This window comes from Streptomyces sp. NPDC046308 (assembly GCF_055588065.1).
Window position 1 is genome coordinate 284,124 of sequence record NZ_JBVJFB010000006.1, and the last position, 49,540, is coordinate 333,663.

The 49,540-nt window shown below is 72.6% G+C and carries 48 protein-coding genes (1 of these 48 running past the window's edge); 17 read left to right on the top strand and 31 right to left on the bottom strand.

All coding sequences use genetic code 11. From position 1 onward, the window contains the following. The 3 genes in view from ACZ6JT_RS24740 to ACZ6JT_RS24750 are tightly spaced (at most 7 nt apart) and all read left to right on the top strand, a layout consistent with a single transcriptional unit that may run on beyond the window. Positions 1–608, top strand: partial view of a lipid-transfer protein gene (locus ACZ6JT_RS24740; RefSeq protein ID WP_469212926.1) — the 3' portion only. The gene continues 544 nt to the left of window position 1, outside the view; the window shows 608 of its 1,152 coding nt (coding positions 545–1,152); its start codon lies off the left edge, out of view; the stop codon is at positions 606–608. 7 nt (positions 609–615) lie between these two features. After that, positions 616–1,083: a Zn-ribbon domain-containing OB-fold protein gene (locus ACZ6JT_RS24745; protein WP_469212928.1), complete on the top strand. Its 468-nt coding sequence runs from the start codon at positions 616–618 to the stop codon at positions 1,081–1,083. Then, positions 1,080–1,856 (top strand): enoyl-CoA hydratase/isomerase family protein, encoded by a 777-nt coding sequence (locus tag ACZ6JT_RS24750; RefSeq protein WP_469212929.1) that lies wholly within the window; start codon positions 1,080–1,082, stop codon positions 1,854–1,856. The genes ACZ6JT_RS24745 and ACZ6JT_RS24750 overlap by 4 nt, the downstream gene beginning before the upstream one ends. An 8-nt stretch (positions 1,857–1,864) precedes the next feature. Here ACZ6JT_RS24750 and ACZ6JT_RS24755 read toward each other — a convergent pair whose 3' ends face one another. The 7 genes from ACZ6JT_RS24755 to ACZ6JT_RS24785 form a co-directional block, all read right to left on the bottom strand. Next, positions 1,865–2,359 (bottom strand): hypothetical protein, encoded by a 495-nt coding sequence (locus tag ACZ6JT_RS24755; RefSeq protein WP_469212930.1) that lies wholly within the window; start codon positions 2,357–2,359, stop codon positions 1,865–1,867. Positions 2,360–2,650: 291 nt separating this feature from the next. Continuing rightward, on the bottom strand, positions 2,651–3,106 hold the full coding sequence (locus ACZ6JT_RS24760; protein WP_158754271.1) for a hypothetical protein: 456 nt from the start codon (positions 3,104–3,106) through the stop codon (positions 2,651–2,653). Between the two features lie 115 nt (positions 3,107–3,221). Next, on the bottom strand, positions 3,222–5,075 hold the full coding sequence (locus tag ACZ6JT_RS24765) for an alpha/beta hydrolase (RefSeq protein WP_469212932.1): 1,854 nt from the start codon (positions 5,073–5,075) through the stop codon (positions 3,222–3,224). A gap of 8 nt (positions 5,076–5,083) precedes the next feature. Then, complete coding sequence (locus ACZ6JT_RS24770; protein ID WP_030706793.1) at positions 5,084–5,527, bottom strand: hypothetical protein; 444 nt, start codon at positions 5,525–5,527, stop codon at positions 5,084–5,086. A gap of 170 nt (positions 5,528–5,697) precedes the next feature. Continuing rightward, on the bottom strand, positions 5,698–6,195 hold the full coding sequence (locus ACZ6JT_RS24775; RefSeq protein ID WP_469212934.1) for a peptidylprolyl isomerase: 498 nt from the start codon (positions 6,193–6,195) through the stop codon (positions 5,698–5,700). Between the two features lie 69 nt (positions 6,196–6,264). Then, positions 6,265–8,661: a protein serine/threonine kinase AfsK gene (gene afsK / locus ACZ6JT_RS24780; protein WP_469212935.1), complete on the bottom strand. Its 2,397-nt coding sequence runs from the start codon at positions 8,659–8,661 to the stop codon at positions 6,265–6,267. 194 nt (positions 8,662–8,855) lie between these two features. Then, positions 8,856–9,650, bottom strand: coding sequence for a VOC family protein (locus tag ACZ6JT_RS24785; protein WP_469212937.1), 795 nt, complete (start codon positions 9,648–9,650; stop codon positions 8,856–8,858). A 297-nt stretch (positions 9,651–9,947) separates the two neighbouring features. Here ACZ6JT_RS24785 and ACZ6JT_RS24790 point away from each other — a divergent pair, with 297 nt between their 5' ends. Further along, positions 9,948–10,595 carry a TetR family transcriptional regulator gene (locus ACZ6JT_RS24790; protein ID WP_362811166.1) on the top strand — a complete coding sequence of 216 codons (648 nt, stop codon included), beginning with the start codon at positions 9,948–9,950 and terminating at the stop codon, positions 10,593–10,595. Between the two features lie 193 nt (positions 10,596–10,788). On the opposite strand, the gene ACZ6JT_RS24795 is transcribed toward ACZ6JT_RS24790, so the two are convergent. Further along, entirely contained in the window at positions 10,789–11,271 is a 483-nt protein-coding gene (locus ACZ6JT_RS24795; protein ID WP_469212939.1) for a nitroreductase family deazaflavin-dependent oxidoreductase, read from the bottom strand. Further along, positions 11,271–12,566 (bottom strand): acyl-CoA dehydrogenase family protein, encoded by a 1,296-nt coding sequence (locus tag ACZ6JT_RS24800; RefSeq protein WP_469212941.1) that lies wholly within the window; start codon positions 12,564–12,566, stop codon positions 11,271–11,273. Before ACZ6JT_RS24800 ends, ACZ6JT_RS24795 begins: the two co-directional genes overlap by 1 nt. A gap of 205 nt (positions 12,567–12,771) precedes the next feature. Here ACZ6JT_RS24800 and ACZ6JT_RS24805 point away from each other — a divergent pair, with 205 nt between their 5' ends. Continuing rightward, positions 12,772–13,965 carry a thiolase C-terminal domain-containing protein gene (locus ACZ6JT_RS24805; RefSeq protein WP_469212943.1) on the top strand — a complete coding sequence of 398 codons (1,194 nt, stop codon included), beginning with the start codon at positions 12,772–12,774 and terminating at the stop codon, positions 13,963–13,965. An 18-nt stretch (positions 13,966–13,983) separates the two neighbouring features. Here ACZ6JT_RS24805 and ACZ6JT_RS24810 read toward each other — a convergent pair whose 3' ends face one another. From ACZ6JT_RS24810 to ACZ6JT_RS24820, 3 genes are all read right to left on the bottom strand, one after another. Further along, positions 13,984–14,190: a DUF4287 domain-containing protein gene (locus ACZ6JT_RS24810; protein ID WP_469212945.1), complete on the bottom strand. Its 207-nt coding sequence runs from the start codon at positions 14,188–14,190 to the stop codon at positions 13,984–13,986. Positions 14,191–14,280: 90 nt separating this feature from the next. Further along, on the bottom strand, positions 14,281–15,210 hold the full coding sequence (locus ACZ6JT_RS24815) for an RNA polymerase sigma-70 factor (RefSeq protein ID WP_469212946.1): 930 nt from the start codon (positions 15,208–15,210) through the stop codon (positions 14,281–14,283). 70 nt (positions 15,211–15,280) lie between these two features. Continuing rightward, positions 15,281–15,754, bottom strand: coding sequence for a carboxymuconolactone decarboxylase family protein (locus ACZ6JT_RS24820; protein ID WP_469212948.1), 474 nt, complete (start codon positions 15,752–15,754; stop codon positions 15,281–15,283). A 120-nt stretch (positions 15,755–15,874) separates the two neighbouring features. On the opposite strand from ACZ6JT_RS24820, the gene ACZ6JT_RS24825 reads away from it, so the two are divergent. Continuing rightward, complete coding sequence (locus tag ACZ6JT_RS24825) at positions 15,875–16,564, top strand: pyridoxine/pyridoxamine 5'-phosphate oxidase (protein WP_469212951.1); 690 nt, start codon at positions 15,875–15,877, stop codon at positions 16,562–16,564. Here ACZ6JT_RS24825 and ACZ6JT_RS24830 read toward each other — a convergent pair. The 3 genes from ACZ6JT_RS24830 to ACZ6JT_RS24840 all read right to left on the bottom strand — a co-directional run bounded on the left by ACZ6JT_RS24830 (position 16,507) and on the right by ACZ6JT_RS24840 (position 18,280). Beyond that, positions 16,507–16,977, bottom strand: coding sequence for a Zn-ribbon domain-containing OB-fold protein (locus ACZ6JT_RS24830; protein ID WP_469212953.1), 471 nt, complete (start codon positions 16,975–16,977; stop codon positions 16,507–16,509). The genes ACZ6JT_RS24825 and ACZ6JT_RS24830 overlap by 58 nt on opposite strands. Continuing rightward, complete coding sequence (locus ACZ6JT_RS24835) at positions 16,974–17,426, bottom strand: DoxX family protein (protein ID WP_469212955.1); 453 nt, start codon at positions 17,424–17,426, stop codon at positions 16,974–16,976. The genes ACZ6JT_RS24830 and ACZ6JT_RS24835 overlap by 4 nt, the downstream gene beginning before the upstream one ends. Before the next feature lie 83 nt (positions 17,427–17,509). Continuing rightward, complete coding sequence (locus ACZ6JT_RS24840; RefSeq protein ID WP_469212957.1) at positions 17,510–18,280, bottom strand: maleate cis-trans isomerase family protein; 771 nt, start codon at positions 18,278–18,280, stop codon at positions 17,510–17,512. A gap of 149 nt (positions 18,281–18,429) precedes the next feature. Here ACZ6JT_RS24840 and ACZ6JT_RS24845 point away from each other — a divergent pair, with 149 nt between their 5' ends. The 5 genes from ACZ6JT_RS24845 (at position 18,430) to ACZ6JT_RS24865 (ending at position 25,177) form a co-directional block, all read left to right on the top strand. Next, positions 18,430–19,653 (top strand): flavin-containing monooxygenase, encoded by a 1,224-nt coding sequence (locus ACZ6JT_RS24845; RefSeq protein ID WP_469212958.1) that lies wholly within the window; start codon positions 18,430–18,432, stop codon positions 19,651–19,653. A gap of 35 nt (positions 19,654–19,688) precedes the next feature. Then, complete coding sequence (locus ACZ6JT_RS24850) at positions 19,689–20,174, top strand: MarR family winged helix-turn-helix transcriptional regulator (protein ID WP_469212960.1); 486 nt, start codon at positions 19,689–19,691, stop codon at positions 20,172–20,174. 100 nt (positions 20,175–20,274) lie between these two features. Next, a complete protein-coding gene (locus ACZ6JT_RS24855; protein WP_469212961.1) occupies positions 20,275–21,810 on the top strand; it encodes an MFS transporter in 1,536 nt (511 codons plus the stop codon). A gap of 138 nt (positions 21,811–21,948) precedes the next feature. Next, the gene (locus ACZ6JT_RS24860) at positions 21,949–24,183 is read left to right on the top strand and encodes an acetate--CoA ligase family protein (protein ID WP_469212963.1); all 2,235 of its coding nucleotides are present in this window, start codon (positions 21,949–21,951) and stop codon (positions 24,181–24,183) included. A gap of 193 nt (positions 24,184–24,376) precedes the next feature. After that, positions 24,377–25,177 carry an enoyl-CoA hydratase/isomerase family protein gene (locus ACZ6JT_RS24865; RefSeq protein WP_469212965.1) on the top strand — a complete coding sequence of 267 codons (801 nt, stop codon included), beginning with the start codon at positions 24,377–24,379 and terminating at the stop codon, positions 25,175–25,177. Between the two features lie 38 nt (positions 25,178–25,215). On the opposite strand, the gene ACZ6JT_RS24870 is transcribed toward ACZ6JT_RS24865, so the two are convergent. The 3 genes from ACZ6JT_RS24870 to ACZ6JT_RS24880 all read right to left on the bottom strand — a co-directional run bounded on the left by ACZ6JT_RS24870 (position 25,216) and on the right by ACZ6JT_RS24880 (position 27,735). Further along, positions 25,216–26,007, bottom strand: coding sequence for a VOC family protein (locus ACZ6JT_RS24870; protein ID WP_469213283.1), 792 nt, complete (start codon positions 26,005–26,007; stop codon positions 25,216–25,218). Between the two features lie 151 nt (positions 26,008–26,158). Then, positions 26,159–26,896, bottom strand: a complete 738-nt coding sequence (locus tag ACZ6JT_RS24875) for a hypothetical protein (protein ID WP_469212966.1) — start codon at positions 26,894–26,896, stop codon at positions 26,159–26,161. Positions 26,897–26,916: 20 nt separating this feature from the next. Next, entirely contained in the window at positions 26,917–27,735 is an 819-nt protein-coding gene (locus tag ACZ6JT_RS24880; RefSeq protein WP_469212968.1) for a hypothetical protein, read from the bottom strand. 246 nt (positions 27,736–27,981) lie between these two features. Here ACZ6JT_RS24880 and ACZ6JT_RS24885 point away from each other — a divergent pair, with 246 nt between their 5' ends. Then, positions 27,982–28,599, top strand: coding sequence for a flavin reductase family protein (locus ACZ6JT_RS24885; RefSeq protein ID WP_469213284.1), 618 nt, complete (start codon positions 27,982–27,984; stop codon positions 28,597–28,599). A 103-nt stretch (positions 28,600–28,702) separates the two neighbouring features. On the opposite strand, the gene ACZ6JT_RS24890 is transcribed toward ACZ6JT_RS24885, so the two are convergent. Genes ACZ6JT_RS24890 through ACZ6JT_RS24900 form a run of 3 tightly spaced genes read right to left on the bottom strand, consistent with a single transcriptional unit; the run spans position 28,703 to position 31,937 of the window. Then, a complete protein-coding gene (locus tag ACZ6JT_RS24890) occupies positions 28,703–29,770 on the bottom strand; it encodes a Zn-dependent alcohol dehydrogenase (protein WP_469212970.1) in 1,068 nt (355 codons plus the stop codon). Further along, positions 29,767–31,011, bottom strand: a complete 1,245-nt coding sequence (locus ACZ6JT_RS24895; RefSeq protein WP_469212972.1) for an acyl-CoA dehydrogenase family protein — start codon at positions 31,009–31,011, stop codon at positions 29,767–29,769. Before ACZ6JT_RS24895 ends, ACZ6JT_RS24890 begins: the two co-directional genes overlap by 4 nt. A 14-nt stretch (positions 31,012–31,025) precedes the next feature. After that, positions 31,026–31,937 (bottom strand): SDR family oxidoreductase, encoded by a 912-nt coding sequence (locus tag ACZ6JT_RS24900; protein WP_469212974.1) that lies wholly within the window; start codon positions 31,935–31,937, stop codon positions 31,026–31,028. Between the two features lie 144 nt (positions 31,938–32,081). On the opposite strand from ACZ6JT_RS24900, the gene ACZ6JT_RS24905 reads away from it, so the two are divergent. Then, complete coding sequence (locus ACZ6JT_RS24905; protein ID WP_469212975.1) at positions 32,082–33,008, top strand: cyclase family protein; 927 nt, start codon at positions 32,082–32,084, stop codon at positions 33,006–33,008. 137 nt (positions 33,009–33,145) lie between these two features. Further along, positions 33,146–33,835 carry a hypothetical protein gene (locus ACZ6JT_RS24910; protein WP_469212976.1) on the top strand — a complete coding sequence of 230 codons (690 nt, stop codon included), beginning with the start codon at positions 33,146–33,148 and terminating at the stop codon, positions 33,833–33,835. 83 nt (positions 33,836–33,918) lie between these two features. On the opposite strand, the gene ACZ6JT_RS24915 is transcribed toward ACZ6JT_RS24910, so the two are convergent. The 5 genes from ACZ6JT_RS24915 to ACZ6JT_RS24935 form a co-directional block, all read right to left on the bottom strand. After that, on the bottom strand, positions 33,919–35,559 hold the full coding sequence (locus ACZ6JT_RS24915) for an alpha/beta hydrolase (RefSeq protein ID WP_469212978.1): 1,641 nt from the start codon (positions 35,557–35,559) through the stop codon (positions 33,919–33,921). 287 nt (positions 35,560–35,846) lie between these two features. Next, entirely contained in the window at positions 35,847–36,311 is a 465-nt protein-coding gene (locus ACZ6JT_RS24920; RefSeq protein ID WP_469212979.1) for an ATP-binding protein, read from the bottom strand. Positions 36,312–36,682: 371 nt separating this feature from the next. Further along, a complete protein-coding gene (locus ACZ6JT_RS24925) occupies positions 36,683–37,591 on the bottom strand; it encodes an acyl-CoA dehydrogenase family protein (RefSeq protein WP_469212981.1) in 909 nt (302 codons plus the stop codon). A gap of 5 nt (positions 37,592–37,596) precedes the next feature. Next, positions 37,597–38,751 (bottom strand): acyl-CoA dehydrogenase family protein, encoded by a 1,155-nt coding sequence (locus ACZ6JT_RS24930; RefSeq protein WP_469212983.1) that lies wholly within the window; start codon positions 38,749–38,751, stop codon positions 37,597–37,599. Further along, the gene (locus tag ACZ6JT_RS24935) at positions 38,751–39,944 is read right to left on the bottom strand and encodes an amidohydrolase family protein (protein WP_469212984.1); all 1,194 of its coding nucleotides are present in this window, start codon (positions 39,942–39,944) and stop codon (positions 38,751–38,753) included. Before ACZ6JT_RS24935 ends, ACZ6JT_RS24930 begins: the two co-directional genes overlap by 1 nt. A gap of 145 nt (positions 39,945–40,089) precedes the next feature. Between ACZ6JT_RS24935 and ACZ6JT_RS24940 the strand changes: the two genes are divergently transcribed. Beyond that, positions 40,090–41,643: an AMP-binding protein gene (locus ACZ6JT_RS24940; RefSeq protein WP_469212985.1), complete on the top strand. Its 1,554-nt coding sequence runs from the start codon at positions 40,090–40,092 to the stop codon at positions 41,641–41,643. 52 nt (positions 41,644–41,695) lie between these two features. On the opposite strand, the gene ACZ6JT_RS24945 is transcribed toward ACZ6JT_RS24940, so the two are convergent. Both ACZ6JT_RS24945 and ACZ6JT_RS24950 read right to left on the bottom strand, forming a co-directional pair. Further along, on the bottom strand, positions 41,696–42,982 hold the full coding sequence (locus tag ACZ6JT_RS24945; RefSeq protein ID WP_469212987.1) for a maleylpyruvate isomerase N-terminal domain-containing protein: 1,287 nt from the start codon (positions 42,980–42,982) through the stop codon (positions 41,696–41,698). Then, positions 42,979–43,542, bottom strand: coding sequence for a sigma-70 family RNA polymerase sigma factor (locus ACZ6JT_RS24950; RefSeq protein WP_365473062.1), 564 nt, complete (start codon positions 43,540–43,542; stop codon positions 42,979–42,981). Before ACZ6JT_RS24950 ends, ACZ6JT_RS24945 begins: the two co-directional genes overlap by 4 nt. Positions 43,543–43,844: 302 nt before the next feature. Here ACZ6JT_RS24950 and ACZ6JT_RS24955 point away from each other — a divergent pair, with 302 nt between their 5' ends. After that, positions 43,845–44,363, top strand: coding sequence for an EF-hand domain-containing protein (locus ACZ6JT_RS24955; protein ID WP_469212988.1), 519 nt, complete (start codon positions 43,845–43,847; stop codon positions 44,361–44,363). A gap of 394 nt (positions 44,364–44,757) precedes the next feature. Here the strand turns inward: ACZ6JT_RS24955 and purU are convergent, their stop codons facing one another. Then, positions 44,758–45,642 (bottom strand): formyltetrahydrofolate deformylase, encoded by an 885-nt coding sequence (gene purU / locus ACZ6JT_RS24960; RefSeq protein WP_469212991.1) that lies wholly within the window; start codon positions 45,640–45,642, stop codon positions 44,758–44,760. 14 nt (positions 45,643–45,656) lie between these two features. Continuing rightward, complete coding sequence (locus ACZ6JT_RS24965; RefSeq protein ID WP_385817084.1) at positions 45,657–46,103, bottom strand: SCO4402 family protein; 447 nt, start codon at positions 46,101–46,103, stop codon at positions 45,657–45,659. Positions 46,104–46,301: 198 nt separating this feature from the next. Here ACZ6JT_RS24965 and ACZ6JT_RS24970 point away from each other — a divergent pair, with 198 nt between their 5' ends. Continuing rightward, on the top strand, positions 46,302–47,591 hold the full coding sequence (locus ACZ6JT_RS24970) for an ABC transporter substrate-binding protein (RefSeq protein ID WP_469213286.1): 1,290 nt from the start codon (positions 46,302–46,304) through the stop codon (positions 47,589–47,591). A 3-nt stretch (positions 47,592–47,594) separates the two neighbouring features. Here the strand turns inward: ACZ6JT_RS24970 and ACZ6JT_RS24975 are convergent, their stop codons facing one another. Beyond that, a complete protein-coding gene (locus ACZ6JT_RS24975) occupies positions 47,595–48,899 on the bottom strand; it encodes a hypothetical protein (protein ID WP_469212992.1) in 1,305 nt (434 codons plus the stop codon). Between the last annotated feature and the right edge of the window lie 641 nt (positions 48,900–49,540).

Sequence of the window (49,540 nt, forward strand, 5' to 3'; positions counted from 1 at the left end):
CGATGATGTACGAACGTCCGCTGACCCGCGAGATGTACATGACCTCCCGCATGATCAGCGACCCGCTCTGCCTCTTCGACAACTGCCTGGAGACCGACGGGGCGCTGGCCTGCGTGATCGTCTCCGCCGAGCGCGCCCGGGACTGCCGCCAGAAGCCGGTCTACGTCCACTCCGTCGCCCAGGGCCTGCCCTCCCAGCACCACGGCATGGTCAATTACTGGAACGACGACCCGCTCTCCGGGCCCGCCTGGACCGCCGCCCGCCACCTGTGGAAGCAGGCCGACTTCGGGCCGCAGGACGTCGACGTCGCCCAGATCTACGACGCCTTCACCCCGCTGATCCCGCTCTCGCTGGAGGGCTACGGCTTCTGCGGGCGCGGTGAGGGCGCCGCCTTCACCGAGGGCGGGGCCCTGGAGACGGGCGGCCGGCTCCCCATCAACACCGGGGGCGGCGGCCTGTCCGAGGCGTACGTGCACGGCTTCAACCTGATCAACGAGGGCGTCAAGCAGCTGCGCGGCATCTCCACCGCCCAGGTGCCGGACGCCTCCACCTGCCTGGTGACGGCGGGCGAGGGTGTCCCAACGTCCGCGATCCTGCTGAGGAGCTGACCGCCCGATGACCACCGCATCCGAAGCCGCCGCCGAGGCCGCGGCCGAGCTGCTCCTGCCCGTCCCCGACGAGGACGGCGCCCCCTTCTGGGAGTACGCCGCCCGGGGCGAGCTCCGCGTCCAGGCCTGCGCCGCCTGCGGCCGGCTGCGCTTCCCGCCCCGCCCCTGCTGCCCGCACTGCCGGTCCTTCGAGAGCGAGTGGCGCCGGATGAGCGGCCGCGGCCGGATCTGGTCGTACGTCCGGCCGCATCCGCCGCTGCTGCCCGCCTACGCCGCGCAGGCCCCGTACAACGTGGTCCTCGTGGAACTCGCCGACGCCCCGCACATCCGGCTCGCCGGGAACCTGGTGACCTCGGCCGACGCCCCGCTGGACTCGATGGACCCGGCCCGGCTGCGCATCGGCGCACGCGTCCAGGTGGCCTTCACCGAGATCGGCGGGATGGCCGTGCCACGCTGGCTGCTGGAGAAGTCGTGACCGTACGGGTGGAGCGGGACAAGGCGACCGGGGTCGCGGTCGTCACCCTGGACCGGGAGCGCCGGCACAATGCGATCGACCTGGAGACGGCGAGCGAACTGAGCGCGGTGTGGCGGGAGTTCCGCTTCGCCGAGGAGGTGCGGGCGGTGGTGCTCACGGGCGCCGGGACGGCCGCCTTCTGCACCGGCATCGACCGCGGCGTGGAGGTGCCGCAGCCGGGGTCCCCGTACTCGGCCGACGATCCGCTGATCGCGATCGGGCCCAAGGCGGGCGACCTGTGGAAACCGGTCGTCGCCGCCGTCAACGGCATGGCCTGCGGCGGGGCGTTCTACCTGCTGGGCGAGGCGGAGTTCCTGATCGCCTCCGACACGGCGACCTTCTTCGACCCGCACACGACGTACGGGATGGTCAGCGCCTACGAGGCCGTCTACATGGCGCAGCGCATGCCCTTCGGCGAGGCCGCCCGGATGTCCCTCATGGGCACGGCCGAACGGCTCTCCGCCCGCCGGGCCCACGAGATCGGGCTCGTCTCGGAGCTGACCGCCCCGGACGCGCTGCTCCCGGCGGCCCTGCGGACGGCGGAGACCCTGGCCGGCTTCCCGACCGAGGCCGTGCAGGGCACCGTACGGGCCCTGTGGTCGGCGAAGCAGGCCGCGCTCCAGCAGGCCCTGGCCCAGGCCCCGGCGCTGATCGCGCTGGGGAACCTGGCACCGGAGCGGCAGGCGGAGCTGTTCGCCGGGCGGCGCGGCGGGCCGGAGCCGCGGGTGCGGTGAGGCCGGACCTACGCCCGCTCCACCGTCCCGACCAGACAGTTCTTCACGTCGGCGGCCTTGCCCGGGGTCGTCATGGGGACCACGACGTTCCGGCTCTCGCGCGCCTTGAGCGTGACTTTCACGGAGCCGGCGTCGAGGGTCGCGCCGTTCGCACCGCTGAAGGTCACCGGCACCCGCACCGTGCGCTCGGCGGAGTCGGTGGAGGTGACCTGGACGGTGGCCCCCTTGGCGTCCGCGCCGACACAACTGACGAGTACGGCCCGCACGGGCGCCGACGTCGCGCTCGCGGAGGGCGTCGGGCTGCTGCTGCTCCCGTTGCCGTGGCTCTTCTTCTTGCTCTTGGAGCTGGAGCAGCCGCCCCCGCTGCTGCTCTTGCTCTTGCTCTTGCCGCTGCTCCCGCTGCTCCCGCTGCTGCTGCTTCCGCCGTGCGACGAGAACCCGGTCAGCGCGAACACGACGGCCACCAGCACCGCGGTGAACCTGATGCGACGCCCAGCCACCATGGCCCGAACCCCTCCCCTGGACAACGGCGGGCCACGCTATCAGTGCCCCGCCACGCAGGTAAGCGACCAGGACCAGATCGATTCCGCGTGCGCGGCGAGGGCGCCGGGCGTAGCGTCGGCAGCAGGACCCCCAGTGCGAAGGTGCCGGGCATGATCCGCGACGTACCCGGCCCGCTGATGGGTCCGATCGGAGCGGCGGCCGCCGTCCGGAGCCCCTTCCGTGCCTGGTACGACGGCCGTCCCGGACGCGACCACCGCGTCCGGGAGCTGTTCACCGCCGCCGGGTCAGGGTCAGTACTGGCCGTCGAGGTCGGAGGCCGAGGCCGCGCGGAAGCAGGCGGAGACGACCTTGAACAGGAGCATCGACTGCCCGGTCTCCGTCTTCCTGCGGCCCGTCACGTGCACGTCGAACTGCTCGGCCTTGTTCTCGGCGTAGATCTCCGGGTCCTGGGCCTGGCTGTTGGCCTTGCCGTCCTTGGTGATCTTCCAACCGTTCTCGCCGAGGGCCTTGCGCAGGTTCTGCATGCCCTCCTCGACCTGCGCGTCGGAGATCTCGTACACCGACCAGGGGTGCTCCGTGGCGAACAGGTCGTCCCCGTACTCGCTGCAGCGCGACACACTCGGGCCGGGCTCGGTCACCTTGCCCTTGACGCCGGTCATCTCCAGCAGGCGGCTGGAGACCTGCTTCGTCTTCGTGCGCGCCGGACCGGGATCCATCCTGACGGGCTCGTAATTCAGTTCTTTCACGTTCGAACACCCCATAGACAGCATGGAAAGCGATCCGGCAAGGACGACAGCGAGAGCCTTGATCCGCAGAGATCCGGAAACCCGGCGGCCGGCGACCCGGTCCCGGGTCCTCGTGTCAGCCACGGGTGACCCTGTCGTAATGACCGGCGACGACATTCGCCTGATTCTCAAGACTCTTCGAGTCCTTCCTCCAGTAATCCCCGTGATCATTGGCGTCGTTTTCCATGATATGGGCCCCGAAATCCTCGTCGGACGGCACGTTCGACCCCCACGCGTAACCGAAGGGCAGGAGCTCCTCGTACCAGTGGGCACCGCCGCCGAGCCCGGCCGCCTTGCCGCCGGCCGGCACCTGGTCCTTGGTGAAGCCGGCCGCCTCCGACCACACGTGGTCCGCGCCGACGTCCAGGTCCTTGGCGTGGCCGACCAGCATGCCGGGGCTGCCCACGGCGATGATGTCGTCGGTGCGCAGGTCACCGGCGTTCGATGACGCACCCACGACCGTGCTGCCGTAGCTGTGGCCGATGAGTGTGGTGTGGCTCTTCTCGTCGCCGCCCTGGACCTGCTCCAGACCGGCCATGAAGTGGTTCAGGTCGGGCGCCGCCGTGTGGGCGTACTTCTCCTTCATGGCCTCGGGGACGATGCTCTGCGGGGCGTCGTAGCCGATCCAGGTGATGGTGGACACGTTCTCACCGGGGAGCTGGGCGTGGGTCTCCTTCCACAGCTTGGACATGTGGCCGATGTACGTCTCGGACTTCGTGATGTCGGTGTACGTACCGGGGACGAACACCGCGGTGTGGGCCGCCGTGTCCGGGTTGCCGTTGGCGACGATGGCCCGGCCGCCGCCCTTGGTGTCGAAGCCCAGCAGGTACGCCTCGGGCAGGCCGTCCGTGCCCGTGGCGTCGAACCGGGCCTGGATGGCGTTCATGCCCTTGAGGTTCTTGTCCAGGAAGGCCTTGTCGTCGGCGTACTTCTCGTCCCACTGCGACCAGGCGGGGTTGAGTACGACCGCGGGGTAGTCCCTGCCCGAGGGCACGTACTTCTGCGGCTGCGGGGGGATCCCGTCCAGCCTGATCTGGAACTGGGCCTTGGTCTCCGCCAGTACGGTGCGGTTGGCCTCGTCGCGGACCACCGAGGGCAGCCCGTCCATCGCGCCCACCTGCGCCCCGTTCAGGGACAGGTACGCGGACTGCTCGTCCGCGCTCAGGCCCTTCCACCAGTCGGCGTTCGCCTTCGGGTCACCGTCCTTGGGCGGGGGCTTGATGTGGTCCAGGTAGTCCTTCGCGCCGCTGCGGACCTCGGACGTGTCGCTCTCCACGTCCGCCCAGTCCTTGTCGGAGACGACCAGGTCGTCGTCCGCCTTGAGCTTGCGCAGTTTGGGTGCCCACAGGGCGTCGGCCTCGGTCGCCTCGGCGACGGCCTGCGCGATGCGGTTGGCGATCTCCACCGCCTTGCCGAAGTTCGGATTGGGGTGGATGTTCGCCGCCTGCCGCTCCAGGGCGGCCGACAGGTCGTTGGCGTCCTTCGTGGGGTCGATGACGTTCCCCGAGGGCTTGCCCTTGGCGCTGCCGGTGACGGTGCCGCCCTCGGGCAGCTTCCCGTCCTTCTCCGTACCGCCGGGCGGGTAGGTCACCGAGCCGTCGGCCCCCACCCTGAACTTCTGGTGCTCCGCGTCCTCGACGGCGTCCGCGAGCTTCTTCTTCGCCTCGGTCATCGCGGCCGCGAACGCCTTCAGCGAGGTCGCCGCCAGGCCGCATTCGACCTGCGTGTAGTGGAAGTTCTTCGCCAGTTCCCGGAGCGATCCCAGGGCCGCCTCCAGGGCGACGCCGTCGAGACCGTCCCGCAGTCGCGCCGATATCTGGCCCTCGGTGTCACCGTACGCCTGGTCCGCCATGTCGCTGACGGCCTTGAAGCCGTCGGCCGCCTCGGTGAACTCGGACGGTTTCAGGGCCACGAGTGCTGCGTAGTCCATGGTCGAGCTCACCGTCCCCCGCCGCTGCCGCCGGTGGCGGGTGTGTCCTTGTACTGCCCGTTGATCTGCGCGAAGCCGCCCTTGATGGCCTCGTCGTTGTCGTACTGGCCCTTGCCGGCCTTCTCCAGCGGCCCCTGGAGGGAGGTGCACTTGCCGGACAGGCTCTCCAGGTACGTCTTCCAGGACTGGTACAGCTCCTGGTGCGCGGTGGCGCTCTGGACGCCTTCGACCGCGGCGCCCTTCTGACCCGTCTCCAATGCGCCCAAGGCGCCCTTGATGCTCGTCGACAGGCCGCCGAGGTCCTGGCTCGCCCGGTTCCAGACGGCCCGGTCGGACGTCAGATCGCCGCTGCCGCCTCCGTCAGGTGCCGCCGCGGCGCTCGCGAGGCGCATGTCCACGCCGGCCGCCGCCTGTTGTTTGAGCCCGGCCCACTCCGTGTCGAAGGTCGTCATGCCGAATCGCCCCCGTAATCGCGATTGCTCTGATCAAGGGGTCATCCTACGAACACTTGCCAAGGGGGGTCCGGGCAGCGGTGCCGATGCCGCTGTGATGTCCCGGACACGGCGGCGGCCCCGGCCCCCGGGAGGGGGCGGGGCCGACCGGCCGTACTGGCGGAGTGCGATCAGACGGCCTCGACGACGCCCGAGGACGCGATCTCGACCTTGCCCTTGGGGGTGCCGGACTGGGTGCCCAGGGCCTCGATCTGGTCGACGAGCTCCTTGCCCTCGACGACCTCGCCGAAGACGACGTGCTTGCCGTCGAGCCACGAGGTGACGACCGTGGTGATGAAGAACTGCGAGCCGTTGGTGTTCTTGCCCGCGTTCGCCATCGACAGCAGGTACGGGCGGTCGTGCTTCAGCTGGAAGTTCTCGTCCTCGAACTTCTCGCCGTAGATGGACTTGCCGCCGGTGCCGTTGTGGTTGGTGAAGTCACCGCCCTGCAGCATGAACTGGGGGATGACGCGGTGGAAGCCGGAGCCCGCGTAGCCGTAGCCGTTCTGGCCGGTGGCCAGCTCACGGAAGTTGCGCGCCGTCTTCGGGACGACCTCGTCGAAGAGGTTGAAGACGATGCGGCCGGCGGGGGCGCCGTTGATGTTGATGTCGAAGTAAACGTTGCTCATGGGGTCCATCCTGTCACTCCCGGTGCCGTGCGCTACCCGGCGGGGCCGAAGCCCCGCCCTCCGCGCAGGTCAACCGCTCGTCCGGGTGCCCGTCCCCTTCGCCGCGTCCAGCGCGTACACGCAGCGGTCCTTGCTGCACGCGTACACCACGCCCGCCTCCGCCACCGGAGCTCCCGTGATCTCGCCGCCCGTGGCCAGCTTCCAGCGGAGCTGGCCGCCCGCCGCGTCCAGCGTGTACAGGCAGTGGTCGGCGGAGCCGAAGTGCACGCGGCCGTCCGCGACCGCCGGCAGGCCGGTGATCTCGCCGCCCGCCGCGAACCGCCACTTCGGGGTGCCGGTGACCGCGTCGAGCGTGTAGAGCGCGCTGCCCGCGCCCAGGTGCACGTTGCCGTTCGCGACGACCACCGGGTCCGAGGACTGCCGGGCCTCGGTCGCGATCCGCCAGCGGTCGTGGCCGGTGGCCGCGTCGAGGGCGTAGACCGTGCCCAGGTAGTCCACGAGGTAGACGCCGCCGCCGGTGACGGCCGCGCCCGGGGCGAAGGCCGGCGCGGCCAGGAAGACCGCAGGGGCCTCGAAGTGCCAGCGGACCCGGCCCGAGGCCCGGTCCACGGAGAGCACCCGGGTGCCGGCCGCGATGTAGACGTTGCCGTCGGGGCCGGGGGTGACCCGCACGGGCACGTTCCCGCAGGAGGCCGCGTCGCCGACCGGGTATGACCAGGACTCGCGTCCGCTGCGGGCGTCGAGCGCGCGCAGCCGGGCGTCCTGCCACACGTACACGGTGCCGTCGTGGAGGACGGGGGCCGCCTCCGGGGTCTCGAAGTCGCTCTGCGCGCCGGTCAGCTCCCACAGCTTCTGGCCGCTGGAGGCCTCCCGGGCCTGTACGCCGCCGCCGCGGGTGGCGGTGACGACCGTGCCGCGGTCGGCGCGCAGCGCGTACACCCAGGCGTCGGCGGACAGCCGCCACCGCTCGGAGCCGTCGGAGGCGTCGAGCGCGTAGAGGGAAGGGCCGTCGGAGGCGTGGATCCGGCCGTCGGAGACCGCCATGGACCAGGCCACGTCGCGGGTCTTGAACTGGCGGCGGCCGCTCGCCACGTCCAGCGCGTGGACCTCGAAGGAGGTGACGTAGAGCAGGTTGCCGGTGACGGTCGGGGTGCCCCAGACCTCGTTGGACATGCGGAAGCGCCACGGGCGCCAGCGGCCGCTGTCCGGAGCCGGGCCCGGGCTCGGTACCGCCACCGCGGAGGGGGTGACGACCGCCGCGCCGCCGGGCGGGCGGACCCAGCCTGTCGCCGAGTCCGCGGCGGGGGCGTGCGCGGCCTGGGCCACGGCGCTCACGCGCGGACCGGGCCCGATCGGCACCGGCGAGCCGCCCAGGCGCACCGGCTCGCCGGAGGGCGCCGGGGACATCGGCGGGCGGTGCGGGCGCGGCGGTACGGCCTGGCCGGTACGCGGGTCCACCCACGGTTCGGCGCCACCGCGCGGGCGGCGGTGCGTGGCGCCCGCGGAGGCGGGGCCGCCGGAGCCGGCGTCCCGGCCGGGGGCGGGCGCGGGCACGGCGGCGGCGGGCGTACGGTTGCCCGCGCGCCGGGCCTCGATCATCGCGACGGCCCGCGGGGGCAGCCACGCCGAGGCGGTGCCGCTGTCGTCGCCGCCGTCGAACAGGTGCGGGGCGAGCTGCGCCTGCAGGTCGGCCGGGGTCGGCCGCTGCGTGGCGTCCATCTGCATGCAGGAGTCGATCAGCGGCCGCAGCTCCTCGGGGAGCCCGTCCAGGTTGGGCCCCTCGCGCAGCAGCATGAAGACCGTCTCCACCGGGTTCGCCCCGTGGTAGGGCGGGTGCCCGGTGGCGGCGAAGACGAGGGTGGAGCCGAGCGAGAAGACGTCGCTGGCGCCCTTGACGCTGCGCGAGTCCTTCGCCTGCTCGGGCGACATGTAGGCGGGGGTGCCGACGGCGACGTTCGTCATGGTCAGGCGGGTGTTGGAAACCCCGCTCGCGATGCCGAAGTCGATCACGCGCGGGCCGTCCTCTACGACGAGCACGTTGGACGGCTTCAGGTCGCGGTGGACGAGGCCGGCGCCGTGGATGGACTGCAGGGCCTCGGCGATGCCGGCGGCGAGCCACCGTACGGCCTGGGCGGGCATGGGCCCGCACTCGTTGACGATCTCCTCCAGGGAGGGCGCCGGGACGTACGCGGTGGCCAGCCACGGCACGGCGGCGCGCGGGTCGGCGTCGACCACGGCCGCGGTGTAGAAGCCGGACACGGCGCGGGCCGCCTCCACCTCGCGGGTGAAGCGGACCCGGAACAGCTGGTCCTCGGCGAGCTCGGTGCGCACCGTCTTGATCGCGACCCGCCGTCCGGACGCGGACCGCGCGAGATAGACCAGCCCCATGCCGCCGGCGCCGAGCCGTCCCAGCACCTCGAAGGGGCCGATCCGTCTCGGGTCGTGCTGCGTCAGCTGCTCCACCACTCGCCTCCACACCTCCCCGTACGGACCCTCGCCCGGGCCCGCTTCCACCGGCACGGGGCCCTGGGCCCCGTGCAGCGTCTCACTCCGGGCGCCGCCCGGGTCGCGCAACCCCGATTCTGTCAGGCCCGGGCCGGGTCCGGCCCCGGCACGTCGAGCGGGGCGGTGTGATCTGCTCGGCGAAGGGGCCGCGGGACCTACGCGTCCGGCTTCGTGCGGGGCTCCGAGAGCAGCCCGAAGACCGCGCCCTGGTTGTCGGCGACGACCGCGATCCGCCCGTACGGGGTGTCGAAGGGGTCGGCGGTGATCCGGCCGCCGAGCCGCTGCACCGTCGCGACGGACTGGTCGCAGTCGGGGACGGCGAAGTAGACGAGGAAGTGCGCGGGCATGATCTCCGGGAAGGCGTCGGTGATCAGGCTGCGCCCCAGGACCGCGGTGTCGGTGCCGGGCGCCTTGCCGGGCGGGGACCAGATCCGGTACTCGACGCCGGCGTCGTCCTGGTCCTGCGGGACGTAGCCGAAGACCTTGGCGTAGAAGACGTCGACTGCGTCGCGGGCCCGCGTGTAGACCTCGCTCCAGCAGTACGTGTACGGCTCCTGCTGGGCCTCGAAGCCGTGGTGGGTGCCGGGCTGCCACAGGCCGAAGACGGCCCCGCCGGGGTCGGCGGCCATGGCGGCGGTGCCGTACGGGCCCACCGGCATCGGGTCCATGACCATCTGGCCGCCGGCGGCGCGGATGCGCTGCGCGCAGGCGTAGGCGTCGGTCGTGTAGAGGTAGACCCCCCAGACGGTGGGCATCCGGCCGTCCGGTTTGGGGGCGAGGGCGGCGACGTTGCGGCCGCGGCTGTAGGCCTGGGTGTAGTGGCCGTACTCGGCGCCCGCGCTGTCCGCGAAGGTCCACCCGAACAGCTCGCCGTAGAAGCGCTTGCCCGCCTCGACGTCCGGAAGCGAGGCGTCCACCCAGCAGGGTGCGCCTTCCGCGAATGCGGCCATGGGCCCGGTTCCTTCCGTTGTGCGGGGGTGTGTACCCTCCCAACCCTCTCAGCCATGATCCGTCCGAAAACTTGTCCACAGCCTGTTGATAAGACTATTCGGGGGAAACCTTGCGGAACCGGGCGACACGCCCGGGCCGCGACCAGGGGGCGCACCCGGGGCGAGCCCCGGGGCCGGGCCGTCCGGAAATCGGCCGTCGAAACGTCTCGGACCGCCTCCCGCCCAGGCCAGGGACCCCGTAACCCCATTTGCAGGCGGCCGAATAGCGCGCCGATCACCCCTCGGTAAGCTGACGGCATGACAGGACAAGTACGCACCGTCGACGGGCGTGTCGCCGGCCGGCGCGGCCAGGCGACGCGGCAGAAGCTGCTCGACTGCCTCAGCGAGATGCTCAGCTCCTCGCCGTACCGCGACGTCAAAGTGATCGACGTCGCCCGCAAGGCCGGTACCTCCCCCGCGACCTTCTACCAGTACTTCCCGGACGTCGAGGGCGCCGTCCTGGAGATCGCCGAACAAATGGCCACCGAGGGCGCGCAGTTGACGTCGCTCGTCGAGGGCCGGACGTGGGTCGGCAAGTCCGGTTGGTCCGCCGCCGAGGAACTCGTCGAGGGTTTCCTGGAGTTCTGGCGCCGCAACGACGCGATCCTGCGGGTCGTCGACCTCGGTGCGGCCGAGGGCGACAAGCGCTTCTACAAGATCCGCATGAAGATCCTGAACTCGGTCACCAACTCCCTGACGGAGTCGATGAAGGAGCTCCAGGCCAAGGGCAAGGTCGACAAGGACGTCAGCCCCGCGGCGATGGCCGGTTCGCTGGTCGCGATGCTGGCGGCGGTCGCCTCGCACCAGAAGGGCTTCCAGACCTGGGGTGTCAAGCAGGCCGAGCTCAAGCCGAACCTGGCGCTGCTCGTCCACCTCGGCATCACGGGCAAGAAGCCGACCAAGTAACGGCGGATCCCTTCCGGGATCCGCCGCCTTGGGCGGCCTCACGCCGGCTCGGGCGCTCTCGCGCCGGTTTGGCGGGTCTCGCGCCGGCTTGGCGGCGGCCTTAGGCCGACTTCGGGTCTCGCGCCGGCTTGGCGGGGCTCGCGCCCGCACCTCCCGCGCCCGCGGCCCGCGCCGCGTGCACGACCGCCCTGGATCAGCGACGCTCCAGGCGGAACAACCGGATCTCGCGCTCGATGCGCGCCTGGTAGGTCGCGTACGGCGGCCAGAACCCCAGCACCGCCCGCCATGCCGCAGCGCGTTCCTCCCCCGCCAGCAGCCGGGCCCGTACGGGAATGTCCCGGCCTTGCCAACTCACCTCCGCGTCGGGGTGCTTGAGCAGGTTCCCGGTCCATGCCGGGTGTCCGGGCCGGCCGAAGTTGGAGCCGATCAGGATCCAGCTCGTGCCGCCGTTCTCCGGCATGCAGGCGAGCGGGGTGGTGCGCGGTTCGCCGGTCTTGGCGCCCTTGGCGGTGAGGATCACGCCCGGCAGCATCTGGGCGCTGAGCATGACCTTGCCGCGGGTGAGCTTGTGCACCGCCTTGTCCAGGGCGGGGATGAAGTGCGGGGCGATCTTGGCGAAGAGCACGGTCGAGGAGACCTTCTGCATCAGCCTGACGCCGGGTGCCACGGGAGCCATCAGACGGCCACCTTCTCTTGGGCGGGCGGGACGTGGGGAGCGGTCGCGGCCGTCGTGGGTGCGGCTGCCGGGGGCGGGGCGGGGTCCGCGACAGCGGCGGGGTCCGAGGCCGGGGCCGGGGCCGCGAACAGGCCCGCGCGGTCCGCGGCGTGCGCCCGCAGCCGGTGGACCGGACCGAAGAGCAGTTCGTCGGCCGCCGCGCGCTTGAAGTAGAGGTGTGCGTCGTGTTCCCAGGTGAAGCCGATGCCGCCGTGCAGCTGGATCGCCTCGCCGGCGGTCACCCGCAGGGCTTCCAGCGCCTGGGCGAGGGCGAGGCAGCCCTGGTCCGGGTCCCAGGCGGCGTAGTAGGCCGCGGAGCGGGCCGCCTGCACCTGTACGTACAGGTCGGCGAGCCGGTGCTTGACCGCCTGGAAGGAGCCGATCGCCCGGCCGAACTGCTCGCGCTGGCGTACGTACTCCACGGTGCGGGCGAGGGCCTGCCCGGCGGCGCCGACCGCCTCGGCGGCGAGCACCGCGGAGGCGGTGCGCCCGGTGGCGGCGAGGGCGCCCACCACGTCACCCTCCTCGGCGCCCTCCTCGTCGCCGAGCAACTCCGCCGGTACGTCGCGCAGTTGGATCCGGGCCTGCGGGCGGGTCTCGTCCAGGACGGCCTGCCGGGACCGCACGAGCCCGGGCGCGTCCTCCCGTACGAGGAACAGCAGCGTGCGGCTGCGGGCGAAGCCCCCGGTGTGCGCGGCGACCAGCAGCAGCGGGGCGCTGTGCCCGTCGAGCACCTGCGCGGCCTCCCCGTACAGCCGCCAGCCGGCGCCCGCGGCGTCGGCGCGGGCCTGGATCCCGCCCGCGCGGCCGCCACCGGACCAGTGCCCGGCGCTGTCGTCGCCGGTCAGCGCGAGTGCGGTCGCCAGCGCCGGGCCCGGTACGGCGAGGGCGGCGGTCAGTCCGCCGGCCGCGAGCGGCGGGAGCAGCGCGGAGCGCTGGGCGTCGGTGCCGAGGGCGGTGATCAGGGGCGCGCAGAGCGCGGCGGTGGCCAGCAGCGGCGAGGGCAGCAGCGCCCGCCCGGTCTCCTCGCACGCCAGGGCCAGGTCGGCGGGGGTGCAGCCGACGCCGCCGTACTCCTCTGCGATGGCGAGGCCGGGCAGCCCGAGCCGCTCGGCGAGCTGCTGCCACAGCTCGCGGTCGTATCCGGCGGTGGTGCGGACCGCGACCTTGACCTCGTCGGGGCCGCAGCGTTTGCCCAGGATCTCGCGCAGGGTACGGCGTATCTCGGCCTGCTCCGCGGTGAAGGCGGCATCCATCGTCTGGCTCCTCCTGGGGGCACCTCCCGGCGGCGGCCGGGGGCGTATCTGACGGGCCGTCATGTTAGGGCCGGCGGCGGCAGATGCCCAGGGGGCGGCGAGGGCGGGTTGCGGGCGGGGCGGGCGGGGGGGCGGGGGGCGAGCGATGGCAGGGCGGGGCTGACCCTCTAGCATCTGACGATACGTCAGATGTACCGTCCTTCCCATGCCTGGACTCACACCTGGAACCGCCTCCCGCCCCCGCCGGAGGGTCGCGGTGGTCGGCGTCGCCCTCGCGGACTGCGGCCGGGTGGACGGCCCCACCCCCTACGCCCTGCACGCGCAGGCCGCCCGCCGCGCCCTGGCCGACTCCGGCCTGGACCGCTCCGTCATCGACGGCCTCGCCTCGGCCGGCCTCGGCACGCTCGCGCCCGTCGAGGTGGCCGAGTACCTCGGCCTGCGCCCCACCTGGGTCGACTCCACCTCGGTGGGCGGCTCGACCTGGGAGGTGATGGCCGCCCACGCGGCGGACGCCATCGCCGCCGGCCACGCCAACGCGGTCCTGCTCGTCTACGGCTCCACCGCGCGCGCCGACATCAAGGCCCGCCGGCGCACCTCGAACCTCTCCTTCGGGGCCCGCGGACCGCTCCAGTTCGAGGTCCCGTACGGGCACACGCTGATCTCCAAGTACGCCATGGCCGCCCGCCGGCACATGCACGAGTACGGGACCACGCTGGAGCAGCTCGCCGCGGTCGCCGTGCAGGCCCGGGCCAACGCGGCGACCAACCCGGACGCGATGTTCCGCGACCCGATCACCGTCGAGGACGTCCTGTCCGGCGAGATGATCGCCGACCCCTTCACCAAACTCCACTGCTGCATCCGCTCGGACGGCGGCTGCGCGGTGCTGCTGGCCGCGGAGGAGTACGTACCGGACACGGCGAAGGAGCCGGTCTGGGTTCTGGGCTCGGGGACCTCCGTGTCGCACACCACGATGTCGGAGTGGGAGGACTTCACGGTGTCCCCGGCGGCGGTTTCGGGCCGCATCGCCTTCGAGCGGGCCGGTCTCACCCCGGCGGACGTCGACCTCGCGGAGATCTACGACGCCTTCACCTACATGACCCTGGTGACCCTGGAGGACCTCGGCTTCTGCGCGAAGGGCGAGGGCGGGGCTTTCGTGGAGAAGGGCCGCCTGCTGCGCGACGGGGAACTCCCGGTCAACACCGACGGCGGCGGCCTCTCGGCCTGCCACCCCGGCATGCGCGGCCTGTTCCTGCTGGTCGAGGCCGTCCGCCAACTCCGCGGCGAGGCGGGCCCGGGCCAGGTCACCAAACCCGGCGGCCGCCTCCCGCAGATAGCCCTGGCCTCGGGCACGGGCGGCTGGTTCTGCTCGTCGGGCACGATGCTGCTGGGCCGGGGGTAAGCGGCCGGGGGGCCGCTCCTACGCGGCCTCCGCCAGCGTGTGCGCCACCAAGGCGTTCGCGTGGCCGTGGCCCAGGCCGTGTTCCGACGTGAGCCAGGAGACGAGTTCCATGTGCTTCGTGAGCGGCGAGGCCCTGATGAGGTCCTTCCACTCGGCGATCGGGCGGCCGTACTTCTTCTCGATCGACGGGAAGTAGCCGGCGGGGCCCTTCACGGGGTCGGCCATGGTGTGCCTCCTACGTGTTCGTCGCGGTGCAGTCGGGCTTATGACCGTCGGCGGACCGGAAACTGAGCGGCCGGAGCGGAGTGAGCTGCATCACACGGCACGGGCCTGGCGGCGGGCCTCCTTCACCGCGCGGGCCACGGCCCACGCGTCGGCGACCGGGCCGACGTGGGTGAGCTTCTCGGGGTTGTGCATACCGCGGATGGTGCCGATCCGGCCGTCGCGCACGTCGAGGACCATCACCTGGAGCACCTTGCCGTCGCGGTCGCGGAAGATCGCGCCGGGCTCTCCGTTGACGTCGTGCGGCTCGCACGTCACGTCGATCCGCATCAGCCAGGGATAGAACGCGGCCAGCAGGCGGGCGACGTTCGCCGCGCCCGTGACGGCCTTGGCCAGCTGCGGGGCGTTGCCTCCCGCGTCCCCCACGAGCTGCACTTCGGCCGCCAGAAGGGTCTGGAGTCCGTCCACGTCGCCGTCCTTCAGGGCGTCGAAGAACCGCGTCGCCAGTTCCTGCCGCTCGCGCCGGTCGGCCGCGAACCGCGGCCGACCGGCTTCCATGTGCCGGCGCGCCCGCACCAGCAGCTGGCGGCACGCCGCCTCCGAGCGCCCCACGGCGGTGGCGACCTCGTCGAAGCCGAAGGCGAAGACCTCCCGCAGCACGAACACCGCCCGTTCCAGCGGGCTGAGGCGTTCGAGCAGCAGCAGCGCCGCCACGGACACGGAGTCGGCCAGCTCCACCGCCCGCGCCGGATCCTCGTACGGGTCGCTGAGCAGCGGTTCGGGGAACCAGGGGCCGGTGTACTGCTCGCGCCGCACGCGCGCGGAGCGCAGTACGTCGATCGAGATGCGCGTGACCGTCGCCGAGAGGAAGGCCTTGGTCGACGTGGGCCGGGTCGCCGTTGCGTCGAAGCGCAGCCACGTCTCCTGCACGGCGTCCTCGGCCTCGCCGACGCTGCCCAGGATCCGGTAGGCGATCGAGAACAGCAGCGACCGCAGTTCCTCGAATTCCTCGACCTTGCTCATGTACCGGCCCCCCTGAAGCCCTCCGGCCCGGCCGTGTGCACGCGGCCGGGCGCCCTCCCATGATCATGCGTCAGTGGAGCTGCCCGGGCTGGTAGTCGCCCGCGGGCTGCTGCGCGATGACGTTCAGCCGGTTGGCCATGTTCATGAAGGAGATCAGGAGCGTGAGGGCGGTGAGCTGCTCGGTGTCGTAGTGCTTGGCGGCGTTCGCCCAGACCCCGTCACCGACACCGCCGGCGGCGTCCGCGATCCGGGTGCCCTGCTCGGCGAGTTCCAGTGCGGCCCGCTCGGCCTCGGTGAAGACGGTGGCCTCCCGCCATGCCGCGACCAGGTGCAGCCGTACCGGGGTTTCGCCGGCCGCGGTGGCGTCCTTGGTGTGCATGTCGATGCAGAACGCGCAGCCGTTGATCTGGCTCACGCGCAACGCCACCAGCTCCTGCGTCGTGCTCGGCAGCGGCGAGTCCTTGACCGCCTTGCCCGCCGACATGAGGTACTTGAGGGCCTTGCCCGCGGTCTCGCCGGCGAAGTAGTTCAGTCGCGCGTCCATGGTGTGCTCCTCCGTCGTCCTTGGCTACACCCCTGGGACGAGGTGGCCCGGCGCCCTGTGACATGGAGGGCGGCACGGGCCGGTGTGACCTGCGTCTCTCGCCGCCCCTAGCCTGGCTCCATGAGCAGCGAGATCGGCGAGATCAGCGACGAGGAATTCCGTTCCGTCCTGCACGCCCTGCGCGTGTGGGACTCCCCGCTCCCCGGGTTCGACCCCGGGGCCGCACCCGGCGAGCCGGTGGCGTTGTTCCGGGCGTGGTTCGTGCACGCCGCCCGGGCGGGGCAGTTGGAGCCGCACACGATGAGCCTGGCGACGGTGGACGGCGAGGGGCGGCCCGATGTGCGGACGCTGATGCTGCACGACGTCGACGGGCGGGGCTGGCACTTCGCCTCGCACGCGACCAGCGCCAAGGGCGTGCAGCTGGCCGGGCAGCCGCGGGCGGCGCTCGGGTTCTACTGGCCGACCGTGGCCCGGCAGGTCCGGATCCGCGGCCGGGTCACCGCGTGCGGGCCCGCGGAGAGCCGCGCGGACCTGGCGGTCCGTTCGCGCGGGGCGCTCGCCGCCGCGCTCACCGGGCACCAGAGCGAGGTGCTGGAGTCCTACGAGGACCTGGTCCGGGCCTCGGAGCGGGCGTGGGAGCGGGCCGGGGCCGAGCCGGACGCACCGGCTCCGACCTGGACCCGGTACGTGCTGGACGCCGACGAGGTGGAGTTCTTCCAGGGCGACGCCACCCGCCGGCACACCCGCCTGCGCTACCGCCGCACCGCCGACGCCGAGGGCTCCTGGGTCCGTGAGCTGCTCTGGCCCTGATCCGGCCGGAACACCGCCACCCACACCCCGTCCGCCGCCTCGCGGAAGGTGACCGTCAGGGGCATGCCGATGCGCAGGTCCGCCGCCTCGCAGTCGACCACCTCGGTCATCATCCGCGGGCCCTCCGCGAGGTCGACGACCGCCGCCGTGTACGGGACGCGCGCGCCGAAGGGCGGGAGGTCGTTGCGGTGGATCACCGACCACGTGTAGAGGGTCGCCCGGCCGCTCGCCGTATCCCACGTCACGCGGTCCTCGCCGGCCCAGCAGTACGGGCAGAACTCGCGCGGGTAGTGGTGCGGCCGCCCGCAGTGCCCGCAGCGGCGCAGCAGGAGCCTGCCCTCGGCCGCCGCGTCCCAGTAGGGGCGGGTGAAGTCGTCCGCCTCGGGGAGGTCGTAGCGCACGGCGCCGGTCACAGGAAGAGTCCGATCGCCGCGTCGAGGGACCAGGTCTGCCAGGACATGGCGAGGAGCGCGACGAGCGAGATGAGTGCCATCATCGCGTTCTGGCCCTGTTCGGCCCAGTCGTGGATCATCAGCACGAGGTAGAGCAGGTTCAGCAGCAGCCCGCCGACCAGGGCGATCGGGGTCAGGAAGCCGAGCACCAGGCCCAGCCCGAGCGCCAGTTCCGCGTAGACGACGATGTACGCCATCGTCTTCGGGCGCGGTGCGACGACGAGTTCGAAGCCGCCCTTGACGAAGGTCCAGCGGTGCTTGTTCGCGACGTCGGCGGCCCAGGCGATGCCGGTGCCGCGTTCGAACCAGCCCTTCTTGTCCTTGTGCCGCCAGCTCTCCAGCCACCACAGGCCGAGGCCTATCCGGAGCACGGCGAGCCATTCGGCCCCACTGAGCCAGATGGTCTGCATCGGCAGCCCCCACCCCTCTCACCACTGATCTGACGGTACGTCAGTTCAGCGGATACGAGGCGATCCCGCAAGGCCCCGGCCGGTCACGGGTTCCCGAAGATCCTCCCGTACCCCGTGACACCGCCGGTGGTGGCGCCCGCCGCACGCAGCGCGGCCCACAACAGGACCTGGTTGGCGGTGAGGACGGGACGCCCGAGGACCGCCTCCAGAGCCTCGATCGCGCCGACCGCGCGGAAACCGTTGCCGCCGATGACCACCGCCGCCGCCTCGTCGGGGGCGAAGGACACCACCCAGTCCAGCAGGGCGTCGGGCCGGATGCGGCTCTGGTCGCTGGGCAGGCCGCACGGCGCCGCGCGCACCACCTCGAAGCCGGCATCCTCGTAGTAGGCCCGGCCCAGATCGTCGAGGGCGGCATCGAACCACGGCGGATCCACCAGGCAGATCCGGCCGGCGTCCAGGAGCCGCAGTGCCTCGACCGTCGCGGCGCACGGGGCGACCACCGGCAGTCCTCGGGCGCGGGCCGAGAGGCGGGCCAGCATCCGCGCCTCGCCGCGCGCCCCGATCGCGTACGCGGAGCTGGTGAAGGCGAAGCCGATCGCCGCCACCGGTGCGTCCGCCAGCCGCTCGGCGGCCTCGTCCACGTACGGCGGCTCGGCGAAGGCCCGTACCGGGGCGAGTGGGATGGTCGGATCCATCGCACCGCCGCGGCCCATCGCAGCGAACGGCACCCTCGCGGCGTGCAGCCCCACGTCCACCGGGGCCATGGCGCGCAGTTCCGACTCCGGTCCGACATCGGCGTGCGGGGTGAGCACACCCAGGCGGACGCGCACGTCCCAGCCGTCGGGTCGCCACATCGGTCGCTCCAGATTCTCCGGAAGTGCGGGGACTTCATCCTGCCACCGGGGAAGCCGCCGGGCCCGCTGCCTCGGCCGTGACCGATCCGCAATCGATTCCCTCCTCGTCCGAGACCCATCAACCCAGCGTGGCGATACGATCACACCTCATGCCTGGAGTCCCCGCAGCACCCGACATGACCACCCAGCCCCGCCCCGTGTACGTCATCGGGGCCGGCCCCGGCGGCCTCGCCGTGGCCGCCGCGCTGCGCGCCCGCGGGGTCCGCGCGGTGGTCGTCGAGAAGTCCGACGAGGTCGGCGCGTCCTGGCGGCGGCACTACGACCGGCTGCACCTGCACACCACGCGCCGGCTCTCCGCGCTCCCCGGCCTGCCGATGCCGCGCCGCTTCGGGCGCTGGGTCTCCCGTGACAACGTCGTGCGCTACCTGGAGAAGTACGTCGAGTTCCACGAGCTGGAGCTCGTGACCGGCGTCGAGGTGACCCGGATCGAGGCCGCCTCGGAGGGCGAGGACGGCTGGGTCCTGCATGCCAGCGGCGGGCGGGTGCTGGCCGCCGCGGCCGTCGTCGTCGCCACCGGGTACAACCACACGCCGGCGATCCCCGACTGGCCGGGCCGGGACGGGTACGACGGCCGGCTGCTGCACGCCGCCGACTACCGCAATCCCGGGCCGTACGCCGGCCAGGACGTCCTCGTCGTCGGCGTCGGCAACACCGGCGCCGAGATCGCCGTCGACCTCGTCGAGGGCGGCGCGGCCCGGGTGCGGCTCGCCGTGCGCACCGTCCCGCACATCATGCGCCGCTCCACCGCGGGCTGGCCGGCCCAGCGCAGCGGGATCCTCGTGCGCCGGCTGCCCGTGCGGCTCGTGGACCGGCTGTCCGCGCTCGTCGCCAGGACCTCGGTCCCGGACCTGACGGCGTACGGGCTGCCGCGCCCGACGACCGGCCTGTACAGCAGGGTCAAGGAGGGGTCGATCCCGGTCCAGGACGTCGGCCTGGTCGACGCGGTCCGCAGCGGCCGGGTGGAGCCGGTGGCCGCCGTCGAGTCCTTCGACGGCGCCGAGGTGGTGCTCGCGGACGGCTCGCGGATCAGCCCGGACGCGGTGATCGCGGCCACCGGGTACCGCCGCGCCCTGGAGGGGCTGGTCGGCGACCTCGGGGTGCTCGACGAGCGGGGGCGGCCCCGTACGCACGGCCCCCGCACCGCTCCGCAGGCGCGCGGGCTGTACTTCACCGGCTTCACCAACCCCATCAGCGGGATGTTCCGGGAGATGGCCCTGGACGCGGAGAAGATCGCCAAGGCCGTGGCCCAACAGGAGCGGTCCCGGTCCCGGTCTCTCGTCTCCAGTAGGGGCCAGTCGTCCGTTTGTCGATAATCCGCGACGGATCGATTTTCGCTACCCTGGCGGTCATGACCGCCATGACGCGCACCCGCACCGAACCGGACCTGTCGTTCCTCCTGGACCACACCAGTCACGTGCTGCGGACACAGATGAGCGCGCAGCTCGGCGAGATCGGGCTGACCCCGCGCATGCACTGCGTGCTCGTCCACGCCCTCGAGGAGGAGCGCACCCAGGCGCAGCTCGCCGAGATCGGGGACATGGACAAGACCACGATGGTCGTGACCGTGGACGCGCTGGAGAAGGCCGGGCTGGCCGAGCGCAGGCCGTCCGGCACGGACCGGCGGGCGCGGATCATCGCGGTGACCGAGGAGGGGGCGAAGGTCGCGAAGGAGAGCCAGAAGATCGTCGACCGGGTGCACGGCACCGCCCTCGACGCCCTGCCGGACGACGAGCGCGAGGTGCTGCTCCGCGCGCTGAACCGGCTGGTCACGGGACATCTGCAGACACCCGAGGAGGGGCCGCGGCCGGCCCGGCGGGCACGCCAGAAGGGCTGACACCACCACCACTCCGCATCTCGATCCGTAAAAGATAGTCTGCAACAAAACTATCTGCTACGGTCATTCCTGTTGCCTCCCGACGACAGGAGAGACCCCAATGCCCTCCACCACCGCCACACCCGCGCCCGCGCCCACGGCCCCGCCCTCCCGCAGGCTCGCCCTCGGCGTCCTGGCCGCCGGCACGCTGATGACGGTCCTCGACGGCAGCATCGTGACCGTCGCCATGCCGGCCATCCAGAGCGATCTCGGCTTCACGCCGGCCGGCCTGAGCTGGGTCGTCAACGCCTACCTCATCGCCTTCGGTTCGCTGCTGCTCCTGGCCGGCCGCCTCGGCGACCTGATCGGCCGCAAGCGGATGTTCCTCGCGGGCAATGGGGTCTTCACCGCGGCCTCGCTCCTCGCCGGCTTCGCCGCCTCCCCCGGCCTCCTGATCGCCGCCCGCTTCCTCCAGGGCGCGGGCAGCGCGATGGCCTCCGCCGTCAGCCTCGGCATCCTGGTCACGCTCTTCACCGAACCGCGCGAACGAGCCAAGGCCATCGGCGCGTTCAGCTTCACCGGCGCGGCCGGGGCCTCGATCGGGCAGGTCCTCGGCGGTGTGCTCACCGACGCGCTCACCTGGAACTGGATCTTCTTCATCAACCTGCCCATCGGCATCGCCACCCTCCTCCTCGCCCTCCCCGCCCTGCCCGGCGACCGCGGCATCGGACTGCAGGCGGGCGCGGACGCCCTCGGCGCCCTGCTCGTCACCTCCGGCCTGATGCTCGGCATCTACACGGTCGTCGAGGTCGAGGAGTACGGGGCGGCCTCGGCCCACACCCTCGGCTTCGGCGCCCTCGCGCTCGCCCTGCTCGCCGGCTTCCTCCTGCGCCAGGCCACCGCCGCGAACCCGCTCATGCCGCTGCGGATCCTCCGCTCGCGCAGCGTCTTCGGCGCCAACCTGGTCCAGATGCTGATGGTCGCCGCCCTCTTCTCCTTCCAGGTCCTCGTCGCCCTCTACATGCAGAACGTCCTCGGCTACGGCGCCGCCGAGACCGGCCTCGCGATGCTGCCGGCCGCGGCCGTCATCGGCCTCGTCTCCCTGACCGTCTCGGCTCGCCTGGGCGCCCGGTTCGGCGAGCGCGCCGTCCTGCTGGTCGGCCTGGTGCTGCTGATCGGCGTACTCGGCCTGCTGACCCGCGTGCCCGGCCGGGCCGAGCAGGCCGACTACCTCACCGACCTGCTCCCCGTGATGCTCCTGGCCGCCGGATTCGGCCTCGCCCTGCCCGCCCTGACCTCGCTCGGCATGTCCGGCGCGAAGGAGGAGGACGCGGGCCTGGCCTCCGGGCTCTTCAACACCACCCAGCAGATCGGCATGGCCCTCGGCATCGCGGCCCTCTCCACCCTCGCCGCCTCCCGCACCGAATCCCTCACCGAGGCCGGACGCACCGCCCCCGAGGCGCTGACCGGCGGATACCACCTGGCCTTCGCGGTCGGGGCGGGCCTCATCGCCGCCGCCCTGGCCGTCGCCTTCGCGGTCCTGCGTCGCCCGGAGGCCGGCCCGCGGGAGGCGGCCGCGGGGCAGGACGCCGGGCAGGACGCCGGGCATGACGCCGTTGGCCGAACCGCGCTCTGGACCGACCGCGAGCGGATCTGACACCGTTCACCACATCACCTCCACCAGCTTTCCTGCGCAGCCCTGTTCCTGACGGCACGTCAGTTCAGTAATCTGACTACACGTCAGTTATTGAGTTCCAGTTCCATCACGGTTCATCGAGCAGGAGCGGGCGGAACGATGCTTGGATCTACTCACGGCACCCTCACCACCGACTTCCGCGCACGTGTCGAGGCCTGCGGGGAGTCCCCCAGGACGGCCGTCCACTCGTCGGCGGCCCCCTCCGCCGACGACGCGGTCGCCGTGGACGTCAGCGGCCGGCCGCTGCACGCCGACGTGCCCGACCTGGACCGGTTCTTCCGGCCCGAGTCCGTGGCCGTCATCGGCGCCTCCGACGCCGAGGGCAGACCGAACACCGGCATCACCCGCCAGCTCATCGCCTGGGCGGAACGCGTCGGCGCCCGGATCCACCCCGTGCACCCCACCCGCCCCACCGTCTTCGGACTGACCTGCCACGCCTCCGTGGCCGACCTGCCCGAACAGGTGGACCTCGCCGTCCTCCTCGTCGCCGACCCGCTCCCCGTCATCGAGGAACTGGCCGAGACCAAGGTGAAGTTCGCCGTCGCCTTCGCCTCCGGCTTCGCCGAGACCGGCGACGCGGGCGCCGCCGCCCAGGCCCGGCTCGGCGCCGCCGTCCGGCGCTCGGGCCTGCGCCTGCTCGGCCCCAACACCAACCTCAACGCCTTCGAGCAGTTCCGCGACGACCTCGACGGCCCGGCCATCGCCCTCATCACCCAGTCCGGTCACCAGGGCCGGCCCGTCTACACCCTCCAGGAACTCGGCATCCGGCTCTCCCACTGGGCCCCCACGGGCAACGAAGCGGACCTCGAAACAGCCGACTTCATCTCCTACTTCGCCGAGCAGCCCGAGGTCGGAGCCATCGCCTGCTACGTCGAAGGCCTCAAGGACGGCCGGTCCTTCCTCCTGGCCGCCGACCGCGCCGCGCGCAACGGCGTCCCCGTCGTCGCCGTCAAGGTCGGCCGCACCGAGACCGGCGCCCGCATGGCCGCCTCCCACACCGGGAAGCTGACCGGCGCCGACACCGTCGTGGACGCCGCCATGCGCCAGTTCGGCGTGATCCGCGTCGACGGCCTGGACGAGCTCCAGGACACCGCCGCCCTGCTCGCCCGGGCCCGCAAGCCGCAGGCCGACGGGGTCGTCGTCTACTCCATCTCCGGCGGCACCGGAGCCCACTTCTCCGACCTGGCGACGGAGGCGGGCCTGACCCTGCCCACCCTCTCCGCGGCCAAGCAGCAGGAACTCCACCAGTGGATCCCGGAGTACCTGAACGTCGCCAACCCCGTCGACAACGGCGGCCACCCGGTCGGCGACTGGCGCGGCCGCAAGATCATCGACGCGATCCTCGCCGACCCGTCCGTCGGTGTCCTGATCTGCCCGATCACCGGCCCCTTCCCGCCCATGAGCGACAGGCTCGCCCAGGACCTGGTCGACGCGGCCGAGGCCTCGGACAAGCTCGTCTGCGTGATCTGGGGCTCCCCCGTCGGCACCGAGGACGCCTACCGCACCACCCTCCTCGGCTCCTCCCGCGTGGCCACCTTCCGCACCTTCGGCAACTGCATCACCGCCGTCCGCGCGTACCTCGGCCACCACCGCTTCACCTCCGGCTACCGCTCCCCCTTCGAGGACGCACCGCGCACGCCCTCGCCCTCGTACCGCAAGGCGCAGGCCCTCATGCGGCCCGGCCAGCAGCTCAGCGAGCACGCGGCGAAACAGCTGCTGCGGGCCTACGGGATACGGGTCCCCCGCGAACAGCTCGTGACGAGCGCGGCGGCGGCCGTCCGCGCGGCCGGCCTGGTCGGCTACCCGGTGGTGATGAAGGCCTCGGGCCCGCAGCTGGGCCACAAGACGGAGCTGGGCCTGGTGAAGATCGGCCTGACCTCGGCGAGCCAGATCCGCGACGCGTACCGGGAGCTGACCGACATCGCCCGCTACGAGAACGTGCCGCTCGACGGGATCCTGGTCTGCCAGATGGTGGAGCGGGGCGTGGAAATGGTCGTCGGCGTCACCCAGGACGACCTCTTCGGCCCGACGGTGACGGTGGGCCTCGGCGGGGTCCTGGTCGAGGTCCTGCACGACGCGGCGGTCCGCGTGCCGCCGTTCGGCGAGGACCAGGCCCGCGCGATGCTCACGGAACTGCGCGGGCACGCACTGCTGGAAGGCGTACGGGGCGCGCCCCCGGCCGACGTGGACGCGCTGGTGGAGGTCGTCCTGCGGATCCAGCGGATGGCGCTGGAACTCGGCGACGAGCTCTCCGAGCTGGACATCAACCCCCTGATGGTCCTCCCCCGTGGCCAGGGGGCGGTGGCCCTGGACGCCCTCGCCATCTGCCGCTGACCCGCCGCCTCCCGGGGCTCCGCCCCGCGCAATCCAGCCCCACGGTCACGTGCAGACTGACGCCGCCCACACCAGCCCCGCCGGCGTTTGAGGCGCGGGGGCTCGGGGGCGGAGCCCCCTGGGGGTCCCCCCGGACGGAGTCTGGGGGAGGCGCCGCACCCGGACGCACCGCCCACCCCGAACGGAGTTCACCATGACCGGCATCACGGAGGACGAAGTCCTCCACCGCACCGAGAGCAACGTCTCCTGGATCACCCTCAACCGCCCCGAGGCGATGAACGCCGTCACCTGGGACCAGCGCGAACGCGTCATCCACCTGCTCGCCGAAGCCTCCGCCGACCCGGCGGTGCGGGCCGTCGTCCTCACCGCCACCGGCAAGGGCTTCTGCGCGGGCGCGGACCTCCGCGGGGGCGCCGCCGCGGGCGAGCGCGTCGCCGGGGACGTGGCCCGCATGATCCGCCTCGGCGCGCAGCGCCTGATCACCGCGGTGCTGGACTGCGAGAAGCCCGTACTCGCCGCCGTCAACGGCACGGCCGCCGGCATCGGCGCCCACCTCGCCCTCGCCTGCGATCTCGTCATCGCCGCCGAACCGGCCCGTTTCGTCGAGGTGTTCGTCCGCCGCGGCCTGGTCCCCGACGGCGGCGGCGCGTACCTGCTGCCCCGGCTCGTCGGCCCGCAGAAGGCCAAGGAGCTGATGTTCTTCGGCGACGCCCTCCCGGCGGCCGACGCCGAGCGCCTCGGCCTGGTCAACAAGGTGGTGCCGGCGGAGGAGCTGGAGGCGACCGCCCGCGCGTGGGCCGAGCGGCTCGCGCAGGGCCCCACCCGCGCCCTCGCCCTGACGAAACAGCTGGTCAACGCCTCCCTGGACGGTGACCGGGCGACGGCCCTGGCCGCCGAGGCCACCGCCCAGGAGATCAACATGACCACGGCCGACGCGAACGAGGGCGTGGCGAGCTTCGTGGAGCGCCGCACGCCCAAGTACCTGGGCCGGTGAGCCAGTGCTGTGGCCGGGAAGGTGTGCCGGTCACAGCACTAGGTCCGCGGGTTCGGCTTGAGCAGCGCGAACACCGCGCCGAAGGGGTCGGCCAGCCACGCGAGCCGCCCGACGTCCGGGACGTCCGCCGCCGACATGAGCACGGACCCGCCGTTCTTCTGGGCCTTCGCGATGGTGTCGTCGACGTCCGCCACGTGGAAGTACGGCACCCAGCGCGCCTTCTGCTCCCCGCCGCCCGCGCCCTCGCCGAGCGGCGCGACCCCGCCGAAGGAGGCGTCCTGCTGGTCCCCGTCGGCGGTGCTGAGGACGCGGTACGTCATCCCGGGGACCTCCATCTCGGCGTACCGCCAGCCGAACAGTCCGGCGTAGAAGCCGATGTCCGCGACCGGGTCCGGCACGTGGAGCTCCGCCCACACCAGCGCGTTCTCCTCGGAGGCCACCTCGAACCCGGCGGTGTGCCCGGGCTGCCAGCAGGCGAACTCGGCGCCCTGCGGGTCGGTGAAGTGCGCGAGCCGGCCCTCCCCCATGACGTCCCCGGGTTCCATCCGGACCGTGCCGCCGCCGTCGCGGACGGCCGCGGTGGTGGCGTCGATGTCGGGGGTCATGAAGTGGTGCATCCAGGCGGACGTCGCCCCTTCCTCGGTGAGCGGTCCGAGCGCGGCGACGGTCTTCCCGTTCACCTGGAAGAAGCCGTAGCCGCCCGCCTCGGGCCCGGCGGAGGCGAAGTCCCAGCCGAAGACGGCGCCGTAGAAGGCGGCGGCCGCGGTCGTGTCGGGGCTGCCGAGGTCGAGCCAGTTGGGTGAGCCGGTGCGGAAGTCGGTGCCGAGCATGGGGGTCCTCCCGGGAGTACGGCGGCGGTACGGGGTCGCTGCCACGATGCCGAGCCTCCGCCCCCGGCCCGCTGCACGGACTCACGGAGGCGGGGGGTTTCACCCGTGTGGGGGAACAAGGGGGGAAGCCGCCTCGCGGCGGCCTCCGGCTTCAGCCGCCGACCCGCTCCAGCGCCGGCAGGAACTGGTCGTAGAAGCCCACCTTGAGCCGCAGGGAGCGCCGCTCCGCGTCCTTGAAGCAGTCGGCCGTCGCCCCGCCGTCACCGATCAACTGCCGCAGCCGGTTGCCCAGCCGGTCGGAGTGGCTGGTGGCCCGCCTGTCCACGGTCTCCAGCGAGTTCTTCTTGGCGTCGTGGTAGTGGTGCGGGTAGTAGAAGTGCGAGTGGTTCTCGCCATCGCGCACCAGCAGGGGCTCCATGCGCTCCCACAGCCGCCCGTACTCGACGGAAACCAGGATCTCGCCCCAGAAGCGCAGGACCGTCAGCAGCCTGAGGTCGGCGTGGTCCTTGTCGCCCTCCTCGGCGATCAGGGCGAAGGTGTCCTCGATGGTCTGCTTCGTCGCCGCCGTCGGCCTCGAACGGACCAGGGCCGTCCGGGAGATCCCGAGCCGGTGCATGTCGTCGGTCATGTCCTCGCGGTGCGACGTGGTGTTCCCGCGGTCGTCCGGGTACTCCTCGCGCAGGATCATCCGGGCGATCCGCAGGCCCGCCTCGTCCTGCAGGAGGTCGATGGCCAGGTCGTAGGCCGGGGTGAAGGCGAGCGACAGGAAGCGCCGCTGGAGCAGGACCTCGGCGAACGCCTCCTCCGGGAGCCGCCCGATGTTCTCGAGCACCGGATGCCGCCTGTACTGCTCGATCAGTTCGTCCTCGAACCTGTCCAGTTCCCACACGGTCGTAGCCCTTCTCCGGATCACTGGATGACGTCGACGGATCTCATCGGGTCGCGCAGATCCACTTCGCTCCCGATCTCCCACAGGATGTTGAGCTCTTTCTGCACCTGCAGAGCCATCAGCGAGTCGCCCCCGTCTATCTCGATCTGGGTGGACTCGATGGCGAGCTGCCCGTGCAGGAAGGAGCTGACCAGGTAGTGCTCGTCGGCCTTGTACACGGAGATCGACGGCAGGGAGTTGTAGACCCGCACCTTGAGCCTGCTCCGGAGCTCCGCCGGAAGGCGGCCGTGGATCCCGTGCAGGATGTGGAGGCTCGCGTTCACCGAGACCGTGCGCCGCGTGCTGCGCAGCGCCTGGTCGCGCAGGTACACCACGTCGGACTTCGGGTGCACCAGCAGGATGCGCACCTCTACGTTGCGCTCGGTGACGGCCTTCTCCAGCTCTTCCTCCAGGCCTTCGAGGTTGGGTATCCAGGTCTGCAGGATGGCCACCTCGCGGCGGGCACGGCCCACGAGCCGTTTGAACTCCTCGGTGGGGAACACCGGGTGCACCCGCGTCACGCCCAGGTAGTGCTGGCGCCTGAGCTCGCCGGTGAGTCCGTCGAGCGTGAGGCCCGAGATCTGCGTGCTGATGCTGTCGAGCACCTTCAGGCGGTCGAACTCCATCAGGAGGAAGAGGGTGACCGTGCTCAGGATGAGCAGCGTGATCTTCGGGAGCGTGCCCCCGGGGGCCATCCTGTCGAGCCATCCGAGGACGTCGGCGAGCAGGACCAGGATGCCCGCGGTCGCCATCGCACCCAGTGAGATCCGTTCGGCCCGGTAGCGAAATCCGTTGCCCATGACCACCCCAGCCCCCGACGTCGTTGTCGTTGGCCAAGACCATACACACGGCCCTCCTCACCCCACCCGGCGCCCCATGTCGCCTTGCTCACAAGGGAGTTCAGGCCACTGGCCGGTTCACGGCGATCCGATGGAGCCCGGCGCGAAGGCCCGAGGTCAGGGCGATCCCCGCCAACGCGCCCGCGCCCGCCTCTTCCTATCTGACGCACCGTCAGCTTCAATCGTCGTGTGATGGGACACGCAGGGATGGCGGCCACCGTCGTCCGATACCTCAGGTCAGTCGGCTCCCCCACCTCCGCCGCCGCGGAACGGGAACCCGAGCCCGTCGACGCCCTGCCGCGCCCGGATCTGCGCGCCGTCGGCGAGGACGAGCGCGCGCCGGTCAGCCCCGCCGAGTTCCGGGCCGTGCTCGGGAACTTCGCCAGCGGGGTCACCGTCATCACCGCGCCGCCCGGCGAGGACGAGGTCGGCCCGGCCGGCTTCGCCTGCCAGTCCTTCGCCTCGCTGTCCCTCGACCCGCCCCTGGTCACCTTCATGGTGGCCCGTACGTCGACCACCTGGCCGCGGATCGCCCGCGCCGGGGTGTTCTGCGTGAACATCCTCGGAGCCGAGCAGGGCGAGCTGTGCCGGTCCTTCGCGGTCAGCGGCGCCGACAAGTTCGCCGGGGTGGGCCACACCCCCGCACCCGTCACCGGATCACCGCAGCTCGACGCCGTGCCCGCCTGGATCGACTGCCGGATCCAGGCCGTGCACACCGGCGGGGACCACCTCATCGTCGTGGGCCGGGTCGTCGCCATGGGCGCGGCCGGCGAGGGCGAGCCGCTCCTCTTCCACAAGGGCCGCTTCGGCCGCTTCAGCGACTGACCGCCCGCGACGACGCCCGGCACCCCGGGGACCCGCCCGGCACCTGATCACGCGAGGGGGCGGCCGGGGGATCCCCCGGCCGCCCCCTCGCGGGCACCCACGGTCAGAAGGTGAGCACCCCGCGCGCCACCCGCCCGTGGTGGGCGTCGTCCACCGCCTTGGCGAAGTCCTCCACCGGGTAGACCTCCGTCACCAGCTCGTCCAGCAGCAGCCTGCCCTGCCGGTAGAGCTCGGCGTACAGCGCGATGTCGCGCTGCGGGCGAGAGGACCCGTACCGGCAACCCATGATCGTCTTGTCCAGGTACATGGAGGAGACGAGGAAGGACGCCTCCTCCGTGAATCCGGGCACGCCCAGCAGGATCGCCTGACCGTGCCGGTCCAGGAGGTCCACGGCCTGCCGGATCAGCCTGACGTCGCCCACGCACTCGAAGGCGTGGTCGGCGCCGGTCGGCAGGATCTCGCGGACCGCCGCCGAGGAGTCGGCCACGGCGGACGCGTCGATGAAGTGCGTGGCCCCGAACCGCCGGGCCACCGCCTCCTTCGCCGGGTTCGCGTCCACCGCGACGATCGTCGTGGCCCCCGCTATCCGGGCCCCCTGGAGCACGTTCAGCCCGATGCCGCCGGTGCCGATGACGACCACCGACTCGCCGCGGTCGACGCGGGCCCGGTTCAGCACCGCGCCCACCCCCGTGAGGACCCCGCACCCGATGAGCGCCGCGGAGGTCAGCGGGATGTCGGCGGGGATCTTCACCGCCTGGACGGCCCTGACGATCGTGCGCTCCGCGAAGGCGGAGTTGGAGGCGAACTGGAACAGCGGCTTCCCACCCCGCGAGAACGGCTGCCCGGGCATCCCGATCGCCTTGCGGCACATCGTCGGCCGGCCCCGGTCGCAGTCCGCGCACGCCCCGCAGTTGGCCAGGGTGGACAGCGACACGTGATCGCCGGGCACCACGTGGGTGACCCCCGCGCCCACGGCCTCCACGATGCCCGCGCCCTCGTGCCCGAGCACCACGGGCGGCGGGAACGGGATCGTCCCGTCGATGACCGACAGGTCGCTGTGGCACAGCCCGGCCGCGCCGATGGCGACGAGCACCTCCCCCGGCCCCGGGTCCCGGATCTCCAGGTCGTCGACCACCCGGGCCTGCTTGCCGTCGAACACGACGCCTCTCACCTGGACTCCTTAGGCAGGCCGAGCACGCGCTCGGCGATCATGTTCCGCTGGATCTCGTCCGAGCCGCCGTAGATGGTGTCGGCGCGGGTGAACAGGAACAGGCGCTGTTCCTCGTCGAGTCCGAGTTCGTACGGGAGCCCGGGCGCCCAGGCCGCCGGACCGGCCGTGGCCGCCGCACCGCGGACCTCCACCGCCAGCTCCCCGAGCCGCCGGTGCCAGCCGCCCCACAGCAGCTTGGCCACGCTGGGCGCGCCCGCGTCGTCGGTCGCGCCGAGCGTGCGCAGGGCGTTCCACCGCATGGTGCGCAGCTCGGCCCACTGCCGCACGAGCCGGTCCCGCAGGACGGGATCCGCGGCGCCGGAGGCCCCCGCACCCGCGCCCGCGCCCTGAGCGGACCGCGCCGCGTACGCCGCCAGCACCCGCTCCAGTTCCGCCGCGAAGCCGATCTGCTGCACCAGCGTCGAGACCCCGCGTTCCAGGGCGAGCAGACCCATGGCCACGGTCCAGCCGTCGCCCTCCCCGCCGACGACCTCCGCCGCCACCGCCCCGTCGAAGAAGACCTCGTTGAACTCCGAGGTCCCCGACATCTGCCGGATCGGCCGTACCTCGACCCGCCCCGGCTGGTCCATCCGTACGAGCAGGAACGACAGCCCCCGGTGGCGCCGCGATCCGGGCTCGGTGCGGGCCAGGACGAAGCACCAGTCGGCGTCCCGGGCCAGGGAGGTCCAGATCTTCTGCCCGGTGACCCGGAACGGCCCGCCCGAGCCGCTGTCCGGGTCCCGTACCGCGGCCGTACGGATCCCCGCGAGGTCGGAGCCGGCCCCCGGCTCGCTGTATCCCTGGCACCACAGCTCCTCGCCCCGGGCGATGCCGGGCAGGAAGCGGTCCTGCTGCTCCCGGCTGCCGTAGGCGATCAGCGTGGGCGCGAGCAGGTTCTCCCCGATGTGGCCGACCCGGCCGGGCGCGCGCAGCGCCGCGTACTCCTCGGCCCACACCACCTGGCCGGTCAGCGAGAGCCGCCGCTGCCCGTACGCCCCGGCCGGGACCTGCCAGCCCTGACCGATCCAGCCGCCGCGGCCCAGCTCGCGCTCCCATCCGCGCCGGGCCTCGACCCCCTCGTGTTCGCTGCCCGGCCCGCCGAGGCCGAGGACGTGCGCGTACGGACCCACGAGGTGCTCCGTCAGCCACGCCCGGGCGTGCCCGCGCAGCTCCTCGTCCTCGGCCCCGAAGCTGAAGTCCATCCCGCCCACGCCCCCTACGCGTTGGGGCGGTCCTTGGCGGCCGCCGCCTTGGCCATGGCCTCCAGCTGCGCCAGCATCGGCATCGGGTCGGTGCCCACCGTCCCGGGCAGGAAGTCGGCGATCTTCTCCGGGGTCCAGGAGCCCTCGGCGTACCCGGCGCGCAGTTCGCGCGGCTGCGCCCAGACGGCGATCTTCGGGCCGGCGATCGTGTAGACCTGCCCGGTGATGTCCTCGGCCTTGGCGCGGTCGCTGAGCAGGTAGGTGACCAGCGCGGCCACGTCCTCGGGCTCGCCGATCTCCTTGAGCTCCATGGGGACGCCCGCCGACATGCGGGTACGGGCGACGGGGGCGACGGCGTTGGCCGTCACCCCGTACTTGGCGAGACCCAGTGCCGCGGACCGGACGAGGGAGATGATCCCGCCCTTGGCCGCGCTGTAGTTGGCCTGGGCGACCGAGCCCTGGTGGTTGCCGCTGGTGAAGCCGATGAGGGTGCCCGAGCCCTGCCTGCGCATGACGGCGGAGGCGGCACGGAAGACGGTGAAGGTGCCCTTGAGGTGGGTGGCGACCACCGGGTCCCACTCCTCCTCGGACATGTTGAACAGCATCCGTTCGCGCAGGATGCCGGCGACGCACACGACGCCGTCGATGCGGCCGAACTCGGTGAGCGCGGTGTCGACGATGCGCTGGCCGCCCGCCATGGTGGAGATGTCGTCGGCGACGGCGACGGCCTGGCCGCCGGCGGCCAGGATCTCCTTCACCACGCCGTCGGCGACCTCGCTGGTCGGCTCGCCGCCCCCGATCCCGACGCCGTAGTCGTTGACGACGACCTTGGCGCCCTCGGCGGCCGCGGCGAGTGCCACGGCCCGCCCGATGCCCCGGCCGGCGCCGGTGACGGCGACGACCTTGCCTGCCAAGAAGTTCCCCACGTCCGGCCCCTTCCCGCGATTTCTGACGGACCGTTAGATTCTATGGGTAGTCAGATGCACCTGCACAAGACCTCGTTGCCGTCGTTGCCGTCGCTTCCGCCGTTGCCGCCGTTGCCGTATCCACGCAAGGAGCTGTCGACACCCATGACCCTGCCCGCCGCCTTCCACGACATCGCCAAGCGCGTCAACAACTGGGGACGCTGGGGCGCCGACGACGAGATCGGCACCCTGAACCTGATCACGGACGAGGTCGTCCGGGCCGCCGCGGCGGAGATCCGCAGCGGCCGCCGCATCCCCCTCGCCCTCCCCCTCAAGGAGGACGGGGTGCAGGTCGGCATGATCCCCGGCCGGATCAACCCGCTGCACACGATGGTGCAGATCAACCAGGAGATCTTCGGCCCGGGCACGGTGGCGTGCAGCGACGACGCCGTGAGCATGGGCCTCCAGGCGGGCACGCACTGGGACGCCCTCACCCACGTCTCACACTCGGGGAAGATCTACAACGGCCGCCCGGCCGGCACCATCACCGCGCACGGCCGCGCCGAGTACAGCGGCATCGACAAGGCCGGCCCCATCGTCTCGCGGGGGGTCCTCCTGGACGTGGCCCGGGCGAAGGGCCTCGACCGGCTGGAGGGGGGCCACGCGGTGACCCCGGAAGACCTGGCGGAGGCCGAGGAGTTCGGTGGGGTCACGGTCCGCCCGGGCGACGTCGTCCTGGTCCGCACCGGCCAGATCCAGGTCTACCTGGCGGGCGACAAGCACGGCTACGGCTTCCCGTCCCCCGGCCTCTCGGTCCGCACCCCGGAGTGGTTCCACGCCCGGGACGTGGCCGCCGTCGCGAACGACACCCTCACCTTCGAGATCTTCCCGCCGGAGATCGAGGACCTGTGGCTGCCGGTGCACGCCCTCGACCTGGTGGAGATGGGCATGCACCAGGGCCAGAACTGGAACCTCGAGAAGTTGTCCACAGCCTGTGCAGAAGAAGGCCGGTACTCCTTCCTCCTGTCCGCCATGCCGGAGCCCTTCGTCGGCGGCACGGGCACCCCGGTGGCCCCGGTGGCCGTCCTCTGAACCCGGCGGGGCGGGTGGCGCCGGACCGGACGACCCCGGCCGCGCGCGGGCCGTGCGCAGTGGAACCATGAGGTGGACATGACGCGTCCCCGTACGCGCGCCACCCCCCGTCCCCCTTCCCCGCAGGAGAAGTCCGCATGGCCAACCCGTACCAGGTAACGCCGCCGCCCGCCCCCGGGCGCCGCTCGGGCGGCAACGTCGTCGCCGTCATCGTCCTCGCCGTGATCATCGTCGGCGGCTACTTCGCCCTGCAGACGCTCCGCAAGGACGACGGCAAGCCGTCGGCGTCCACCTCGGCCTCCCCCTCCGCCAAGCCCACGGCCAAGGACCCCGGTTCCCCCGAGTCCTCCTCCGACACCTCCAGCGCGTGGAAGGTCGGCGACTGCGGCGGCCCCGACCCGGCCAAGGCCCCCGACGGGTACAAGCGGACGGGGTGCTCCGACTCCGGGGCCACCTTCAAGGCGATCGACATCAAGGAGGCCAGCATCCTCCCGGGCGCGATCCAGTGCCCGCCCGGCACGGACCTGATGATCGACGTGAGCATCTCCTACGGCAGCTCCAAGTCGAGCGGCATCCCCACCAACACCGTCTGCGGCCGCAACCTGTCGAACGACCACCCCGGCGACGCGGGCGCCGGCGGCGGCCAGCTGGTGAAGGGCGACTGCGTGACCAACCAGGCCAAGGAGGTCGCCTGCGGCGGCTCGGGCGCCCAGAAGGTCCTCGGCCTCGTCAAGACGAAGTCCGAGTGCCCCTCCGGCACCACGGACCCCATCGAACTGACCATCGCCATCGGCCGCCCGTACGACGTCATCTGCACCGACGGCTAGCGGCAGTCCGCATGCTGTCCCGGCCCGCCGCCCGGGGCAGCAGGCGGTCGTGGCCGCCGACCGGGCTGTGACCCACGCCCGCCTCAGCCGGTCTCCTTGACGCAGGTCCGGTCCTTCGCCGGCAGCCTGCCGGTGGCCAGGTACCTGTTGACCTGGTCGTCCACGCAGGCGTTGGCGTAACTCCCGTAGAGGGCATGTCGGTTCGCCCCCTCCAGAGTGAGCAGCCTGGAACTCGGCAGCTGCCGGCGCAGCTCGACGCTGCCCTTGTACGTGGTGCGCGGATCGCCGGTGGCGGCCACGATCAGCACGGAGGCGTCCCGCCGTACCCGGGTGGGCTCCTCGCGCGGCCCGTCCCAGAAGGCGCACGGATTGATGTTGCGGGTCAGCGGGCCGAACAGGGGGTGCGCGGCGCGGCTGCGCTCGATGTCCCGCCAGTACTGCTCGGGATCGCGCCCGGCGGCCACGTCCCCGCAGATGATCGCGGACTGCGCTCCCGTGGGCTCGCCCTCCCCGCGCAGCGCGTACCGGAGCTCCGCGGCGAACCCCGCGGGCAGCGTGGTGGGCGCCCCACCCGCGGCCTCGACCAGTACGGACAGCAGCTCGCCGAAGGACGCCCGCGCGGGCTCGGTGTCGTCCGCGATGCCCGAGAACAGCAGGAGCGGCACCTGACTGTCGTCGATCCGGAAGGCATCGGCGCCCGAACCGATGGTCAGCGGGCCGCGCGCGGCCGCCGCGACGACGCGGTCGACGGCGGCGAGCACCTCGGCGCGGGTGCGGCCGAGGCCGTAGGTGCCGTGGCGCTCCGCCGCCCAGGCCGCCCAGTCGGACAGCGCCTCCTCGTTCTCGCGTTCCGTGCCCTCCAGCAGTCGGGGGCGGTAGTCGCCGGGGTTGATCGCCCCGTCGAGCACCATGCGGTCGTGGCGGCCGGGGAACATCTGGGTGTAGACCGTGCCCAGGTAGGTGCCGTAGGAGTAGCCCAGGTAGGAGATCTTCCGCTCGCCGAGCGCGCCGCGGATGACATCCATGTCGCGGGCGGTGTTGCGGGTGCTGATGTGCGGGAGCACGGAGGCAGCGGTGGCCCGGCACTTGTCGGCCAGGCCCTTCTGCAGGGCGACCTGCCGGTCGAAGCCCGCCCGGTCGGCGCCGGCCGACAGCCAGGTCATGCCGAGGGGCCAGCCGCAGTCCAGCGGGGTGCTGCGCCCGACGAAGCGCGGGTCGAAGCCGACGACGTCGTAGCGGGCCCCGACCTCCTTCATCGCCGCGCGGGCCGTCGGCGGGTAGGCCCGGGCGGGGCCCCCGGGGCCGCCGGTGTTCAGCAGGATCGCGCCGATCCGGTGACGGGTGTCGGTGGCCTTGAGCCGGGATATCGCCACGTTGATCGTGCGGCCCCGGGGTTCGGCGTAGTCCAGCGGCACGGTCACGTCCGCGCACTGCACACCCGCCTTGTCCAGCTCGGGGCCCGTGGTGTCGTCGGGGCCCGTGACGCAGCTGCCCCAGGCCGGCCGCTGCTGGTAGTACCTCTCGAGCCCCTCGCCGGAACGGTTCGCGGCGGACGCGGACGGGGGCGCGGCCCCGACGGACGCGCCCCCGGCGGCGACGGCCGTGGTGGGGATGGCTGCGAGGCAGGCGGCGAGGACGAGGCCCACGGAAGACGCGCGACGAGCGGCGGTGCCGAGGGTTCGGGCGGCGGCGGGCGGCACATCGGCCGCTTCGTGTGATCGCATGCCCCGAGGCTAGGAACCGGCCCCGACACGGCACATCGGGCACGGGCACGAGGTCGCGGGTCCCGCCCTCCCCCGGCGCCCGGGCCCCGCGGCCCGGTCCGGCCTCCTCCTCCAGGAGGAGGCCCGGCATGTTCTGCGGGTGGCGGCGGCGCGCATGCACGCCCCGAGCGCGGCACGGCGGCCGCCACCCCGCGACCCGCACTCGTCAAGGCGTGTCCTTGGCGTCCCCTCGCGTCGAATCGCTCCACACCAGGGTGATCAAGATGTGACGGAACGTCAACACCTCGTTAGAGGTACAAGCGTGGTTCCCGTGTCGGGGGGTGAACTTCCGACGGGCCGTCGGAGGCGCAGTCCGACGCCGCCTTCTCCGCGCGGTCGATCTCGCACCAGATACGTTTGCCCGCGCCCTCGGGCTGCCAGCCCCAGCGGTCCGCCAGGCCGTCCACCAGCTCCAGGCCGCGCCCGCCGGTGTCGTCCCCGGCCGCCTTCCGGCGGGCCGGCGCCCGGTCGCTCGCGTCGGCCACCTCGACCCGCACCCCGGGCCCCCCGAACAGCATGCGCAGCACCGCCGGACAGCCCGTGTGCACGACCGCGTTGGTGACCAGCTCGGAGATCAACAGGATCAGCGTCTCGGCGAGCGGCTCGTCATCCCCTATGCCCGACCCGGCCAACCGGGACCGGGCCCATCGGCGGGCCCGCCCGACCTCGGCTGGGTCCGCTCCTACCTCCAGCTGAACCTGAAGCACCTGCACCGCTCACACCATCCGAACCGGCGGACACTTCGCCTCGCGACAGGATGGGATCACCCACCGTGATCCCCTTGCGGAGCAGCATGGTTGACGTACAGTCACCACAACAAGCGCTTCGGGCATATTCCCGCGCGAAGGAGTGGGCGTGGTGCATACTGTGCGACGCTCGCGCCGCTCAACCGCTCGCATCTGTGGGAGCGTACCGGAGCAGGCCCCCGACTCCGGTCCGTAACGGCGGGGGCGAAGGACACAAACCGATATCAACTCTCTGTAATCGGACATGCGTCCCGCGTCGTCCTTCCCGTGCCCCGCGCCGCCCGCGCACGGACCGCGTACGGCCAGTGCTGTGACCGGCAAGGTTCGCCCATCAGGACCTAGAGCGCCGTGTCCAGCAGCTCCGCCGCCAGCAGCTCCTCCGCCTCCCCCGCCGTGCACCACTGCTCGGCCCGCACCCACGCCCGCTTCAGGTGCAGGTGCACGTCCGCCTCCCACGTGAAGCCCATCCCGCCGTGCACCTGCAGGCAGTCCCGGGCACCGCGCACCGCCGCCTCGTCCGCCAGCAGCTTGGCCGCCGCGACCTCCCCCGGATCGCCCGTCACCGCCGCCGCGTAAACCGCCGTACGGGCCACCTCGGCCCGCACCAGCATCCGCGCGCACAGGTGCTTGACCGCCTGGAACGCCCCGATCGGCTGCCCGAACTGCTCGCGCTCGCCCGCGTACCGGACCGCCAGCTCCACCGTCCGCAGCGCGCTGCCGACCTGCAGCGCCGCCGTCAGCAGCGCGCCCGCGGAGCGGTACTCCGACACGTCCCCCGGCGGCGACTCCACCCGGTGCAGCGGCGTCAGGGGATCCACCGAGCGCACCGGCGAACCCGCCGGCACCCCCTGCGCCCCCGGCTCCCCCAGCACCGCGTCCGCCTCGCCCAGGTGCGCGACCAGGCCGCCCGCCAGGTCGAAGGCGGTCACCACCGCCGCCCCCGCCGCCGCCCCCGGAACCACCCCGGCGGCCAGGTGCGTGGCCACCAGCGGCCCCGGCAGCAGCGCCCGCCCGGCCTCCTCGAAGACGAGCACCGCCTCCGGGAGGCCGAGCCCGACGCCGCCGGCCGACTCCGGCAGCCGCAGCGCGAAGAAGCCCGCCTCGCCCAGCTCCCGCCACAGCCCGCGGTCCACGGCGACGCCCGTGTCCACCGAGGCGCGCAGCGCCTCGCGCCCGTAGCGCCCCGCCAGCAGCTCCCGTACGCCCGCCCGCAGGTCCCGCTGCTCCTCGGTCGGCTGGAAGTGCATGCCCCTCACCGGCCCTTCGGGAGGCCGAGGATCCGCTCGGCGACGATGTTCCGCTGGATCTGCGAGGTGCCCGCCGCGATCGTGTACGAGAGCGAGGAGAGCCGCTCCAGGGTCCACTCCTCCTCCAGCGACAGGGAGGCGGCGCCCAGCACCTGCGCCGCCACGTCGTACAGCTCCTGCCGCGCGTGCGAGTAGGCGAGCTTGAAGACCGAGCCGCCGATGCCGGGGACCCCGCCGGAGCCCTCCGACTCGCTGACGTTCCACTGGGTGAGCCGCCACAACGCGCCGAACTCCCCGTACAGCCGCCCCAGCCTGCGCCGCAGCACCGGATCGTCCCAGCGGCCGTTCGCCTTCGCCGTGCGGGCCAGCTCGCCCAGGGTGCGCCGACAGGCGACGACCTCGCCGACGAAGGCGGTGCCCCGCTCGAAGGACAGCGTCACCATGGTGACGCGCCAGCCGTCGTTCTCGGCCCCGACCCGGTTCGCGACCGGGATCCGCACCTCGTCGAGGAACATCTCCGCGAACTCGGTCGACCCGGCGAGCGTGCGCAGCGGCCGTACGGTGACCCCCGGCGCGTCCATCGGCATGGCCAGCCAGGAGATCCCCCGGTGCTTGGGGGCCTCGGGATCGGTCCGCACCAGCAGCTCGCACCAGTCGGCGACCTCCGCGTGCGAGGTCCAGATCTTCGACCCGGTGACCACGTAGTCGTCGCCGTCGCGGACCGCCCGCGTGCGCAGGGAGGCGAGGTCCGAGCCCGCGTCCGGCTCGCTGAACCCCTGGCACCACACCTCGTCGCCGCGCAGTACGGGCGGCAGCCAGCGCGCCCGCTGCTCCGCCGTGCCCTCGGCGGCGATCGTCGGGCCGGCGTGCAGCAGCCCGACGAAGTTCGCGCCGACGTACGGGGCCCCGGCGCGCTCCGTCTCCTCCAGGAAGATCAGGTGCTGGGTCGGGGTGGCCCCGCGGCCGCCGGCGTCCACCGGCCAGTGCAGGCCCGCGTACCCGGCCTCGTACAGCCGGCGCTGCCAGCCGAGGTCGTACGCCCGCCGTCCGGGCCAGTCGTCCGGGGACGGCTTGGCGGGCAGCTCGGGCAGCACCTTGCCGAGCCACGCGCGCAGCCGGGCCCGGAAGTCCTCTTCCTCCTCCGTGCAGGTCAGATCCATCAGACGAGGTCCAGGCCGAGCATGCGGATGGCGTTGCCGCGCATCAGCTTGTGGATCGTCGCCTCGTCGAGCCCCTGCACGTGGTCGAGGGCGACCTCCTTGGTGTGCGGGAAGGTCGAGTCCACGTGCGGGTAGTCGGTCTCGAAGGTGGCGTTGTCCCGTCCGACGACGTCGATCGAGGCGATCCCGTGCTTGTCGCGGAAGAAGCAGCAGAAGATCTGCCGGTAGTAGTAGGTGGACGGCGGCTCGGGGATCAGGTCGCGGACCCCGCCCCAGGCCCGGTGCTCCTCCCAGACGTCGTCGGCGCGCTCCAGGGCGTACGGGATCCAGCCCATCTGGCCCTCGCTGTAGGCGAGCTTGAGCGTCGGGAACCTCACCAGGACGCCGCTGAAGAGGAAGTCCATCATCGAGGCCATGGCGTTGTTGAAGCTGAGCGAGGCCTGGACGGCGGGCGGCGCGTCGGGGGACGCGGCGGGCATCTGGGAGCTGGACCCGATGTGCATGTTGACCACCGTGCCGGTCTCCTGGCAGACGGCGAAGAAGGGGTCCCAGTAGCCGGAGTGGATCGACGGCAGGCCCAGGTGGGTGGGGATCTCGGAGAAGGTCACGGCGCGCACCCCGCGGGCGGCGTTGCGCCGGATCTCCGCGACCGCCAGGTCGATGTCCCAGAGCGGGATGATGCACAGCGGGATCAGCCGGCCGCCGCTGTCACCGCACCACTCCTCGACCATCCAGTCGTTGTAGGCGCGCACGCAGGCGAGGGCGACCTCCTTGTCGTGGGCCTCGGCGAAGGTCTGCCCGCAGAAGCGCGGGAAGGTGGGGAAGCACAGCGAGGCCTCGACGTGGTTGAGGTCCATGTCGGCGAGGCGCGCCTTCGGGTCCCAGCAGCCGCGGCGCATCTCCTCGCGGGTGATCCCCTCCAGGGTCATGTCGTCGCGGTCGAAGCCGACGGCGGCGATGTTGCGCTTGTACGGGAACTTCAGGTCCTCGTAGATCCACCAGTCGGTCGGTGGGCCGTCGGGGTCCATGGTGATCACGTACTTGCCGCCCGTGTACGCCAGCTCGCCGATGCCGGCCGTGAGCGGCTTGGGTCCCCGGTCGCGGTACTTGGCGGGCAACCAGACGTCGAAGAGGTGTGCGGGTTCGATCACGTGGTCGTCGACGCTGATGATCCGAGGCAGTTCCAGTCCCATGGCCGTCTCCCCAATCCGATGCCGATCCGATCCCAATCTGATGGATCGTCAGAAACAAGCTAGCCCCGCCACCCCTGGACCGACAAGCGCCGGAGCCCTACGCTCTCCGCTTGATCTGACTATCCGTCAGCTATGGAGGTCTGGGATGACGGACACCGCGACCGCGACAGAACTGAGCCGCTCCCGCACCCTGTGGGAACTGATCACCCGCCGGGCCGCACTGACCCCGGACGCCACCGTCCTGATCGAGGCGGCCGATGACCCGGCGCAGGACCGCCGGCTGACCTTCGGGGAACTGCGCGACCGCTCCGAACGCGTCGCCGCCGGCCTCCACGGCATGGGCGTCCGCCCCGGCACGGTCGTCGCCTGGCAGCTCCCCACCCGCATCGAGACCGTCCTGCTCTCCGTCGCCCTCGCCCGGATCGGCGCCGTCCAGAGCCCCGTCATCCCCTTCTACCGCGACCGCGAGGTCGGCTTCGCACTCCGCGAGTCCAAGGCCGAGTTCTTCGCCGTCCCCGGGGTCTGGCGCGGCTTCGACCACCCCGCGATGGCCCGGCGGCTCGGCGCCCGCGGCGTCTTCGAGGCCTACGCGGACCTCCCGGGGGGCGACCCCTCCGCACTCCCCGCACCGCCCGCCTCCGGCACGGACGTCCGGTGGATCTACTGGACCTCCGGCACCACCTCCGACCCCAAGGGCGTCCTGCACACCGACCGCTCCCTCATCGCGGGCGGCTCCTGCCTCGCGCACGCCCTGCGCCCGGAACCGTACGACGTCGGCTCGATGGCCTTCCCGTACGCCCACATAGGCGGCCCGGACTACCTGGTGATGCTGCTCCTGTACGGCTTCCCCGCGGTCCTCTTCGAGAAGTTCGCGATGCCCGACGCGCTGGACGGCTACCGACGCCACGGGGTCACCGTGGCCGGGGGATCGACCGCCTTCTACTCGATGTTCCTGACCGAGCAGCGCAAGGACCCCTCGTCGAAGCTCATCCCCACCCTCCGCCTGCTCGCCGGCGGCGGCGCCCCGAAGCCGCCGGAGATCTACCACGCCGTCGTCCGCGAGATGGGCTGCCAGCTGACCCACGGCTACGGCATGACCGAGGTCCCGATGATCACCATGGGCGCCCCGGACGACACCCCCGACCACCTGGCGACCACCGAGGGCCGCCCCCCGGCGGGCATGTCCATCCGCATCACCGCCCCCGACGGCACCCCGCTCCCCCCGAACACGGACGGCGAGGTCCGGCTCCGGGGCGAGGCCGTCTGCCAGGGCTACCTGAACCGCGACCAGTCGACGGAGGTCTTCGACCCCGACGGCTACCTGATCACGGGCGACCTCGGCCACCTCACCCACGAGGGCTACCTGGTCCTCACCGGCCGCAGCAAGGACGTCATCATCCGCAAGGGCGAGAACATCTCCGCGAAGGAGATCGAGGACCTGCTCCACCGCCTCCCGGCCGTCGCGGACGTGGCGGTCATCGGCCTCCCGGACCCGGCCCGCGGCGAACGCGTCTGCGCGGTGATCGAACAGCGCCCGGGCGCGGCTCCCCTGACGCTGCCCCAGCTGACGGCGTACCTCCGCACGGAAGGCCTGGCCACCCACAAGCTCCCGGAACAGCTGGAGCTCCTGGACTCCCTCCCCCGCAACGAGGCCCTGCGCAAGATCCTCAAGTACAAACTCCGCGAACGCTACGCCTGAACCCTGCGGAGCGACGCCTGTACGAGCACCTTCGCCCGCGGGGCCCGCCCCCTTACAGGCGGCTCAGGGACGCCGCCGCGAAGAGGACGTCGCGGATCGCCTCGCGGTCGCCGTGCTGGCCCACCGCCGCATCCTGCGGGGAGATGTGGCCGGCCGCCAGCTGGCAGAACTCGATGCCGTCCAGGGCGATCTCCGCCACCGTGCGCTCCGGCGACGGCTTCGCCCCCGGCGAGTCCAGGGCGATGTCCCAGCCGCCGCCACCCGCGCCCTCGATCTCCAGGTGCAGGGTCCGCCCGGGCGCGCCCGCCGCGACCAGGCCCCGCGCCGGGGCCGCCAGACCCGCGCGCCGCCGCTGCGCCAGCGCGCCCGGCAGGAGCCGCGCCGCCAGGTCGATCATCCCGTGCAGGTGCGGCCCGGACGGCGGCTCGTACGGGTAGTCCACCGCCTCCGCGATGTCCCACGCGTGCACCCAGCACTCGAAGGCCCGCTCCAGGAACGCGTCCCCGAGCGGCAGCGCGAAGTTCCCGTAGTCCACGGCCAGCTCGGCGACGCCCCGGCCGGCGAAGGACACCGTACGCACCAGCGTGTGCCCCTGCTCCCGCCACGGGTCGCGGACCTGCCGCGTCGTCGGGTACGCCGACGCGTTCCAGAAGTGCTCCGTCCGCGCGGTCGGACCGCCCGGCGGCGCGTCCGTACCCAGCGGGTCGTCCAGCCCCAGCGCGTTGGCGATCAGGCCGTCCACCGTCATCAGATGGCCGATGACCCCCGCCACCGTCGTCCGCTGCGAGCGCCGCCGCTCCTCCTCGAACCACTTCAGCCGCACCGGGGTGTGCCACTCCGAGTCCCCGAAGTCCTGCAGCAGCGCGTCCAGCCGCGCGGTCTCGGTGTCGTACGGACTCGCCCACACCGGGACCGGGATGCGCGCCGGCCGCTTGCCCAGGCAGTCCTCCAGGACGCGCGAGCGCAGCAGCGGCTTCAGGTCGAGGGGCTCCTCCGGGTGCAGCAGCCCCACCGCGTCGCGCAGCCGCAACGCCTCCTCCGCGCAGGGTGCGCACTCGGTGAGGTGGTCCTCGACCGCCTGCGTCTCCTCGGCGGAACAGGCCGCCAGCGCCCACGCGCCGAGCAGGGACTTCAGTACGGCGTGCGAGGGCGGCGCCACCGGCTCCGGGAACGGCTCGGGCTCGGCCTCCGGCACCGGCGTCGGCGTGCGCGGCGGCTGGGGCGGTTGGGGCGCGTACCCCGGGTCCAGGTCGTCGGCGGCTCCGCGCGGACCCGGTATCCGCGCCCGGCCGCCGGGACGCTCGTATCCGTCGTCGGGCGACTCGGCGGGGCCGTTCATCGGGGCGTTCCGTATCCGGACCGGGCGGTGTCCTCCTGCGGGAGGGCGTTGGCGGTCGACAGCAGCTGCAGGCCGAGCCGCAGCCGGCGGCGCGCCTCGTCCTCGCTGATCTGCAGGTCGGCGGCGGCCTGCCGGTAGTCGCGACGCTGGAAGTACGCGAGTTCGAGCGCGGCGCGCAGCGGCGCGGGCATGGAGGTGACGATGTAGTCCGCGCGGGCGGCCGCGTTGGCGCTGCGCACCTTCTGCTCCAGCTCCTCGCGGGAGCCCCGGCCCAGTTCGGCCTGGCGCAGCCGGGCCACCGCCTGACCTTGGGTGATCCGGGCGACCCAGGAGCGCATGGAGCCCTGCTTGGGGTCGTAGGCGTCCGGGTTCTCCCAGATGTAGCCGAAGACCTCGCGGGTGATCCGGTCCGCCGCCTTCTCGTCGCCCAGCACCCGGTGCGCCAGGCTGTGCACGAGCGAGGCGAAGCGGTCGTACAGCTCTCCGAGCGCGGCGGCCTCGCCGCGGGCCAGGCGTTGCTGCATGCGGCGGTCCCAGCGCGGTGGTACGTCCTTCGGCATAACTGCCCCCAGCCGTGTGTCGACCCAACGAATGTAGTGGGCACACGGCGGTTCGCGCCCGTTTTGGAAGAAGCTCCCCCTGGAAGAGCGCCCTCCGTGATAGGGGCGTGGCGGGGCGTGAACGGTGGTCCGGCCGACGGCACATGGGGACAGGTGTACGCGCCCCACCGCGCTCCCCGTGCGCGGGTTCGATGCGGCAGCCTCCTTGACCACTTCGCTTAACGCGCTGGCCACGTAGGCCTTACGCTCCTGCCTTGTCTTGAACTGAACCCCATCGCACACGTGAAGGCGGAACGCCGAACATGGACAGCGCAGAATACGAGCGCAAGATCGCCGCCCGATTCGCCACTTTCGACCAGGACGGGTCCGGGTACATCGACCGGGAGGACTTCAGCGCGGCCGCGAAGGCCGTCCTGGCCGAATTCGGCACCGCCGCCCGGTCCGACCGCGGCCAGGCCGTCTTCGCGGGGGCGGAGGCGTTCTGGCAGGGGATGGCCGGCATCGCGGACGTCGACGGGGACCAGCGGGTGTCCCGCGAGGAGTTCATCACCGGGGCGGCGAAGCGGCTGCGGGACAACCCGGAGCGGTTCGCGGAGATCGCGCGGCCGTTCCTGCGGGCCGTGATCGCGGTGGCGGACGAGGACGGCGCGGGGGCGACCCCGCAGGCCGCCGCCCGCGTCCTGCGCGTCCTCGGCACCCCGCCCGACCTGGCCCCCCAGCTGGCCGCCGCCCTCGACGCCGACGGCGACGGCCGCATCTCGGAGGACGAGATCCTGACGGCGTTCGCGTCGTACTGCGGGGTCGAAGCCCCCGACGCGTGACGCCTGCGGCGGGCCGCGCCAGTGCAGCCCCTCCGGCGTTTGGGGAGGGGGGGGTGGGGGGGGGGGTCCCCGGGGTTGGGGTGGAATAGAACGGCATGGTGGTAAACAGGGGGGGGGGGGGGGGGGGGGGGGGGGGGGGGGGGGGGGGGGGGGGGGGGGGGGGGGGGGGGGGGGGGGGGGGGAGGGTGTGGGGGGTGGGGGGGGGGGGGGGGTGGGGGGGCCCCCCCCCCCAGCGGCCGGGCCGCACGGACACGACTGCCTGTCACCCGGTTGTCCGGCGCCTGCGGCCCGGCCTCCTGGGGCGCCGCCCCAGACCCCGCTCCTCAAACGCCGGAGGGGCTGGATCTGCGGCCATGGCGGATTCGCGCGGCCCCGGAGGGGCTGAACGGTGCGGTTACGCGAAGACGACCGTGCGGGAGCCGTTCAGGAGGACGCGGTGCTCGCTGTGCCACTTCACCGCGCGCGCGAGCGCCTGGCACTCCACGTCCCGCCCCACCGCCACCAGCTGGTCCGGGGTCACCTCGTGGCCCACCCGCTCGACCTCCTGCTCGATGATCGGCCCCTCGTCGAGGTCCGCCGTCACGTAGTGCGCGGTCGCGCCGATCAGCTTGACACCGCGCGCGTGCGCCTGGTGGTACGGCTTCGCGCCCTTGAAGCTCGGCAGGAACGAGTGGTGGATGTTGATGATCCGCCCGCTCAGCTCCTTGCACAGGCTGTCCGACAGCACCTGCATGTACCGCGCCAACACCACCAGCTCGACGTTCTCCGCGCGCACGAGCTCCAGCAGCTGCGCCTCCGCCGCCGCCTTCGTCTCCTTCGTCACCGGGATGTGCACGAACGGGACGTCGTACGAGGCGACCAGCTCGGCGAAGTCGGTGTGGTTGGAGACCACGGCCGCGATCTCGACCGGCAGGGCTCCGATGCTCGCGCGGAAGAGCAGGTCGTTGAGGCAGTGGCCGAACTTCGACACCATGAGGATGATCCGCATCCGCTCCTCGGAGCGGTGGATCTGCCAGTCCATCTTGAACGAGTCGCCGATCGCGGCGAAGCTGGCGCGCAGCTTCTCGACGGTCACCGCGGGCTCGGCCTCGAAGTGCACCCGCATGAAGAAGAGTCCGGTCTCCCGGTCTCCGAACTGCTGGCTGTCCACGATGTTGCAGCCGGTCATGAAGAGGTAGCTCGACACGGCGTGCACGATGCCCTGCTTGTCGGGGCAGGACACGGTCAGGACGTACTGGGGCTGGGGCTGGGCCGGGGCCTCGTTGTGCGGGTCGCTCATGACCGCACAGCCTTTCACACCGCGCGGGTGAGGATCCTCAACACATCCAGCGACGTCGGCCGGACGTCCGGGTCGTCCCCGTCCGCCTCCGCGAGCCGTACGTGCGCCTCGCGGGCGGCACGTACCGCCTCGGGCCACGCGTGGTGCTCCAGGTAGGCGGAGACCGGGGCGTCGGGCCCGACCTGGTGGAGGATGCGCAGCACCCGCAGCACCGCGAGGTCGACGAGGGCGGCCTCCTGCGAGTCGCGGAAGATCGTGCCGACGTACTTCTCGGCCGACCAACTGTCGAGCCAGGTGTCCTCGACGAGCCGGTACACGGCGTCGGTGACGTCCCCGTACCCATCGGTGCCGGTCAGCCAGGTGTCCTCGTGGAAGGCCGGGTCGGAGAGCATGTGCAGCGCCGAGCGCACGTTGCCGCGCCAGCGCCACCACGGCATGTCATTGAGGGGCATGCCGCCCATGGTGGAGGAGCGGCCGCCGCGGCGGGAAGAGTTCTTCGAACCTTGGGCGAATGTCACGCTTTCGATCGTACGTTCCGGTCGAACGCGATCTTCAGGCGCCTGCGGCGGAGAGCGCACCCCCGCAATTCACCTGGACGTCACCCGGTGTTGTGTCCATCTCACTCGACAGTTACCTGTGGGGGGGAATGGTGCATGGACATGACCATCTCGCGACGCGCCGCATCCCTGTCCCGCACCTTCGTGGCCACGGCGATGGGTGCTTGTCTCGTCGCCGGATGCGGGGCGCTCCCCGGAGGCCCGGGGGGCTCCGGGGGGACCATCACGGTCATGACCTTCGCGCCGGAGGACACCAAGGCGACCAACATGCCGGGAATGACGGGCATGGCGAAGGCGTACGAACGCTGGGTGAATTCCAAGGGCGGGATCAACGGGCACAAACTGCGCGTACTGACCTGCAACGAGAAGAACACGCCCACCGGCGCCGCCGACTGCGCCCGCAAGGCCGCCGCCGAGAAGGCCGTCGCCGTCGTCGGCTCGTACAGCCAGCACGGACGCGCCTTCATGGCCCCGCTGGAGGCGGAGGGCATCCCCTTCATCGGCGGCTACGGGGTCTCCTCCGAGGAGTTCCAGTCCCCGCTCTCCTACCCCGTCAACGGCGGCCAGCCCGTCCTCATCGCGGGCGCCGGCCACCAGCTGAGCCGCGCCTGCGCCCAGGTCGCCCTCGTCCGCCCCGACACCCTCGCGGGCGACGCCCTGCCGGTCCTGCTCAACGCCGGGCTGCGGGCCAACAAGATGGCCGACGCCGCCGACATCCGGGCCGCCGAGGACTCCGCGGACTTCGGGCCGCAGGCCCGGGAGGCGCTGGCTCACACCACCGGCGCCGGCAAGGAGAAGGAAAAGGAGAAGGGCTGCGTCACCGCCGTCCTCGGCGAGCGCACCGAGACCTTCTTCGACGCCTTCCGCCGGACCGACGCGCAGCGCAGGAAGCCGCAGATCTCGTCCGTCCTGGGCAGCGTCAGCCAGTCCCTGGTGGACCGCACCGGCGGCAAGGAGAGCCCCTTCGAGGGCGCGTACCTCACCAGCTGGTACCCGGTGGGTTCCGATCCGCTCTGGACGCCGATGCGGAACGTGGTCGCCGAGCACGCCTTCGGCGACGACAACGTCGACCCCGACGACAGCGGGGCGCAGACCACGTGGATCGCGTACACCGTGCTGAGCGAGATCGTGAAGCGCTTCAAGGAGGACGAGAACGTCACCGCCCGCATGGTCAAGCGGGCGCTGAACGAGGCCCAGCCCGTGCGGACCGGCGGCCTCACCCCGGACCTGAGCTGGCGCTACCAGGACATGCGCGCCGTCGCCGGCTTCCCCCGCATCGTCAACGGCCAGGTCACCTTCCAGATCGTCCAGGCCGGACGGCTCGTGGCGCAGCCCGGCGAGCCGCCCCTGGACATGACCCGGACCCTGATGCAGGCGCCCCAGACGGCCTGATGCTCAGAGCTGGGACTTGTCCCGCTTGGTGAGGCCGTACTTGGCCGCGATCGTGTTCCACATGGTCGCGGCCGACTCCTTGGCCTTGGTCGCCTCGCCGCTCGACTTGTTGGCGTCGGCGGCGTTCTTGGTCGACTTGGCCTTGCCGTCCTTGCACTTGTCGTCGTCCACGTCGTCCGCCCAGGCGGCGTAGCTGTCGTCGGCGTCCGCGGAGGACTGCCAGGCCTTGGTGAGGGCCGCGGACAGCTTGGCGTTGTCCGGGAGCTTGTCCAGCTTCAGCTCCTGGAGGCGCGTGACGAGTTCCTCGCGCTGGCGGGCCGCGTCGCGCAGGTCGGCGGCCGCCTGGTCGAGGTTGCTGCAGCCCTTGATGTCCTCGACGGCCTTGATCACGGAGGCCCGGCTGTCGTTGCTGTCCGCGAGGAGCTTGTCCAGCTGGACGGCCTGCGGGCGGGCCGGGTCGACGGGAGCCTCGCCGCCGGGGGCGGCGGAGGCGCCGCTCGCGGCCGGGGCGGCGGGCACCGCGCCGGGGTCGTTGTTCTGCGGCTTGTCGTCGCTGAGCAGCGAGCCGACGCCGAGCCCGACCACTGCCAGGCCGATGACCACGGCGGCGATGACGGCGGGCGAGACCCTGCGGGGTGCGTCCGGCGCGGGGGGCGGGGGCGGGGCGTACTGCTGCTGCGGGTGGGCCTGCACGGGGGGTACGGGGCGCTGCGCGCGCGGCGGGTACGGGCGCGGCGGCGGCTGGCGCAGCACGGGCTCCTGGACGGGCGGCAGGTGCTGGGTGTGCCCGGCGGAGCCGTCATCGCCGCGGAACAGCCCGTCGAACCCCTCGATGCCGCCGACGCCGCGGTCGCGGTCGGCGGGCCCCGGCGGCACGGGCGGGATGTACTGGGTCGCGGCCTCGTCGTGCGCGGGCCCCGGCGGCACGGGCGGGATGTACTGGGTCGCGGCCTCGTCATGCGCGGGCCCCGGCGGTACGGGCGGGATGTACTGCGTCGCGGCCTCGTCGTGCGCGGAGGCCGCCGGCACGGGCGGGATGTACTGCGTCGCGGCCTCGTCATGCGCGGAGGCCGCCGGCACGGGCGGGATGTATTGGGTCGCGGCCTCGGGCAGCGGCGGGTACCCGTAGCCGTGCGGCGCGCCCGGCCCCTCGTAGCCGGGCCCGAGCACGTGTCCCGGTGCCGCGTGCGGGTACCCGTACGCGGGCCCGGGCTGCGGCTGCTCCGGGTACACCGGATACCCGGACGCCTCGTCCGGACCCCACGGGGCACCCGGCTGGGGGGCACCCCCTTGTCCGCTCTGCGCCACCGGGACTCCTTCTCCGACTCGCCCGACCCTACGGAACCGTCGGTCACGCTACCCGGTCACGCACCGCCGCACCCAGCCTCGCCAGGGTTTGCCCCGAAGCCCCACCCTCCCAGCACCCCCGCCCCCGCCCCCGCTTGATACCCGGCGCCCGGAGCCCAGCCCCCCTCCAGCCCGGCCCTGCCCCCAGCCTCGCCGGCCTCTGAGGCGCGGGGCCCGGGCGAAGCCCCAAATCCAGCCTCGCCGGCGCTTGAGGCGCGGGGCCCGGGGCGGAGCCCCAAACCCAGCCCCACCGGCGCCTGAGGCACGGGGCCCGGGGCGAAGCCCAAACCCAGCCCCACCGGCGCCTGAGGCACGGGGCCCGGGGCGAAGCCCAAACCCAGCCCCACCGGCGCCTGAGGCACGGGGCCCGGGCCGGAGCCCAAACCCAGCCCCGTCGGCGCCTGAGGCACGGGGCCCGGGGCGGAGCCCCAAACTCAGCCCCGCCGGCGTTTGAGGCGCGGGGTCCGGGGCGGAGCCCCAAATTCAGCCTCGCCGGCGTTTGAGGCGCGGGGTCCGGGGCGGAGCCCCGATCTGTGACCGGACCGTGGACCGGGTGCGGGTCCGTTGCGGGGGCGCCGCCCCCGGACCCCCGCGCCTCAAAC

What these genes read in the sequence shown, in the direction of transcription:
- ACZ6JT_RS24965 (WP_385817084.1), bottom strand. Translation starts at nt 46,103, where the DNA reads ATGGGCGGCATGCCCCTCAATGACATGCCGTGGTGGCGCTGGCGCGGC.
- ACZ6JT_RS24935 (WP_469212984.1), bottom strand. Translation starts at nt 39,944, where the DNA reads ATGGGACTGGAACTGCCTCGGATCATCAGCGTCGACGACCACGTGATC.
- ACZ6JT_RS24970 (WP_469213286.1), top strand. Translation starts at nt 46,302, where the DNA reads ATGACCATCTCGCGACGCGCCGCATCCCTGTCCCGCACCTTCGTGGCC.
- ACZ6JT_RS24955 (WP_469212988.1), top strand. Translation starts at nt 43,845, where the DNA reads ATGGACAGCGCAGAATACGAGCGCAAGATCGCCGCCCGATTCGCCACT.
- ACZ6JT_RS24795 (WP_469212939.1), bottom strand. Translation starts at nt 11,271, where the DNA reads ATGGCTCCCGTGGCACCCGGCGTCAGGCTGATGCAGAAGGTCTCCTCG.
- ACZ6JT_RS24855 (WP_469212961.1), top strand. Translation starts at nt 20,275, where the DNA reads ATGCCCTCCACCACCGCCACACCCGCGCCCGCGCCCACGGCCCCGCCC.
- ACZ6JT_RS24840 (WP_469212957.1), bottom strand. Translation starts at nt 18,280, where the DNA reads ATGTGGCGACCCGACGGCTGGGACGTGCGCGTCCGCCTGGGTGTGCTC.
- ACZ6JT_RS24910 (WP_469212976.1), top strand. Translation starts at nt 33,146, where the DNA reads ATGGCCAACCCGTACCAGGTAACGCCGCCGCCCGCCCCCGGGCGCCGC.
- ACZ6JT_RS24870 (WP_469213283.1), bottom strand. Translation starts at nt 26,007, where the DNA reads ATGCTCGGCACCGACTTCCGCACCGGCTCACCCAACTGGCTCGACCTC.
- ACZ6JT_RS24850 (WP_469212960.1), top strand. Translation starts at nt 19,689, where the DNA reads ATGACCGCCATGACGCGCACCCGCACCGAACCGGACCTGTCGTTCCTC.
- ACZ6JT_RS24770 (WP_030706793.1), bottom strand. Translation starts at nt 5,527, where the DNA reads ATGACGACCTTCGACACGGAGTGGGCCGGGCTCAAACAACAGGCGGCG.
- ACZ6JT_RS24775 (WP_469212934.1), bottom strand. Translation starts at nt 6,195, where the DNA reads ATGAGCAACGTTTACTTCGACATCAACATCAACGGCGCCCCCGCCGGC.
- ACZ6JT_RS24765 (WP_469212932.1), bottom strand. Translation starts at nt 5,075, where the DNA reads ATGGACTACGCAGCACTCGTGGCCCTGAAACCGTCCGAGTTCACCGAG.
- ACZ6JT_RS24790 (WP_362811166.1), top strand. Translation starts at nt 9,948, where the DNA reads ATGACAGGACAAGTACGCACCGTCGACGGGCGTGTCGCCGGCCGGCGC.
- ACZ6JT_RS24930 (WP_469212983.1), bottom strand. Translation starts at nt 38,751, where the DNA reads ATGGATCTGACCTGCACGGAGGAGGAAGAGGACTTCCGGGCCCGGCTG.
- ACZ6JT_RS24810 (WP_469212945.1), bottom strand. Translation starts at nt 14,190, where the DNA reads ATGGCCGACCCCGTGAAGGGCCCCGCCGGCTACTTCCCGTCGATCGAG.
- ACZ6JT_RS24835 (WP_469212955.1), bottom strand. Translation starts at nt 17,426, where the DNA reads ATGCAGACCATCTGGCTCAGTGGGGCCGAATGGCTCGCCGTGCTCCGG.
- ACZ6JT_RS24860 (WP_469212963.1), top strand. Translation starts at nt 21,949, where the DNA reads ATGCTTGGATCTACTCACGGCACCCTCACCACCGACTTCCGCGCACGT.
- ACZ6JT_RS24800 (WP_469212941.1), bottom strand. Translation starts at nt 12,566, where the DNA reads ATGGATGCCGCCTTCACCGCGGAGCAGGCCGAGATACGCCGTACCCTG.
- ACZ6JT_RS24825 (WP_469212951.1), top strand. Translation starts at nt 15,875, where the DNA reads ATGAGCAGCGAGATCGGCGAGATCAGCGACGAGGAATTCCGTTCCGTC.
- ACZ6JT_RS24885 (WP_469213284.1), top strand. Translation starts at nt 27,982, where the DNA reads ATGGCGGCCACCGTCGTCCGATACCTCAGGTCAGTCGGCTCCCCCACC.
- ACZ6JT_RS24880 (WP_469212968.1), bottom strand. Translation starts at nt 27,735, where the DNA reads ATGGGCAACGGATTTCGCTACCGGGCCGAACGGATCTCACTGGGTGCG.
- ACZ6JT_RS24950 (WP_365473062.1), bottom strand. Translation starts at nt 43,542, where the DNA reads ATGCCGAAGGACGTACCACCGCGCTGGGACCGCCGCATGCAGCAACGC.
- ACZ6JT_RS24815 (WP_469212946.1), bottom strand. Translation starts at nt 15,210, where the DNA reads ATGAGCAAGGTCGAGGAATTCGAGGAACTGCGGTCGCTGCTGTTCTCG.
- ACZ6JT_RS24915 (WP_469212978.1), bottom strand. Translation starts at nt 35,559, where the DNA reads ATGCGATCACACGAAGCGGCCGATGTGCCGCCCGCCGCCGCCCGAACC.
- ACZ6JT_RS24805 (WP_469212943.1), top strand. Translation starts at nt 12,772, where the DNA reads ATGCCTGGACTCACACCTGGAACCGCCTCCCGCCCCCGCCGGAGGGTC.
- ACZ6JT_RS24745 (WP_469212928.1), top strand. Translation starts at nt 616, where the DNA reads ATGACCACCGCATCCGAAGCCGCCGCCGAGGCCGCGGCCGAGCTGCTC.
- ACZ6JT_RS24845 (WP_469212958.1), top strand. Translation starts at nt 18,430, where the DNA reads ATGCCTGGAGTCCCCGCAGCACCCGACATGACCACCCAGCCCCGCCCC.
- ACZ6JT_RS24905 (WP_469212975.1), top strand. Translation starts at nt 32,082, where the DNA reads ATGACCCTGCCCGCCGCCTTCCACGACATCGCCAAGCGCGTCAACAAC.
- ACZ6JT_RS24925 (WP_469212981.1), bottom strand. Translation starts at nt 37,591, where the DNA reads ATGCACTTCCAGCCGACCGAGGAGCAGCGGGACCTGCGGGCGGGCGTA.
- ACZ6JT_RS24865 (WP_469212965.1), top strand. Translation starts at nt 24,377, where the DNA reads ATGACCGGCATCACGGAGGACGAAGTCCTCCACCGCACCGAGAGCAAC.
- ACZ6JT_RS24945 (WP_469212987.1), bottom strand. Translation starts at nt 42,982, where the DNA reads ATGAACGGCCCCGCCGAGTCGCCCGACGACGGATACGAGCGTCCCGGC.
- ACZ6JT_RS24940 (WP_469212985.1), top strand. Translation starts at nt 40,090, where the DNA reads ATGACGGACACCGCGACCGCGACAGAACTGAGCCGCTCCCGCACCCTG.
- ACZ6JT_RS24820 (WP_469212948.1), bottom strand. Translation starts at nt 15,754, where the DNA reads ATGGACGCGCGACTGAACTACTTCGCCGGCGAGACCGCGGGCAAGGCC.
- ACZ6JT_RS24895 (WP_469212972.1), bottom strand. Translation starts at nt 31,011, where the DNA reads ATGGACTTCAGCTTCGGGGCCGAGGACGAGGAGCTGCGCGGGCACGCC.
- ACZ6JT_RS24785 (WP_469212937.1), bottom strand. Translation starts at nt 9,650, where the DNA reads ATGGCCGCATTCGCGGAAGGCGCACCCTGCTGGGTGGACGCCTCGCTT.
- ACZ6JT_RS24755 (WP_469212930.1), bottom strand. Translation starts at nt 2,359, where the DNA reads ATGGTGGCTGGGCGTCGCATCAGGTTCACCGCGGTGCTGGTGGCCGTC.
- purU (WP_469212991.1), bottom strand. Translation starts at nt 45,642, where the DNA reads ATGAGCGACCCGCACAACGAGGCCCCGGCCCAGCCCCAGCCCCAGTAC.